Here is a 56,742-nt window from a genome sequence, read left to right on the forward strand (position 1 = left end):
TATCAATAGTTATTCTGGTGCTTTGTCGCTGATAAAAAATGCCCCCGCCAGTGTCAGTGGCAAGGGCAATGAAGGTTAGTAGCTGAGGCCGTGGCCAATGGGGTATTTCAATTCACCCATTGAGCCGTCATCATTTTGTTCGAAGATGTTGACGGGTAATTTACCTGAAGGGTTTAGGTTACCAAGGATAATACTGGCTACCGAATCCATTACATTAGCACCGAGATCAACCCCTTTTTCATCCGTACCGTAGTAGTTGTAGGTGGCAATAGTGCTGTGCGATACCTGCTCAAAGTTAACGGTATCGTATGGGGCCCTCAGGGTAAGGTGGATAACATTTTTACCAGTGTTGTAAGCGTGCGCCATCATGTTGAAGGCAAATTGGTTATCGTCAATTTCTTCTTCATAAGTCATTGCTTGGATGATTGGCTCATCGACGTTAAATACCAACGAGCCATTAATGCTGGAGGCACTTCGCTTATTGATGTGGCTTAGGGTGTCGCCATTATCTTCAACAGGTGAAGGTTCGGTAGCGGCAGTGCCGATAATGATGGTATCGGCGTTATCAATATTCGTTTTTTCAGTCTCTTCATCGGTATTGGCGATCAAAACGCCTGATACATCTGCAACGCCTTGAGCTTGCAGCGCCGTTTCGAGGGCTTCTGATTTATTGCCTTCGCCGTAGTCGGGCATGATGATGTGTACTTTGCCGATGGTATCAGTGCCTAATGGCAATCTGTTTTGGTCATTGGCAATGAGGGTCATTGCCTGATCGGTAATTTCTTTTTCGATGGCTTGGTGCTGCTCATTACCGATTACGTTCCTGGCATTTTCCTGAATCTCGGCAAGGTCTTGTTCGCCGCCGGTATTGAGTAGGTCGCGTTTTAGTTTAGTCGCAATGATCCGCTCAACCGAGCGGTCGATTTGATCTTCCGAGATTTCCCCTTGATGAATGGCCTCAACAATATCGTCGATTAAGTTACCCAGTTTGCCTTCGTCGCCGGCGGTACGGAATAAAGTCGGCATCAGTGCGATATCGACACCGGCCTGGAAGGTCTTGATGACGGCGTCGGCTTCTTCAAAGTAATCAGCGATGCCTTGCATATCTAGCGCATCCGTGATGGTTAGCCCCTGATAGTTCAGTTCTTCCCTTAGCAACTCGGTCTGAATCTTATAGGAAAGGGTGGCCGGAACCATCATCTCTTCGCCTGTTTTGCTACTGGTGATCATCGAATCATCCAGTGCAGGATATTGGATATGTGCTGTCATGATCATATCAGGGGCAATGTCTTGTTCTATGGCCGTTTGGTAAGGAGCCAAGTCGATGGCATAGGCCTCTTCTTTTGTTTTGTTCACGATAGGAAGGCCGTAATGGGAATCACTTTCTGTGTCGCCATGGCCAGGGAAATGTTTGAAGGCCCCGATGACATTTTCAGACGCCATCCCTTGTGCTGTTTGGCCGCCAAGGATGCCAACGAGCTCAGGATCTTCGCCATACGAACGGACATTGATCACTGGGTTAAGAGGGTTGGACTGTACATCGACAACGGGGGCGAAATTGACATTGAAGCCAACGGCGTTGATTTCACTGCCGAGGACTTTTCCAGCATCATAGGCAAGCTGTGGATCATTGCTGTTTAGATAGGCCGAGCCAAGTGCCATATTACCGGGTAGATTAGTCGCCTGGTCACGTGGCAGGCGAACCACGTTACCGCCTTCTTGGTCTATGGTAACAAACAAGCCGACCTCTTGATCATCGGCAACCGCATCCTGCATGTTCCATATCAATTCGGCTGTTTGATTAATATCAACAAGGTTGCTGCTAAATAAGATAACGCCACCGACTTTATTTTCCCCAATGACATGGCGGACGCTCTCATTCATTTCGGTCAGGCCATCGACACATTCAGGATCATTATCATCACACCAATAACGAAAAGACATAATGATTTTCTGGGCGACCTTTTCTTCAAGAGTCATCTGCTCAGTAATCTCACGCGCTTTATCACTTATCGATTGTGAATTCGATGAATCATTACATCCGCTAAGCGCAGCTAGACAGCTCAATGTTAATAAAGAGAGTTTCAGACCCCGGTTCATTATTTTTCCTTCTACTCATTTACCAATGTCAAATTGGTTGTTTAACGTTATGAAAAAATTGATTTTTTAGCGCAGTTATTGATTTTTATTACAGAGTGTAAAGTGCGCGGTTTGAAGGAATGCTATCGGGGGGGAACTTATTTTGTTGCGATAAAAATCACAAGTTGAATTATTCCAAATAGAGGGGTAAGTAGGAATAATTCACTACTGATTTATTTTGAAAACGTACGGATCGCGGTTCTACTCGGCTGATAGGTATATGGTGAGGGGATAATTATTTTGGGTTTGGAATAATTTATATCCGTTTTACTTTAATTTTATATTTGTTATAAGCGGTATTTTACCCTCTTGCACATAATAGGTGTTTAGCTTTACCTGGAGCATTCTCATTTGGTGGAAAATGGTGCCATTCTTTTTATTGATCATTGCCGGTTTTCGAACCGGCAATGATCTAGATGCTATGTGGAAACTTACGAACTCACATCGACATTTTTCAGAATAAAGTCAGATTCGTAAACGGCAAGGTTGCTATCAACTGGCTTCTCATTCATACCTATTACTTCCACCATTACTGTGGTTTCTGAGATTGTGCTGCCAATGCCATATAAGAAATCATTACTTGAATAGCCAATACCTGATGAGCTGCCGGTTTGGTCACGGAAGTTTTGCTCGCCACGCAGGGCAAAGTATGGATAACCAGCACCTTGAGCAAGCTCTGCCGCTTTGTGAAGCAGGTAGTTTCTGGCAAGGGTACGATCGGTACTTTCGTTGCCGATGAAGCTGATTTGCCAAGTATCTTGTGCAAGTGGAGTGACTTCAAAGCCTTTACCGAAAGACCAGAAAGAGTCACGGTCGGTATCATAAGGCGTTGCACAACCCGCCAGTAGCAATGCGCTTAAACCGCATGCAATTAGTCCCATTTTTTTCATTATAATGCGCCTATAAAACACTGTTCATTATGTTTTTTGATAGTAGCATTATTTTTTAAGTATTCATTGCTTTCAAAGGTGATCCGTACAAACCCATACAGTTGGTGAATGTTTTATTGGTCGAGAGGGACAGCCTGCGGTCATACCCTTCTTGCTGGTAAATTGATTAATCAGAGGATGCTAGTCAGGTGGAAACGGGATTAAGAGTTTTTGTTGAGTAACCCAGATTGAGTGAGCTCAGGGAATACTTTACTTTTGATATATTTGTTGCTACCAAAAAGTACTATATGAATTAGTTACTTAACTTTGATAAGACGTCATTATAATAAATATGAATGAATAAGATAAATCATTATGTTTCTCTTATTTCTGACAAATTTGAGGACAATATCACAAAAGTTATTTTTTTAATTTCCTGTGCTGGATTGTTTATTAGTTGTAAACAATATTGGTATCTGGGTCAATGGAATATACTCGAGGCCTTTAGATAAGTGGCGGTATATCCAGATATTGAATCGACAGTATTGATTATAGGAAAGTGTAGTAAATGAAGATCGTGACAGCTATCTTACTATTTTTGTTTGCTTATATATTTAATCTTAGCCAATGCTTGGCACAGAACCGTCCTCCATATCAGCCAATTCAAGCTCACTTGAAGGTTATATCACCATACAAACAACCTATTTTGCGTAAGTTTGAAGAGTTCAAGCCCGTCGTGAACAAAATAACGTTGATGCTGAAGCAGCGATCATTACCATCCAGCTTAGTACTGGTTCCAATGCTTGAATCTTCGTTTAACCCTCAAGCGGTTTCACCGGCTAAAGCTGCAGGGCTTTGGCAGTTGATGCCTGCGACAGCAAAACGATTTGGTTTAATTGTCAATTCTAACCGGGATCAGAGGTTTGAGATTATTCCTAGTACCGAGGCAGCGATTGAATACCTGACATTTCTCTATCTGTATTTTGATAAAGACATTAACTTAACGCTTGCTGCTTATAACGCAGGAGAAGGAAGGGTATCTAGAGCAATTAAAAAGTCAGGTAGTAGGGCGTTTTCAGATCTTCGCTTACCCAAGGAAACTATTGATTATGTCTACAGATTTCATGCTTTGTCTTATCTTATTGATATATCGAAATTAAGTGATGAAAGTAAGCATTCTTTATGGCTCTTTTCGACTAGCTCGAGTAATAAAAAAGCGTTTATTGATTTATCCCCATTGCCACCTTTAATTTCACTTTAATCAATCACTTGCTCTATTTTCGTAAAAATATATGAAACATAATTGTCTAATGTAAAATTTATTTAGTCAATAATTATGGTTTCTATTTTCCTTCTTAAGTGTTGTTATTTATGGTTTTATTATTTTAGTGCTATTTTTTCTCATGGATAAGACAGGCACAATTAAACAATAAAATACTATATTGATCAGGTGAAATTAATTTACATTATGTCATTTAAATTATCCACCACTATAGTAAAAGGTGATAAATTATGTGTAACCTCAAATATTTAACAGCTATCTTGTTAGTATCGGGTTGTACAAGCAGTTTTGAACAACATATAGAAGAGTTTAGTAATGCAAGCTTCGATCTTTGTGGAACTATGAACCAGGTCGAATCATACTCCCGTGGTGACGATGGTAAGTTACGTGTTATTTGTCCCGAGAACCGCTACTTCTTATTACGTTCAGAAGACACACTTGCTTATATTCCGGATATGGACGGAGCTTATTGCAATGGAAAGGGTTTTAATACATTCAGGGAGCACAGAGATAGTTTCTCATTCACTTGTCAAGATGAGTCGCGATTTTACATTCCCAAATGAATAGCTCAATGAATATCAGACCATGCTTTAGGGATATCAAATTGGGGCAAATGTTGTGGCTTAGCCATTTTGCCCTTACGCCACTGTTTTAGCTGGTTAACATAAGTCAGGATATGGGCAACGGCGATAAAGAGTTGATTTGGGATCATCTGATCGATTTGCGTGGTGCTATAGATAGCTCGGGTTAACTCCGGGGACTCGATAACCTCAACCTTGTGTTTAAGGGCAAGCTCCTTGATAAAGTGAGCAACCTCATCTTGTCCTTTGGCAACAACGAATGGGGCTTCGGCTTGTTGTGTGTCATAGACTAAGGCCACTGAATAATGGGTCGGGTTAGTTAAAATTACATTGGCTTTAGGTACTCGCTCATTGGCATTTCTTTTGGCATTTTGAGTTTGGATCTGCCTAATCCGAGCCTTGACTTCGGGTCGGCCTTCTTGCTCTTTGTGTTCGTCTTTGACCTCCTGTTTTGTCATTTTCATTTGCTTTGTGAATTCATATCTTTGGTATGGGAAATCCAGCAGTCCAAACAGCAGTACTATCATGAGCAAATAACCAATAAATTCTATTGTTATCGTCGCAATAGTCATAATCGTGGTATTGAACGAAGAGCGAACAAGGTTGGTAATGATTTCGGTATGGGTGGATATTACCCAGTAGAGTAGAGCAAAGAACAGGATCACCTTAATGGTATTCTTTATCAGCTCTGTCACCGACTGTAACGAAAATATCCGTTTCAATCCTTTGATTGGGCTTATTTTTTCAATTTTTGGCGCCAGTAGTGAAGGATTGAATACCCAACCACCGAGTAAATTGGAACCTATCACAGCGGCAATAAATTGGTAAATTAACAGAGGAAAGAACAGTTTTACCATGGTAAACAGCGACACCTGCAGTAACTCAACAGCTGAGTATGTATGACTGAGGGTGTGGCCGTTAAATTGAAAGCAAGAGAGAAAAAGCTCAATGAATGTCTCTTTGAACGATTCAATATTGAGTAGATAATAGGTAACCACACAAATCAGGGTGATAGAAGAAACGAACTCTTTGGCTCGAGGAATTTGACCTTCACGTCGCGCCTTGGCGAGTTTGTGCTGGCTAGGAAGTTCACTTTTGTCGCTGGCATCTTGGTTGTCAGCCATTGGGTATTCTCAACAAGTAATATAGGTGATCATTAAGTTCTACCACTAAGTCAAAATAGTGGTCACCAATTCCTGTTACTGATGCCATTAGGGCGAACAGTCCCAGCAGCATGGTCATAGGAAAACCCAATGCGAACACATTAAGTGCAGGTGCTGCTTTGTTCATCAGGCCAAAGGTAATGTTGCTTAGCAACATGACAATAATCGCAGGTATGGCGATGAGCAGACCGTTGGCAAACATCCATGACACCATCTTGATTGTGTATTCGATACTGTTAAACGGAAACACACTATCGAGCGGCCAGTAATGGAAGCTGTCTTTGAATATCAATAAGATCACTAAATGGGCATCCAATGACAAAAATAGCAACATGGAAGTGATAAACATTACCCGGCCGATAATGGCAATGTTTATCCCGTTTGCGGGATCGTTCATAACGGCCATGGCCAATCCCATTTGCATAGAAATAGCTTGGCCTGCAATCGAGAAAACAGTAAAAAACATCATCACTGCTAAACCTAAGATAAACCCAAACAAAAATTGGTAACTGGTGAAAAGTACGGTATCGAAAGAAAATGGATTGAGAGGCGGGGTATCCTTGATTAACGGTGCAAGTAAAATAGCCAGAAAGAAAGCGAAGACCAACTTGGTCCTAACTGGGATAGCGTTATCACCAAAAAAAGGCGTAATCAAGAATAACCCTGCTATTCGCACAAACGGCCACCAGAGAAACCCGAGCCACTGGGTAAATTGGCTAAAGCTAAGTTCCATCTGCCTACCCAATATCCGTTGTGATGGCATTGAACACATACATAAAGAGATCAGTGATCTCTTGCAGCAGCCAGTGACTGGCGAGAATCACAGTCAGTAAGGTAACCAATAGGCGTGGTAGAAAGCTCAGTGTTTGTTCATTAATTTGAGTGACTGCCTGGAAGATTGCCACAATTAAGCCGACCACTAAGCTCGGGATAATTAAGACCGAAACCATCAGGATAATCACCCAAATGGCCTGACTGATGATCGTAACCGCTTCTTCTGGGCTCATGGGTTTATCCAGAAAGTACTGGCAAGGCTACCCATTAAGAGTCCCCAGCCATCAACGACGACAAATACCAGTAATTTAAATGGCAGTGATACGATCAGGGGAGACAACATCATCATCCCCATAGACATGAGTACTGAAGCAATAACGAGATCTATGACTAGAAAAGGAAGAAAGAGCATGAAACCAATTTGAAAGGCCGCTTTGAGCTCACTGAGCAAATATGCTGGTAGCAGGATGAGAAAAGGAATATCAGCCATATCCGCAACATGTTTTTCGCCCGCAATCTTGGTCACTTGCTCTAACGTTTCACGTTGGGTTTGATCATACATGTATTGCTTGAGAGGCCCCTCAGCTGTTGATAGGGCTTCCATCAAGGTTGCTTCGTCATTGGAGTAGGGGATGTAGGCGGTGTTATATACCTCTGTCCATACCGGACGCATGATCAGTAAAGTGAAAATAAGAGCAATACCAACCAATACCTGATTGGGGGGCGTTTGTTGAAGCCCTAATGCTTGGCGCAAAATAGCAAGCACGATGATAATACGGGTAAAACAGGTACAGGAGATGAAAAATGCTGGGACAAAGCTCAGCATGGTCATCAATATCAAAATCTGCAGCTTCACGCTGTACTCATTACCATCGGCAGTCGAAGACTCCGTTAGGATCGTCAGCCCTTCGGCATTAGCGGGAAAGCTCCCTAGCAGCAACAAAACGACGGCTAGAAATAAGCTGTGGTGATAGTTCATCCGTGTGCTAGCCTGTCTCTGGTTAATTGCGGTGCTTTTTGATAATACTCAACAGTCTTACACCGTATTGACCGTTATTGGAAACGATCTCCCCGGTACCAAAAGCGGTGCCATTGATTTTAATATCGACTGGATCGCCTTCATATTTCTCTAACATGACCACACTGCCGGGGCTGAGGTTGATCAACTCATCCAGAATTAGGGTTTTTCGCGCGACCTCAACAGTGATATCGACCGGTATGCTTTTAAGCAAACCAACATTGTCGATAGCGCCTTCGCCCGGCGTGCCCTCATTATCAGAAAGGCTACCCAAATCGAAATCGTCGAGTTCGGGTAGTTCATCGTGACTGCTAAAGTGATTTAGTGGGTCGTCAACATTTTGACCCTTCTTGTCATCAGCCATTGATTTCGATCCCCAGTTGTGAGTCTATGGATTGTAATTTTCCGAAAAAGGTCGGGTGACCATTCACTTTGACAGTGAGGTTTTTGCACATTGTCATGGATAAAATATCTCCCGGCTTTAACTGGGCCAACTCTAACATGGTGCATTGGCCATAGAGCATGACACAGCCTAGTTCCACTGGTTGGTGGCGCAGTGTGTCCAGTATTTCATCCTTATCAAATGTTTCATTTGTTTCCATCATCTCCCTCAGTTTCTTGACATAATTTTCATCAATCATGAAAGCGACTTTAATTTCCTGTTCATCCAACTTGAATACCATTGAAATGCCTATATCTGATGGTGGCGTTTCTGCATTTTCAACGGCGAAATGCTTTGCATCAGCAGTCATAATATTCGTCACGGTCATTGCCAATTTTTGGAAAAGGCGGTGATGAGTCTGTGTCAATTTAATGTCGTTACTGTTAGTATTAAATGTATTATTTGACGGTGTGGTGTTTAAATGACGGTGTAATAAAAGATCAATGCCTTGAGGGCTTATGAAAAAGAATATATTACCAAGGCTCTCTATGTTTAATACTGTTTTGATATGGTCTTGAGGTATATCGCTAATTTCCGATAATAAGACGTCAACTTTTCTTTCTGAAAAGTTGAATTTAAGTAAGCTTATGATTTCGTTGATGAAGTGATTGGTGTGCTTCAGTAGGAACTTCCGCATTTTTATACTTGGATTGCCAAGTTCAGTTAATGATGAACGTTTCATGTCAATTCCTTTAAAAGGCTTTTGGGAAAGGTTTCATTGTTTGACACGTTGATTTTTTCTAACTATAGATTAAAGTGTTATTAATGCAAAAAATAAAAATAATAGTTGGATGTTGCTTCTGTTTTTTATTAATTCCCGCATGGTTATTTATTAATTAATTTGCTCCTAACTATGCTTTACGTGTCGAGCAGGATATGAGGCTAGGTATGATTAACTTAGATAATGCTCTTGGGGTCCACCCAGAAATGCTGTCATACAGGCTGGAAAGAACGGCAGTATTGAGCTCGAATATTGCCAATGTGGACACGCCAAATTATAAGTCGATGGATATCCAGTTTGATGCCGTGATGGGTGGACTGGGCAACGGAAGTGATTGGCAAATCAGCACGTCGTTGAAATATCGTATTCCCATGCAGCGCTCCCGAGATGGTAATACAGTTGAACTCGAAACAGAGCAAGCGAGGTTTGCTCAAAATGTTATGGACTATCATCAGAGCCTTGCATTCTTGCAGTCTAAACTCAACGGCCTCAAAACCGCAATCAAAGGCCAATAGGGAACAGGGAGGATAAATATGTCTTTCTACGGCATTTTTGAAACAGCCGGTTCGGCAATGACAGCCCAAACGATTAGGCTTAACACTATTTCCAGTAACCTAGCAAATGCTGATTCTGTTTCGGGTGACCCAGAGGAAGTTTACAAGCCTTTAAAGCCGATATTTTCAGCGGTTTATAACCAGTTCAATGCACTTCAGACAAGAGAGCAAGGCTTGGTGCCAATTCGTATTGCGGATGTTGTGGAGGTGGCGTCGATGATGGAAGGGCGTTATGAGCCGAAGAACCCATTGGCTAACGAAGAAGGGTATGTGTATTACTCCGGGATCAATGTGGTTAACGAGATGGCCGATATGATCTCTGCCACCCGCAGCTTCGAGGCCAATGTTGAAGTGTTGGGTAATGTGAAATCCATGCAGCAATCCCTGATGGGGTTGTGGCGTAGTTAATGCGAAGGACAAGACCATGACGACGATTTCAGGTGCTGCGCAAATCAATACCATTGAATCGGCATCAACGCTAGCGCCAAAAGAGAATCCAAACGATGCTGGTGCACTCAAGAATGAATTTATCACGTTGATGGTGGCTCAAATTGAGAATCAAGACCCTCTGAACCCGACGGATGGTACAGAGTATGTGGCTCAGCTAGCCCAGTTCTCCCAGGTCGATAGCACTGAAAATTTAGTCCAGCTTATGCAGTCCAATACAGCAATGCTTCAAGACTTGCAGGTGCTCAGTACTTCAGCCTTGGTGGATAAAGAAGTTACGGTGAAAAGTGATACCTTGATGGCAACAGCATCAAGTGAGCACAGTGGCTATATCGAGCTTTCTGCCCCTTCGAACACAGTGGAAATTGAGTTAGTTGATGGGGTGGGGAATGTTAAAACGATTCTCATCGGGCCAAGCAATGCAGGGCGGATAGATTTCCAGATTGATGCTCAGGCATTGGGCCTCAAAGGTAAATATCAAATGCGAGTGAAGCTGGACCAAGGGCAAGATTACCAACCCGCCATTTATCAACACGGCCGAGTCGAGGAGGTGATTACACCACTTATTGGCGGCTCGAGCCAATTAGAGGTAACAGGCGTGGGCATGGTTGATTTCTATGATATCGCTGCCTTTTCAGAGAAATAGCGTCGAATCAATAGAGTCACAACGGGATCATTTTTTGATAGCAGGATGATGGCTGCCGTTCTTCGATGAAGAAAAGTTCTTCGGAGATAGCCTCTTTAGATAAAAGAGGATGAAAAATGAGTTTTAGTATTGCATTGAGTGGGCTAAACGCCTCGAACTCAGAACTCAACACTATTTCAAACAATATTGCTAATGTTTCCACCACTGGATTCAAAGAGTCTAGGACGGAGTTTGCTTCTGTCTACAGCGGCAGAGAAGCTGGCGGGGTGGAAGTGGTGGGGGTTTCACAGAACTTTGAAAAAAGTGGCACTGTCACCGGAACCGGGAGGGCTCTAGATATTGCGCTGAGCGGTAGTGGTTTTTTTGTATTAGAAGATAGCAAAGGCCAAACCCTCTACACCCGCTCCGGTATTTTCAATATGAATGCTGATGGGGTTATCAGCGCCAGCAATGGTGCAGCTTTGCAGGGGTATCAGGTTGATCCGAATAATAACTTACTGCCAGGCACTGTAGGAACGATAGAGGTCAGCACTGCCTCCCTTCAGGCCAAGGAGACAACTGATATCGAATTTGTTGCCAACCTAGATGCCCGGGAAAACCTACCCAATAACGCTATTTTTGATCCTGCCGATTCCGAAAGCTACAACCACTCATATACCACCCCCGTTTATGACTCCTTGGGAAATACTCATACAGTGAGCCAATATTTTGTAAAAAGTGCCAATACCAATGAATGGAATATTTATGTGTATGTAGACGGGGCTCAGGCTGATATCGATGGTAGTGGAACCGCTGATGCGAGTGATTTTAACACCATTGTGTTTGGTAGCAATGGGACTTTGGATACAACAGCCGCAGCTAGCAGCCTCAATGTTGATGGCAAGTATAATATTCCCGTCACATTGGCGCCGACAGCCAATGATCTTGCCATTGAACTTGACCTATCGGCAGTGACGCAATACGGCAGTGACTTTGCGGTGTCGAAAAATAGCCCTAACGGTTATACCTCCGGTGATTACTCCAGTGTCCGAATGGAAAATGATGGCCGGATCTTTGCGACATATACCAATGGCCAATCCCAACTACAGGGGCAGGTGGTGCTGGCTAACTTCTCCTCTCCACAGAACCTTATCAAGACCAGTGATACCGCTTGGTTGCAAAGTTTTAGCTCTGGTGCGCCAGTGTTGGGAACGGCAGGTAGTGGGGTGTTTGGAGATTTGACCTCGGGTGCGCTGGAAGGATCGAACGTTGACCTCACCTCCGAGCTAGTTGCCTTGATGACCGCACAGCGTAACTATCAGGCAAACACCAAGTCGATATCTACATCTGATCAGTTGACCCAAGCACTATTTAACGTGGTGTAAATCAATGAACCCGATTCTCTTTAGTGCAGCCAAAGGGGCTGAGCGCACAATGTTGGCACAACATGTTCGTGCCAACAACCTATCCCATGCCGATACCGTAGGCTTTAAAGCGCTGATGGAGCACTCAACCCCTATGCGGTTGAAAGGTTCCGGCTTTTTAACCTCTGTGACATCGAGAACCAATTCGGCCATCAATAATTTTACTCAAGGTGAAGATATACGTACGGAAAGGCCGCTGGATGTCGCCATCAATGGTGAAGGGTTCTTTACGCTGGAAGGCAAAGAAGGAGAGCCCGGCGAGCTTTACACCCGGGCAGGAAACTTCCGCCTTGATGGCAATGGTCAGCTATATCTGGGGGAACGCCGGGTGATGGCCACTGATGGTCCGGTGGTTCTGCCTGAATTTGAATTTGTGTCGGTCGGGGCCAATGGGTTGGTCTCGGTGACCCCGATTGGCGGTGAGGCCTCGTTAGATGTTGGTTTTTTGAAGTTGGTTAAACCCGATACCGACAATATGACAATGCATGCCAGTGGGCATTTCGTGGCTAAAAACGAACAGAATCTCGTGGAAGACTTCACAGTACAGGTTCGTTCTGGATATTTGGAATCGAGTAATGTGTCCAGCCTCGAAGAACTTATCAGCATTATGTCACTGACTCGGCAGTATGAAATGCAAATAGAAGTGATGGCATCAGCCGATGAAATAGCTCAAATCGGTAATAAGCTTCTTAAAGCTTAAGGATAAAAAATATGCATAGCGCGTTATGGATTTCTAAAACAGGGATGGCTGCACAAGATGCAAAAATGGCAGCGATTTCTAATAACCTGGCCAATATCAATACTGTTGGCTTTAAGCGTGACCGGGTCGTTTTTGAAGATCTGTTTTACAGTGTCGAAAAACAGGCAGGGACTGAGACGACCGAGCTCAATGATCACCCAACCGGGGTACAACTGGGTAATGGGGTTCGAGTTGTAGGTACCGAGAAAGTCTTTACTCAGGGCAGTATCCAAAATACCAACCAGCAGTTTGATATTGCTATTTTGGGGGACGGCTTCTTTCAAATTGAAAATGCTGACGGAGAGCTGCTCTATACCCGAAACGGCCAGTTCCAAACTAATGCAGAGGGGCAGTTGGTCAATACCCAGGGCTATCCACTAATACCGGAAATTGTTATTCCTGCTGAAGCCACGTTAGTGAATATTACGGCCGATGGTACTGTAACTGCCACGATACCTTCACAGGTTAACCAGGAAGAATTAGGCCAAATTACCATAGTTAAATTTATGAACCCCGCAGGACTATCGGCTCAGGGAGGCAACTTATTTGCTGAAACAGAGGGTTCCGGGGAAGCGGTCGAATTGGTTGCGGGGACCGAAGGATCTGGCCAGCTGAAACAAGGCGCCCTTGAGGGTTCGAATGTTCAGGTGGTAGAGGAGATGGTTGAGATGATTTCGACCCAGAGGGCATATGAAATGAGTGCCAAAATGGTCAGTGCCGCCGATGAAATGTTGCAATATATTGCGCAGCAGTCGTGAGTCAGGTTCGGCTTTGTTGCCACTGTAAGGACGATGCTATGTCAACCCGTTTACTTATTTCTCAAAAAAGTCAGTCATCAAACGGCTGGTTTCTCATCATAACTCTATTGGTATTTCTTGCCGGGTGCGCGGGACGTAAAGATGAATTTATTCCGCCTTCACCAGATGATGCCGATTTTGCTCCTCCGGAACTCAATTACAGAGTTAATCGGGTTAGCAAGGGTAGCCTCTATACCGGTACAACTGCTATGACCCTGTTTCAGGATCGCAGAGCCTACCGTATAGGCGACATCCTTACCGTGGTACTTGATGAGAAAACGGAATCCGATAAAAGCGCCTCGACGCAGTTGGGCAAGGATACAGGGGTGGTGATTTCCGCGCCGACACTGGGCAACAAAACCTACGATGATTTCAGTGCATCATTGGAGGGCAACCGGGACTTCGATGGATCGGCGGCATCTAGTCAGGGAAACAGTTTGTCAGGCTCGATTACCGTTACAGTCTATGACGTTTTACCAAATGGAGTATTGCGGGTCAGGGGGGAGAAATGGCTCAAGCTCAACCAAGGGGATGAATATATCAGGCTGACCGGCAACGTTCGGGTTGATGATATTCAAGCGGACAACACTCTTTCCTCACAGCGTATTGCCGATGCTCGTATTACCTATGCTGGACGGGGGACCTTCGCAGATACCAATACACCGGGTTGGTTGACCCAGTTTTTCAATTCGCCATGGATACCTTTCTAATGCATAACTTCCAGCAACCCTTGCGACGCTTGTCTGAGTCGCTGGTCTATATCATCTTTTTGCTGTTTACGACTGCAAGCATAGCAGCAAGGCCGATTGCAGAAATAGCCGATATCTATGGGGACAGACAGAACCAGCTGATTGGTTATGGACTGGTGGTTGGCCTTGATGGCTCGGGAGACAAGTCACAGGTGAAGTTTACCCAACAATCTGTGGTGAATATGATCAAGCAGTTCGGTGTTCAGTTGGATGATACTACCAACCCGAAATTAAAAAATGTTGCAGCAGTAAGTGTGACGGCAATGGTTGAGCCGCATATGGGCGCGGGGCAGACATTAACCGTTACCGTTTCTTCTATCGGCGATGCAAAAAGCCTGCGAGGCGGAACCTTGCTACTGACACCACTGCGTGGAATTGATGGAGAGGTTTACGCGATAGCCCAAGGCAGTTTAGTCGTTGGAGGATTTAACGCTACCGGTGCAAACGGTACTAGCGTAACAAGAAACACTCCCACGGTCGGACGTATCCCTAATGGGGCTACGTTGGAGCGTAACATCAGTGCCGCGGAGGATATTGACCCCACAATAAAACTTCAGCTCAAACAGCCGAGCTATGAAACGGCATTGAATATCTCCAAGGCGATCAATCAAATGTTCGGCGGGTTGGTAGCGAAAGCGTTGAACAAAGGACAAGTTGAAGTCTCTGCCCCAGAAGATAGCGAAGACCGAGTGATGTTTGTCTCCATGATCCAAAAGCTCGAAGTTGTCGAAGGGCTTAAAATACCCAAAGTGGTGTTTAACTCGCGCACTGGCACTGTGGTGATTAGCCAGAATGTGACCGTATCCCAGGCAGCCGTCAGCCAGGGAGGGATCACTGTCACTATTCTTGAATCAGAGTCAGTCTCGCAACCCGGCGGTGCGTTTAATTCTGTTGGCGAAACGGCCATAGTGCAGAACAGCGAAATCAATATCAGTGAAGTCAATGGAACGACCATGATTTGGCCTCGGGGCACTAATCTGCAAGAAATCGTTGATGCAATCAATAATGTGGGTGCTACACCTGAAGCGCTGATGCAGATTTTACAGGCGTTGGATGAAGTTGGGGCACTCAATGGCGACCTGGTGGTGATCTAATGATGTATGCCGATAGTGTTGGACACTTCGAACAAAAAACATTGATTTCAGGGCCAGACACTAATTTGCCAGCCCGTACAGGATGTCAGTGTCGTCCAATAGCCAATCCAACAGCCAGTGACGTTAAGGTAAAGCGTGATCAACCTATGCTACCTAGCCAACAAGCTGTTGCATTTCAACCAACGATGGACAACACCAGGGTAGGTTTGCACTCCACAGCGCCTGCCCGTTATGCAGAAACGGCTAATCCGGTTGCCAATCCGGCGTTTTATCTTGATAACCACTCACTGGCTCAGCTCAAGCACGACAAATCCTCGTCCGGACTCCGTACCGCCTCACAGCAGATTGAAGCATTGTTCTTGCAGCAGATGCTTGCCCGAATGCGGGTATCCAGCCAGGTATTGAGCGATGAAAACAATCCGCTGTCTATGAAATCGGCGGGGATGTTCCAAGATATGCTTGATGCGCAGCTGGCACAAACTTTAAGTAAGCAGTCTTCTTTTGGGTTAGCAGAAATGATTTTTAAACAGTTGTCATCGCAGTTGCCTAATCGTGCTACCACCACGGAGAATACATAATGGGAATGGTCAATATTGGGTTGAGTGGTGTGCTCGCCAATCGAGTAGCGCTCAACACAACGGCGCAAAATACAGCCAATGTGAATACACCGGGTTATAGCCGACAACTCGTAAACTTTGAAGCGACTTCCTCAGGCAACTATGTCAATGGCGTTAACCTAGGGGCCGGGGTCGATGTTGATAGTGTGTTGCGGGTAGCCGAGCAGTCATCGATTAACCGCTTGAGGCAGGCGATTGAAAAGGCAAACTATGCTCAAAGTTATTTTGATGGCTTGTCTAATATTGAAAACGTGCTTTCAGCGGACGGGTTAAATCTCACAGAAGGGTTTAATCTTTTTTTTGCTGCTATTGATGAAGCGAGTGTTACCCCTGAAGATTCGGCATTTCGCCAACAGGTGCTGACAAATGCTGATGCATTAGCACAACAGTTCAATGCGCTAGCGTCTCAACTCGAACAACAGGAAGCAGCAAATAGTGAACGCTATGAAGCTCTGGTGACGAGCATCAATAGTGATCTGAAAAACATCTCTGATCTTAACCAAAAGCTTAATGAAGAGGCTCTGCTCGGTAATAGTGTGGCCGGCCTTCAGGATACAATGGATAGGTATCTCAATGCCTTGTCAGAATCGATTGATATTAAAATGATCTATACCGATACCGGTACGGTTGAGTTATCCACGCCAAATGGTCAACCTTTGGTGGTAGGGGGCTACACCGCTTCCTTGAGCCGGGATCTATCAAATGGTGATCCAAACAGCACGGAACTCAACATTACATTTCAATCGGTGACTTTGCCTATCGATGCGGAACTCGGTGGGGAAGTTGGGGCAATAGCCGCTTTGAAAAGTGAGCAGTTCGATCCTATCCGAACCAAGTTAAATGATCTGACCAAAGCATTTGCAGATGGAGTGAACGCAGTCTTAATCAGCGGCTTTGATTTGAATGGTAATGTTGGCCGACCTCTGTTTACTTACAACATCGGCAGTGAAGCCTCTTCCATAGCCATTGACCCTAACCTCACTGCTCGAGAGTTAGCTTTTTCATCTGATCCTTTGCTGGCGGGTAATGGCGACAAGTTAAAAGAACTGTCAACCTTGTCCCAAGCTACTTTTGCTGTCGGTACGGTGGCTGGTCAAACGCCCTATAGTGCTTATTCTGGACTGCTGGGGGAAGTGGGTATCTGGACCCGTCAGGCTGAAAACGAAGCCTTGTCTTCCACTATCAGTATGGAGGATGCACAGGTTGCCAGAGACAGTATCAGCGCCGTGAATTCGGATGAAGAAGCGGCCAATATGGTGCTATACCTCAACGCCTATGAGGCTAATATGAAAGTGATCAGTACCGCTAACCAGATGTTCCAGACCTTGCTTCAAGCATTCTAAGGAGAACCTCATGAGAGTGACTGACTCCCAGTTCAATGCAATTATGCATCAGTCTTTAATGGACAATAACATTCGCCTCAATAAAGTGTTCGAGCAAATGTCATCTGGCTTGAAGCTTAACCATCTCTCTGATGATCCTATTGCCGCTGTCAGGCTCGAAGGGTTGAAAAAAAACGTGTCGGATAATCAGCAGTACCAGCGCAATATCGATAATGTTCAGTCTCAACTCGCCCGTTACGAAACTAGCCTGAATACCCTGGAAGAGTTGTCCCAGCAGGTTAACGAACTGCTACTGCAAGGTAAGAATGGTACGCTTGATGAGGCAAGCCGTGTGGGGATTGTGCTGGAATTGAAATCGTTAAAACAAGAGATGCTGGTTACCCTAAATCAAAAGCACGAAGGAAGTTACCTTTTTTCTGGCACCGACATTACCAATCGGGCTATCGACATTGCACCGCCATACATGATGAATACCAATACAGGTTACCGTGAAACCAAAGTTGGGGTTGATCAGTATGTACCTAATAATTTCACAATTACTGATGTTATTGGTAGCAATGTCATCTTTACCGACCTCGATAATGCGATAGCTGAGCTTGAATTGGCGACCCCCGGTTTTGTAACGACCTTAGATACTGCGCTCATAACAAACCAGACGCACCATCAGAACCTGTTGGAAACGTTGACTGAAATAGGAAGTCGCTACAACGCCATGGATAGGCTCAAGGAAACCAGTATTGATATGGTTTTCTTTGCTGAAACCGTAAAAACAGAGCTGGTTGAGCTTGATTACGCCGAGGCATCGGTAGAGCTCAATCAGGGCATGATTGCGCTTGAGGCGACCCAAAAAACCTTTGCGCGAGTTGCTGGTATCTCTTTGTTTGACTTGGTGTGAGGTTGGCCATGAACGTTAATCCCACAGGCTGCTATTTTCCGGGGCAGAAAAGGATTGCCCTCAAGTGGATGGTTGCAGCTATTGGAATGTCGTTGCCTGCGGCTGCTATGGCAAGCAAGTATATTGTGCCTTTCGATAGTGTGGAGTGGCAGTATCACCAGCAGGCTGACCAGTGTATTTTACAATCGGCTGATCCCCGTACTGGTTTTATCGTCAAGTTTATTCTCGTCGCAGCCCAACCGTTGTCGATCAAGGTTGAAAAAAAGGGTTTCCGTGATTTACCTGCATCAGTTTTAGTCGAAACGACGGAACCGGTTTGGGGGGGCGTTAATCATTATTCAACCACCACGATCAGTAATCTGCGCCAGCAAGGATCGGCGTTAATAGGCAATAAGGGGGTGTCATCCATGCTTGATGATATGGCTCATGGGGCGTGGTTTGGGATCAATATGATCGATTCTGGTGTCTATTTTCCAACCACAAACTTTATTCATGCTTATGAACAGTTCACTCAGTGCCGGTTTGATTTACCGCCAGTGAATTTCCAGCATGCACGCCAAGTAGAGCTACTGTTTCAACAAGGTGTCGTGGGGGTGAATGATAACCAAAAACAAACGATTAAAGATATTAGCTCTCTAGTCAAAAAAGATCCTGAGATCATTAAAATTCTGATTGATGGTTACACCGATAACCTTGGCGATCCTGTATCCAATCTTCAGCTTTCCAAGCAACGTGGCTCAGATGTTGCCCAATGGTTTATTGCCAATGGTGTGTCAAAGAAAATGATCGAGATAAGAGGGCATGGGGATAGGTATCCCAAGTATGACAATAAAACGGTCGAAGGCCGCGACAAAAACCGGCGGGTAGAGATCCGTCTTGTACGCCAATAAGCGCTGGGGGTTGTAAAGCAATGGAAGAGTTGAGCCTGGTTCAATTACAACAGGATATGTCGGATAAAATGGCATTTCACCGGCAGATCGCGACGAACCCCTTATCTGATTCATTTATGCTGCCGCCTACCCGACAGGTGGTAGCCACTGAGTCAGTTTCGGGACAGTCATTAGCTTTCGGTGAGATGTTGAGGGGAGTGTTAGATACCGTCGATCTTTACCAATCCCATGCGTCGGAGAAAGTAACGGCAGTGGAACTGGGAAAGAGTGATGATTTGATTGGCGCGACTATTGCCGCGCAGAAGGCGCAGCTTTCGTTTAGTGCGCTTATGCAAGTAAGAAACAAGATGGTGTCTAATTTTGAAGACATCATCAAAATGCCGATTTAACTAGGGGTAGGATGCTATGGCAGCAGAATTGGAAGCCAAGCCTGCATTAACCAATAATCTGGATGCGGCAAAAGAGAAATTGAATGAAGCGTCGGGATGGCTCGGCCAGTTTTGGCAAAGTTCTCAGCGCAATGTGGTTATCATTACGATTTTCGCTACCATCACGGCTGCGATCATCGTCATTATGCTGTGGACGTCAACTGAGAGGTTTAGGCCGTTATACAGTAAATCGGCCAACTATGATTCAAGTCAGGTCTTGCAACTACTCGATGAAGAGTCAATCCGATATAAATTGAGCCAGGATGATGGCCAAATTCTAGTGCCGGAAGCAGAGGTTGCCAAAATCAGAATGGTCTTAGCCTCTAAAGGTTTGAAGGAACAACTTCCCAATGGCTTTGACTCTCTTGATAACTCGAACAGCATGGGCGAGAGCCAGTTTATGGAAAGCGCCCGTTATCGGCATGCCCTTGAAGGTGAGTTGGCCCGTAGTATTACTACCATGAGTGCGGTGAGTTTGGCCCGGGTTCATTTGGCTATTCCCAAAGAAAGCTTGTTTATGCGAGATGATGACGAGCAAGCCAGAGCGTCGGTGATTGTTCATATTATCAATGGGATGGATCTTAAACCAACCCAGGTCGAATCGATCATCAACCTGGTCTCCGGGGCCGTTATTGGTATGAAAACCGAACATATTCGGGTCGTTGACCAGCATGGCCGCTTACTATCAGACGATGCGACTTTAGGTGATATTACAATCACGACGGGTAAACAAGCTGATTATAAGCGTAGGCTGGAACAAACGCTGGTGGCGCAGGCTAAAGACATGTTGACCCCTATTCTTGGTGCCAGCAACTTCCGGGTACAAATAGCCTCTGATATTGACTTTTCCCGGGTAGAAGAGACCGAAGAGCTGTATTCCGATCCTGTTATTCGGAAAGAAAAAGTGTTCAATGACACAAATGAGTCCACCATGGCACTAGGGATCCCCGGAGCCTTGAGTAATACGCCGCCAGTGACCGATGGCGAACCTCAGCCCGAGCCGAATTCTACGGTCAATCGCAGCGAGACCTCGCGGGATTATGCCGTAAGCGGTAAGGTGAGGCACATCCAACATCAACAAGGTGTATTGCAAAGCCTATCGGTGTCGGTTGTGGTTAATGATCTTGCCAACCCCAATAGTACGTGGACTGCTGATGAGTTGGCTAATGTGGAAAATGTAGTGCGCTCAGCGATTGGCTTCAAGCTCGAGCGCGGCGATACCATTAATATTACCCATTTTCCTTTTGTGGTCGCAGAAATACCGGCACAGGCACCTGTCCCTTGGTTTGAAAATACAAAAGTTATGCAGCCGCTCAAATATTTGCTTGGTGTAATGTTGAGTGTGTTAATGATCATGGTGGTGCTCAAACCCCTGGCTCAGTACCTGACTCAATCGGCTGAGCGGGAAGAAAGCGAGGCTGAGGGAATGGAGTATGACGAAGTGATCACCAAAGAAGATATGCAAAACAGCGCAGCGCTTCAGTCCAAGCTCGATGCGTTGGGGATAGATGCAAGTGGGATCAAGGCGTTAGATGATAACTTACCGCCACCGGACAGCCCATTGGAAGTACAGATTAAGCACCTCAAACTGATTGCGAAAGAAGATCCTAACCGGGTAGCGGAGATCCTGCGGACTTGGCTGCATGCCTGAAATCATTGTCAGACGAATTGAGTGGCAGAGAAGATGGATAATCAACCGAAATATCAAACCGTAGACGGTGTCGCTATGTTACTGCTTAGCATGGGTGAAGATATCGGCTCTGAGGTTTTGAAAAGCTTTACCCATGAAGAAATAAAGCAAATCACCCACGCCATGAGTAAGACCACCGATATTAAAGCTAAAGATGCGCTGGTGTCGCTGACCGGCTTTTTTGATGACTTTCGAAAACACTCTGGAATTTTGGGAGGAACAAGAAACTATATTACCAATGTACTGGAGAAAACCTTGAACGGTAATCTGGCAAGGGATTTGGTGTCAGAAATATATGGGGATGAAATACGCTCCCATGCTGAAAAACTGGCATGGATCCCACCCGATTTGTTGGTCAATGATCTCAAAAAAGAACATATCAACATTCAGGCGCTGCTGATCGCCCATTTGCCGCTTGATTACAGTAGTCGGGTATTAGAGCAATACGATGAGCAGGATTGTCATGAGCTAATTTTACAAATATCGAAAACCCAAGTGCTGACTTCTGGTTTGATGGAAACGCTTAAGGATCTTATCGATCGTTGTAAAATTAATTACCACAGCGGGGGCTCAGCCAGTTTACAGGGGTCAAAAGTGGTAGCTGATCTGATCAACCGTTATTCAGGTGATAAGAGTCACTTGTTTGAATTTCTCCATGATCAAGATAAAGAGGTTGCGAATTTGGTTGAAGAAGCCATGTTTGACTTCTTTACCTTGTTTAATCAAGACCTTGAAACCATTAATTTGATTAATGACCGAGTCAGTTTGGAGCAGTGGGCATACGCTTTAAAGGGAACAGGTAAAGATCACCGTTTATATATTATTAATTCGATGCCTCAGCGGGTGTCGATGGAATTAAAAGAGAACTTGGTACGCATTGGTGCCGTTCCGGTGAGTCAGGTTGATAAAGCGCGCAAAGAAATTATTGATATTGTCAAGGAATTACAAACGGAAGGGGTGATTACCCTTAACTTTGCCAACGAACCAAGGTTAACCTGATCAAGAAGGTCAATGGAATGAAATTAGCAGGTATTAGCAAGCGAAAGAATCAGGTCAACCCCACTGCTCCGAATAAAATAAAGCAACCCGGTAAGGTTGAGCCGATTCAACCCCAAACCGCTGTGATGCGACAGCAGATTATCAGGATGAACTTGCAAGAACGTCCCAATTTAATTGCTGAAGTATCAGATTCCCACCGTATGTATAGCCGGTTGTCGTTGGCAGGTGAAGTATTGCGAAAATTAGCCAGTGAGCTTATTAACCTGCGTACTATTGCCGGGTTGTCGCAATATAGTCCGGAACAGGCAAACCGTATTGATCAGATAAAAAAGAATTTGGCGGTGTGGGGAAATAAGCAGCTTTTTGGCAATTATGTTGTCGATTCGAGTTTTGCCCCGGTTCAATCTGATGATCCTATTATTGAGTTCACTGTCCCCGGTCTAGATTTCAGCCGAGAGCAATACCGTGACGAAGTTGTCTCTTTGTATATCAACAACCGGTTGGTGGCATTGGCTTTTGACCGTACTGTCGAAAAGGATATATTGCTGGAGCAATTTAAGATGATGTTTGCCTATGCCCATTTGCGTTTGCGGGTGAATTCTCGCCAGGAGTTTGTTATCGGCATCAAGGACAGCCAATGGCGTAACTGGGACGGGCAGGTGTATGTTTCTGGTCAGGGGGGAAGGTATGCCGAAGGCACACCTATTGCCGTTAATGTCACCCCGTTGCACCCAGTATTTGAGCATATTACCCGACTGGCAGTGAATGAGGCTGGGGCGTCAGATCAAATTGATCAAGCATTGGAACGCGTCAATAAAATGTTCGTGGCTTTATCGAGGGTACTGAAAAGTAAAAAAGTCCACGCGGGCCAACTTATCGCCTTTTGTCATCACCCTGAACTCGAACAGTTTGGTAGCTTTAAACGGCACCTGATAGAAAGCCCGGAAGTCTCCCTGAAATCGATACAGCGCGGGTTTCAGGGGCCCACTCGGGATAATGTGATTAATTTGCTGGCAAAAAGATGAAATAGCCTCTGGCAATTGCCGTTATAGTTTAATAGTTAGGGGCGGGTGAGCATAATATTATGAGCCAGTTTAAAGTCGATAACATAAAACCTATTTTGCCGCAGGGCCAGGTTGATGTAGTGCAAAGCCAGCAGGTGAAGCCTGAGCCAAAGCAGGGTATTAACTCAGTATCCTTATCTCAGCATGAACTTGAGTTGATCGAAAGCACCGACAACTTGTTTGCTGAGTTGGATGATATAGACCTTGATAAGGTAGCGCAGCTTAAAGCGCAGCTTGCATCGGGAGAGTTAGAGTTTGATATGGATGAACTAGCTAAAGCGCTGGTAAGGCTAGATCATGACAGCTAAGGAAGTGTTAGTGGGATATATGACCTACGGTAAACATATGCTTGCCCTCTGCCGTCAGTTAGAAGGGGAGGTTGAGCAAATTCGCATAGCTGCCCGTGCCCAGAAGTATGAACAGTTGGCATTACTGAATAACAAGGTCATGGCTTTGTCTGATCAACTAGTTGAAGCAGAAAAGAGACGCTGCGAGATGGCAAGGCGATTGGGGTGTCGTGGGCGAAAATATGTGCCTCAGGTACAAGCAAAATTAAAAGGCGGCATCCAACGGAGTCTTATTCAGTTGGACAAGCAAATTGAGCAGGCCATGTGGGGATGTAAAGCCGAAATCGAACGTCAGGGCAATGTGATCACCTTGCAGCATACTGCAATCAAAGAAGCGCTAGGTAAATATGAGTTGAGGGTGAATGTGTAGGGCGATAGCTCTTCGGGTTTTCTTCGTTACTTTAGGGTACACCCTCTGCTCAACCCCTGTTCATGCCAACGAACAAGGGCAACAACAGCTTTTTGCTCAACTGATCCGTACCCGTATTGAAACCTCATTGCAATATCATTATCCAACCAGTGCAATCCTCGATATTAAGTTGCGCATTTCACGAGCCGTATCCAATTTACCGTCCTGTACCGATGAGCTTTTGCTGAGCTCAAACTCCGCCGTTAAATTGGGTAATCAAAAGTGGAAAATCACTTGCGGTTCAGCGGGGTGGGTGATATCAGCAACGTCAACGACCTTGGTCACAGTTACTGCGATCACGGCCGCTAAATCGATGAAGAAAGGGCATCGGTTGACATTGGCAGATATCGAATTGAAACCAACAACACTTTATAAGGCGCAACCGCTATTCTTTTCCTATGAAGCAGTCCTTGGTAGTAAGTTAAAGCGCCGGGTGAACAAGGGAGACGTGCTAACCAGCGCAAGGTTATATATCAATTATGCCGTTGAAAAAGGGCATCCAGTTAAAGTTCTATATCAGTCGAAAACCTTTCAATTGGAAACTAAAGGGCTGGCTCTCGAAAACGGTGTCGTGGGCGATACAATAGCAATCGAAAACCTGCAGTCAGGGAAACGACTGCAGGGTGTGGTGATGGGTAAGGGGTCAGTCAAGGTGTTATAGCGCCTTACTCCACCTCACCGAGTACATTAAGACCATATTCATTGGGGATCTCGTTATAGCTCAAGATAATGAGTTCTTTGGCAAAGGCTTTTGCCAGTTTAGAAATGATAGGACGGGAGGTTGGGGGAACCACCATTACCGGAGGTAGGTTCTGGCTTTGCATAGTTTGCACGATAGTCGGCATCCGGTTTTGAAATTTCTGCAGAACCGATGGCTCAAATGGGATCGCATCGAGTGGCACTGCTGGGTCGTTTTGTTGGCAAACTGAAATCGCCCCTTTCATTTCGCTTTCTAAGCTCGGTCCGATAATAAACGCGTTAATGGTCTTATTGTTGGGTGAGATTAAATTCATGATGGAGCGTTTGAGCGCGACCCGGATATTGGATGACAACAAAATAGGGTCTTTGACGGTTTCTATACTCTCGATGATGGTATTGGCGATGGTGCGAACATTAATGATGGGGACTTGTTGTGCGAGTAACTGACGGATCACCTGCATTTGTAGGTTAGGGGAAATGACAGTGGTGAGGTTATCAGCCAATTCTGGGTGCTGGAGTGCCAGTCTATGGTTGAGTGCTTTGACATCGTCATAGTTGAAAATGTTGTCGAGGTGTTCACTACACACCTTACTGACATGGGTCGCGATAACATCGTGCACGTCAATGACCTGAAAACCCAGATTAATTGCTTTGGTTTTATCCTCTTTGCTAATCCATAACGCAGGTAACTGATAGGCGGGATCAATGCCGACAATCCCGTCGAGTTCCGGGTGATCAATACGGTTGCCAACCGCCATGATTTTATCGGCAAACACCTCACCACGCTCTATTTCATCGCCATCAATGCTGATGGTGTATTCTGAAGGTTTGAGAGAGAGGTTATCGGTGATCACGACCTCGGGGATCACAAAGCCAATTTGTTCACTGAGTGTCTTACGACTGCCCCGGATACTTTTGAGCAGGTTTGCGCCTTTTTTGGTTGAGGCTAAAGGCACCAGTTTGAACCCGAGGGCAAGGCCGATCACATCAACGGTGGGGATAATGGTCCAGTCAATGTTGGACTCAAGTCCAGGCTTGGTGAGTTGTTCATCAACCGGTTTGACCTCGGCAACATCGGGTTGGTAGGTAGATTGACGCCATCCGACAAAAGCCAACAGGACGGTGAAAGTGTAAAAAGCCAAATGAGGCATGTTGGGAACACTACCGATCACAAACATCACGCCAGCGGCCATATAGAGGTTGTGAGGGGTAGCCAATAGTTGTTTTTTGACGGTTTGGGCAAGGTCATTATCATTGTCGCTGATTCTGGTGACGATAATGGCTGCAGAGGTTGCGAGTAGCAGTGACGGAATTTGGGCAACTAATCCATCCCCTATGGTCAACAAAGCATAAGTTTGAAATGCCGCTTCTGCAGTGAGCCCATGTTCAAAGATGCCGATCAGTACGCCACCACCTAAGTTAATGAATAGTATTAATAACCCGGCTATTGCATCGCCACGGACGAATTTACTGGCCCCATCCATCGCACCATAGAACTCAGCCTCTTCCCCGACATCTTTGCGTCTCGCTTTCGCTTCGTTCTGGTTAATTGCCCCTGCATTGAGGTCGGCATCAATCGCCATTTGTTTACCGGGAAGAGCATCAAGGGTAAACCTGGCCGAGACCTCAGAGATACGTTCTCCCCCTTTGGTTATCACCACAAAGTTAATGATCATCAGGATCGCAAACACCACAATACCAACCACATAGCTGCCGCCAATCACCACCTCGCCGAAAGATTGGATCACCTTACCGGCGGCATCGCCACCATTGTGGCCTTCTAATAACACGATGCGGGTGGAAGCCACATTGAGTGTCAGCCTCAGTAGGGTCGCCACCAGCAATAATGACGGGAATATCGAGAAATCCAATACTCTTGTGACAGTACTGCTGACCAGCAGTACCACGATAGCCAGCATGATATTAAAGGTAAAAAACGAATCGAGCAGGATCGGTGGCAACGGGAGGATCACCATTGCCAGAATCATCAACAGGACAACTGGGATGGTCAATCGTGAAGATACCGCTTTAATTACATTTCTCATATTCAGCCATTTGGGTGGTGATTGTTGAATAATCGACTAGGATTTTTTTGCAGGACTTCTTAAATTTGTTACTTGTAATTTTGGGATTGAAGTGAAAATTCTTCAAATAAAAATGAAATGGATTTTTTTCTCCGCCGTTAGCAGTTATTGAACAGCAACCAATGATGGGGAACATCAAATGGCTATTTCAGTACACACGAACTACGCAAGCTTGGTAACGCAAAATACACTTCAGTCAACCAATAATGCGCTAACGAAGTCTTTAGAGCGCCTATCAACAGGGTTTCGTATAAATTCGGCAGCGGATGATGCCGCAGGCCTACAAATTGCCAACCGTCTGGAAGCACAGAGCCGAGGAATGACAGTGGCAATGCGTAATTCCCAAGATGCCATCTCTATGCTTCAAACAGGGGAAGGTGCTTTTGATGAAATGACCAATATTGCATACCGTATGAATGACTTGGCCACGCAGGCAGCAAACGGTACCAATACTGCTGCTGACCGAGCTGCGCTTGATGCAGAGTATCAGCAGTTGGGCGAGGAGTTGGCAAATGTAATTGCCAATACAAATTTTGGTGGTAACAACCTTATTGGAGCTGCTGGGGTGTTCAATGCTACTGTGGATTTTCAAATCGGCAGCACTTCCGCTGAAACATTGACATTTGATGCAACCCTCGGAGCGACTTCAACTGCTCTTGCGGATCTAAAAACATTTGTAGGTACGTCAGGGGCCCTAGGGATTGGTGATTTAACGTCACAGGCTAATGCAACGACAGCTATGGATGCTTTAACTGGTGATCCAGCCACTGCTACAGATAATGGTATTATTGGCGACCTTGGTGAAATTCGTTCTACTTTCGGGGCCACAATCAATCGACTCGAGCATACTATTACTAATTTGGGCAACATGACAGAAAATGTTGAAGCTTCCAAAGGCCGTATCATGGATACCGATTTCGCTTCCGAGTCCGGGATGATGAGCAAATCGCAAATGCTAATGCAGTCGGGTGCTTCAATGCTGAGCGCATCAAAAATGGTGCCACAGCTTGCAATGAGCCTACTAGGCTAACCGAACCAACAGGGAAGGGGGGTGAAAGCTGTACCTCCTAATTTGAAGGCGGGGAACAAATTATGAACGTCGACGCCGTACAGCTTGCCAGCAATTTTGCCAGCTTGGATGTGCAACCCTTTGAGTTGCGCTACAACCAAAAGTTATCGACCATAACCAACCAAACATCAGCGATTAATCGGGTGAAATCCTCTCTCCAGGCATTGGAGGATAAGCTCTATGAGTTTACTAAAACGGGCTCACAGCTGACCCAAACGGCGACCACATCCAGCAACGAGGACTATTTTTCTCTGTCTGTTGCCTCTGGTGTCGATGATATCCAGCTTGATGTTTTTGTTAAGCAAACAGCGAGTAATCACCAATTGGTTATTGATGCGAACTCTTCCGATCCCAATGATGTGATGGCAACGGCTGGCACGTTCAGCGTCACTCAGGATGGCATTGTGACTGATATCAATATCATGGATGCCGATACCGATAGCAGTGGCGATGTGACCTATAGCGAATTTGTGACCCATTTCAATGACAAACTTGACGGTTCTATTCAGGCAACCTTAGTGAAATCTCAAGGAGTAATGAAGGTACTGTTTGGCTCGGACAGCCAAGGCGCTGATGCTGCCTTTACCATGACCGCCGATGCCGCCAGCGGATGGGATAGCGCGGTATCTGCCGCCAGTGGGGCACCTTTACAAGTTGCACAAGATGCAATCATTGCCCTTGGTGGTGAGTTCGGCGCTGAACTAAGCAACTCAAGCAATACCTTTGAATCGCTTATTGAGGGTGTGGATTTAACGGTGAAGGCGGCAAATAGCAGCGGGGATACGGCAACCAAAATTTCGATTGGTGATGATCAGTCGGCAACAATGGATGCATTGCAAGAGTTTGTTGATGCGTATAACGATGCTGTAACAGAGATCTCTAACTTAACCTCATCCGGCAATGAAGAAGAAGCACGAGGGATACTGGCTTCAGACAGCATAGTTCGTAATATCAAAAACCAGCTATCGGCCATTGTTCGCGATGATTATGACGGTAACCGTTTATTTAGTCTTGGTCTAGAAATTGGTCGTGACGGCAAACTCAGTCTAGATCGCTCAGCCTTTGAAGATGCTGCCACCACCATTGATGTTGAGACGATATTTACAGGGGCAGGCGGCGTGTTCGAAGCTTTTGAGGGGGCACTGGAAAGTTATATTGGCTTTACCGATGGGTCACTGAATCGGCGAATTGATATCCTCAACGACGAAAAAGGCCGGATTAATGATGCACTGGCGCAACTAGATACCCGTTATGAAACCTACTACAACCGCTACCTTGCCCAGTTCACTCAGCTTAATTCGTTAAGTAGTGATTTGGATTCCGTGTCTGGCCTATTTACGGTCTAGACCAATTAAGATGAAAGGAATAGGGATATGTTACTAGGCAATCAGAGCCAGGCTAATTACGCCAACTTTCAGGTGACGGCCAATGCGTCGGTATCATCGAGTTTCGAGCTGATATGTATGCTTCATGAGCGGCTGATCCAAGAACTTGAAAATGTCAGGTATGCCATTGAGCATAAAGATCTGGAGATGAAAGCAAAAGCATCTCAAAAATCGATTGATATTTTAGTGGGCCTTGATGCGTCGTTGGATTTATCTACTGCTGAATCGCTGATTCAAAATATCCATGCGCTCTATGAGCATGGCATTGCCACGGTGTTTGAGGCATCGAAGGAAATGAAGCCCGAGCTTATCGAAAAGCTCATAGCGGTCATGACAGATCTCAAAGAGGGGTGGGAGGGGGCGATGGAGTGGGTAGATGAAACCCACTCCTAAGCAACTCAACCAACTGGCAGACAAGCTGGAAACCGCTATTGCCGCCAGGCATTTTGCTCATATAGCGAAACTCAATACGATGTTGGCGACTATTCTGCCCGAGATTGAGCAATCGGAACCGGCATACCTTAAGGTTGTTAACCGACTAAAGCTGCTACACCAATCTTGTGTCGATTTAGTCGATAGTGAACAAAGTAAATTAAAACTTCAGCTAGTGAATAATGTCAGCCTAAGGGAACGCGACAAGGCGTATGCGACTACCAAGGCGAGAGCAGGGGACTGAACATGGTACATCTGGTGAAGGTACTTCAATCAGGACAGCTTGTCCAACGACTGCAAGCCTCTATAGAAATAGGCGAGCAGCCTTCCATGCCAGCTAATTTTGTTCAGGCGTTAACATCGGTCTCGGTTGAACAGGGACAGGAAGATGGAATGCGTTTAGCCGAGGAGCAAACGATTTCGCCATTGGCCGTGCCAACTGTAGAGCTTAATATCAGTCACAATGGGCTGGATAGCTTGTTCTTTGCCAAAGAAGGAACCGAACAGGTCGCGATACCACAAATGCAGCAACAGTTAGGTATGTGGTTATCCTCAAACAAGCTGGGGCTCTCTTCTAGAATGTCGTCGGTGCTTGTTAGGCTTAGTCGAGATGAGCATCAAATCTGGCAGAATACACAAGCGCAATTGACCCAAGGTTCGAACGAGACGGAAAAGGTGTATGCTCAAGAAGGACAAGCGGATCGTTTCAATGCAACTCCACTATCGGCGATGTATTTTGGCCATTCCCATACCAATCATCCCACAGGCCAGTTAGCTGTCCAATTATATAGCGGTGTAAACCAAGCCAGCCCAATAGTAGGGTCGCATCAACTGACGGAAATGCCGGTCATTCAGATTGAAGCGATGGCCTCCAAAGGCATCAATACAGGCATAGATATAGAGAGGAGTTTGCCAGTCGAGGTGCAAAAGCAAATCTACCAGGTGATTAAGGACAAGGTCCAAATTCAGTTTGATACGCTCAGCCAATCAGCGCGGATACGGTTTGACCCGCCTGAACTTGGGAAAGTGGAAATGATGCTTCGTTTAGACGGGGACAAGCTCAATATTCAAGTCAATGCGTCATCTGCTATTACCCGGGAAGCATTAATAGCAACCTCTGAACGTCTAAGATCCGAATTGGTGTCTGAAAATGCCGCACTGTCTGAAGTCAATATTACTTATTCTCAGCAAGGTTCATATCAGGGCCAGCACAATAGCCAGCCTTTTGGGGATGAGGGAGAGGGAAGCCTACTATCCAATGACGCATTGGCGGACAATGAAATAACCACACTGGAATATAACGCTTATATTGCGAGGGTATAATGTTATGAAAATTTTAGTTGCAGTGATTTTAACCCTTGCTGTGTCATTGACTGGGTTTGTGCTTTACCAAAATAACGTCATCAGCATGAAAGCCATATTAGCCCTGTTTGAAGTCAATCAATCAGGGCCAGCCGAACCGCAAAATATCGAGGTGCAGATAGAGAATGTATTAGTACCTATTAACTTGGGAAAGCGGCAGAGCTTGCTGTTGCTTGATGTCTCTTTATTTACGCCAAAGGGTAATGCCCCATATCTGGAAGAACAATTAAGTCGGGTCAAGAACAGGATCATTAAAAAATTCAGCGTTAAAGACCTCGAGTACTTTCATGACAAACAATTTATATACGTTCTTCAAGATGATTTGAAAGACGAACTCGATGAATTGCCGACTTTGCAAATAGGGGATGTACTCGTGACCAAGGCTGTATTTCAGTAAGGGCCGTTATTATGTTGATGCAGCGGAAATATCAGCACACCCCCTCTAGTCATAATTCGAACTTAAAGCAAATTGAAAAACAGGCGCTTCAAGACAATATCAAAATGATCCACGGGCTGCTTTACCGCTATCGGTATGCGGTTGATGATGGCACTTATGAGGATCTGCGCCAGACAGCAATGATGACACTGATCATTGAGCTGAGAAAATTTGACCATGTGGCCAATGAGGACTTTAGGCGAGCCGTCGCGGTGCGAATTCGTGGAGAGCTTATTGATGAATTACGCCGCCGAGACTATATGGAACGTGATAAGCGGCAGATGGTCAACAAAATTAAGCATACAGAAAGAGAGTTACTTCAGATTTTGGGACGGGAGCCAAATAGCGGGGAAATATGTCGCCATTTAGGTATTGATAGCCAAGTCTACCAGCAGGCTATGTTGTTTGTCGACGTGGTTGATGATATCGAGCTGGATAATATCGTCACCGCAGTCCCAGAGACCGATAAGCAGGTGTTGTTTGATGAAGTAAAGCAAGTGCTTGAAACATTGCCAGAATTAGAAAAACGAATTATTTACTTGGTGTATGTGAAAAGCCTGACCACAAAAGAAGTGGCGCTTGTACTTGGCACCAATGAAGTAAAAATACACAGGTTAAAACACCGTGGGTTGGAAATCCTCAAGAGTCGAATACAGGAGAGTGATGTATGCAAAAGATAATCGGAGTTATCGTTGTATTTAGCGTCATCTTCGGGGGCTTTATCTTTCTTGGGGGAAAAATTGAATTTATCTTCAAAATTTCAGAAATAATTATTATTTTTGGTTCAGCCTTGGCAAGCCTTTTAATGTCAACGACTTCGGGGACACTGAAATTAATGGTGCAACAAATTGGCCTAGCATTTAAAAAGACACCCTATGATAAAGAGTATTACCAACAATTACTGTCATTGATGTTCGAGCTTATCAATATAGCAAAGGTCCAGAATATTAAGGCACTCGATATCCATGTTGAAAACCCAGATAGCAGTCGGGTCTTTGCCAAATACCCCAAGGTGACAAAAGATGCATTGACCTTACAGTTTATTATTGATTCTTTTCGCCAAGTAATCACCGGGAAGCAATCTCAACATGTGCTAGAGGCTTTTCTTGAAGAGGAAATCGAGCACTTGGAAGATGAGTACATCAAGCCATCGGAAAAGTTGCATGCCACCGCAGAGGCGATGCCCGGACTGGGAATTTTAGCAGCGGTGATGGGCATCATTCTAACCATGCAGGGGCTGGATGGGGAAATAACTGAAATAGGAAAAAATATAGCAGGCGCATTAGTCGGTACTTTTACTGGGGTGTTTGGCTGCTATTGTGTTCTCGGCCCAATGTCCAGCAGCATTAAAGATATTGCAGAAAGCCAAGTTACCCCACTGCACTGTATTAAATCGATTCTGTCAGCTCATGCTCAGGGGCAATCGTCACACATGTGTGCTAATGCTGGGCGCAAGAATATTGAAACACGCTATAAGCCTTCCTTTGACGAACTTGAAAAGGCAGTCGAAGTCCTTAGGCAGCAGCCTACATCAAGTTAAAGGCGGCCATTATGGAATCTCAATACACCATTGTTAAAAAAGGCAGGAGAAGAAGGCAACCATTACAACATGGTGGCTGGAAAGTTGCGATGGCAGACCTGATGATCTCACTGATGTGCTTGTTCTTGGTGTTGTGGATTTTGCAGGTTGTAGATATCGATGATCAGAAAAAGCTGCTGAACTATTTCGTTTATGGTAATGATCCTGTTATGCCAATGGGGTCAACAGAGGTCGGGGCCAATTCTATAAGCCCACTTCCTCTGCCGAATGTTGCGACTTCTCATTATGACGCTGAGCTTCATCGTGTAAATGATACCTCCGTCCTGGAGGGGGAGTTTAACAGCCAACAAGAACTAGAGTTGTTGGCAGAAAGGGTGATGCAAGAACTAGCCGAGGTTGATGGTCTTGGCAGTGTCAGTGTGTTGGTGACACCGCAAGGTGTCAGGTTGGTGATTCTAGACTCGAACAAAGGCCCTATGTTTATCAACGGTAGCGCGAGAGTCACGCCATTTTACCAAGACTTACTACTCAGCCTTGCAGGCCTGTTGCAGCGAATTGAAAATAAAATGATCATAACAGGCCATACGGATGCCAGCAGGTTTAAAAATGGGACGAAAACCAACTGGGAACTCTCAAGCGAGAGGGCAAACCAGGCCCGGTATTATCTCAATCGTGGCGGATTAAAAGAGCGGCATATTTTTCAGGTCAGCGGGATGAGTGATACCGCACCGATAGATCCTGATGATCTGAGTGCAGAGATTAACCGGCGGATAGAGCTCTATATTTTGACCGCAAAGAGCCATGCCCAGCTAAATAAAGTGTTCAAGCACTTTTCAATGACAGCAGGCGCGGACAAGGCATATCATTCTGAGCAGCAACTGCATACAGAGCTGATTGATATAAAACAGCAGGCAACAAAACAGGCAGAATGGAATCAGCCGGTTACTCCCTTTGATGTGATGACTCGTTATGAGTGAGCTACTGGCGATCGCTGTGAATATGAGAAAATGCCTAGCTTGGCTGGTGGTAATAGATTACATATTGATTTTCTTCTATGTGTTTGTCGTAGGGAGCCTGCTTTATGTTGAGCTGTTTTTGATTGGTGTACTCATTGCAGTTTATAACTTCTTGCTGGTCACTATTCTGGTTCACCAACCCCCTGGCTTTCTGACATTTTCGAGAGATAAACACCTGATAATACCTATCTGCTTTGCCGCGTTTCTGGGCTGCGTCATTGTTGTATGCACTTTGTTTCTTTGATTTTATCCGTTTGTTCAACACTTTGATGCGAAAGTAAAAAAGGAAGCGAATGCTTCCTTTTTTAACTTTAACCACACACGCGGCAATTTGGCTGTTTACCCAGCTTCATTTCCCGCCAGCTCATTGTCATGGCATCGAGCATCAGGATTTTGCCTGTCAGTGGCTGTCCCATATTGGCCGCTACCTTGATGGCTTCCATTGCTTGTACCGCACCGACAATACCGACTACCGGTGACATGATCCCGGCTTCAACACAGGTTAGGGCTTGCTGGCCGAATAGGGCACTCAGGCACTGGTAGCAAGGCTCATTGTCTTGATAGGTATAAACACTTATTTGGCCTTCCATACGGATGGCAGCACCAGAGATCAACGGTGTTTTGGTCTCGAAACACAAACGGTTTAACTGGTTTCGGGTATCTACGTTATCGCAGCAGTCCAGCACCATATCGTGCTGTTCGATAAGCGCTTTCAGTGCATCGTCATCAAGGCGTTTGGCAACAGTCTCAACAACGGTATTCGGATTGATTACTTGCAGAGCTTGCTTGGCAGAGTCAACTTTCAACATGCCAACCGTGGTGTCGTTGTGCAGAACCTGTCGCTGAAGGTTGGAAACCTCAACTTTATCGTCATCAATCAACGTTAGTTTGCCAACACCTGCCGCAGCAAGGTATTGGGTTGATGCACAGCCCAATCCACCAGCACCAAGGATTAGCATGGAAGCGGCTTTGAGTGCTTCCTGTCCGTCAAAGTCAAATTGTTTAAGAATAATCTGGCGGTTATAGCGCAGCATTTCTGCGTCGGTAAGTTCTACCACTGTGTATTCCTGTAGGGAGTTCTAAATTGAGGGTGTTGTGTCCGCCTAATACAGCGGACACAATCATTGATTAATACATGGCGTGGTTGAAAAGCTCGATAGTGACATCTTCACCCGGCATCACACGACCACGCTCTTGCTCGAGCACTACGAAGCAGTTGGCTTGGTGCATTGAGCTAAATGCGCCAGACCCCTGGTTACCTGTGGTAGCAACTTCGACTTGGCCCTCGCTATTTAGTTGGTAAATGCCACGTTGGTAGTCGGCACGGCCTGGGCGCTTTTTGAATACCGTTGTTGCCTTTGCCTTCAGTCGCTGTGGTGGCTGGTATTGGCTGTGGCCCGACAGTTTGGCCAGCATAGGCTGGACCAATTGGTAAAGCGTTACCATGGCAGAGACAGGGTTGCCCGGAAGGCCACAGAACCAGGTATTTTTGATTGTGCCAAAGGCAAACGGCTTCCCTGGCTTCATTGCAATTTTCCAGAAACCGATTTCACCTTGTTCATCAAGGATATCTTTGGTGTAGTCCGCTTCACCCACGCTAACACCGCCGGAGGTCACCAGCACATCTGCGGTGGTGGCTTTATCAAAAGCTTCACGTAGTTTTTCAGGGGAATCTGGAATAATGCCCAAATCCATTACTTCACAGCCGAATTTTTCCAGCAGTGCGCGGATACCATAACGGTTGCTGTCGTAGATCTGACCGGCTTCCAAAGGCTCGCCAACAGGGCGCAGCTCATCACCGGTAGAGAAAAAGGCAACGACTGGGCGGCGGTATACCGGCAGGGTAGCAATACCCAATGAAGCCAGCAGAGGCATTTCACGTGCAGTAATACGATTGCCTCTGGCGACAACCACATCACCTTGGTGGACATCATCGCCAATTGGGCGGACGTTTTCGCCGTGAGCCACTTTAGCCGTAAAACGGATGTTCTCGCCGTCGACTTCGGTTTCTTCCTGCATGATAACGGTATCTGCACCTTCTGGCATTTGGGCACCAGTCATAATGCGGATACATTCGCCAGGCTGGCAAACACCGTTAAAAGGGATACCGGCAAACGACTTACCTGCCATACGCAAAGTATCGGTGTTATCCAGGTCTTCACTACGAAGGGCATAACCGTCCATTGCCGAGTTGGCAAAAGGGGGTACGTTAATTGGCGAGCAAATATCTTCTGCAAGTACCAAGCCCATGCCTTCTGAAAGAGAAACTGAGGTTACCTCTTTCAATGGTTCAACTTGGTCAAGAATCTTAGTCAGTGCGGTTTCGACTGGCATTAAGCCTGGAGTGTCACAACATCCCATAATAGGTATCCGTCTATCGTCGTTATAAGTTTTAGTGGGGTAATTATGACAAAAAAAGGTCACTAGCACTAATACCTGACTAGTTTTGTAGTGTAATTTTGATCAATTACGGGTATCCTTCCGTCTCAAAGTTTGCTGGCACTCGTATTTGGGCGCGTTTTATACATATAAGTAACTAAAATTACTTGATGTTTGCCTTAAGCCCAGCCGGTTGGAGGAAAAGAATGACTGCATTTAGCGAATCTGCATTGAAAGTGCGCCAAGCACTGGTTGAGCGTGGCTTAGAAACCCCGATGACTGATAAGGTGGTAAGCCGCGAAGAGAAGAAAGAAAAAATCGAGTATCACATGCGTGAGATCCTTGAACTTCTTTCACTGGATCTAACTGACGATAGCTTGGTTGAGACTCCCCATCGAATCGCGAAAATGTATGTTGATGAAGTGTTTTCTGGCCTAGATTACGCCAACTTCCCTAAAATCACTGTCATCGAAAACAAGATGAAATGTGATGAAATGGTTCGTGTTAAGGATATAACCCTGACCAGCACCTGCGAGCACCACTTGGTGACGATTGATGGTACTGCGACTGTTGCTTACATCCCTCGTGGTAAGATCATCGGCCTGTCGAAGATCAACCGTATTGTCCGTTTCTTCGCTCAGCGCCCTCAGGTGCAAGAGCGCATGACTCAGCAGATTTTAGTTGCGTTGCAAACCCTGCTGGAAAGCGATGACGTTGCCGTTACTATGGATGCGACCCACTATTGCGTGAAAGCGCGTGGGGTGATGGATGCTACCAGCACGACAACAACGACAGCATTGGGCGGTATTTTCAAGCGCAACCCTGCCACCCGTGCCGAATTTCTGAACGGCCTGCGTTAATCTTTATTTGACGCTCATACAGAATAATTTATTATGAAACAAGCCAGTAGATAATCTACTGGCTTTTTTGTAGCTAGCATCTGGATAACAAGGCTTATGGATTTAATAAAACTGTCCCGAATCAGCATGAAGCACCTCATCACTCTTCACGTGATGCTGGACACGCTCAGTGTCACTGCCAGTGCCGAGCGGTTATGCCTAAGCCCATCCTCTGTCAGCAAGACCTTGACCCAGTTGCGGGAAAACCTCAACGATGAGTTGTTCTACCGCCATGGTAACCAACTCGTTGCCACACCGCTTGCTAGGAGGCTTGGGCCAACTGTCCATCAGATGATCAATGAGATGAACCAGATGCTGACGCAGGAAGCCTTTGACCCTGCGTCTTATCAAGGTCGCTTTTCTTTGGCGATGCGCGAAAGTACCTTCGAACTGTTGGCGGCCAAGCTCAGTGCCAGGGTGTTGGAGCAGGCTCCTGGCATGCGATTGGAGATTTGGTCGCGTGATAATATGGGCTTTGACAGCCTTGCCAAAGGGCAGTTGGATTTTATCATCCTGCCGCACGACAAAAGCCAGCCGCCAAGCACCCAGAACAACCTGGTATGGGAAACCTTGCTGGATGATGAAATGGTGTGCTTGATGAATCCTAATCACCCGTTGGCAGAGAAAACCCTGACGATTGATGACTACCTGAGCTACGGTCATATCGGCATAACTGATAACGATTTGAATGTGCCATTTTTCGAGCTTCAGCTTGCCCAGCAACACCAAAAACGAAAAATTGCGGTAAACGTACCTGATTTCGGTGGTGCTGCCTTGATGTGTCATCACAGTGACTTGCTGTTCACTTGTTCACGCCAATGGGCGGATGTCGCGCTACAGGCAAGAGAATTGATCACCAAGCCACTACCATTCAATTATGGTGAGGTGTCCTACAGCCTTGTCTGGCACCAACCGAGCATGAACGATCCTGCCCAGCGTTGGCTGTATGAACAGATCGTTGCGGTATCGCATGAGTCTGAGTCAAAAGGCTAGTTTTTATAAAAATTATCCAATGGGGTTTAGATAGAGAGTGTCGATGCCTCTCTGGCCAAGCGCATTGGCTAATGATTCAATCTGCTTTTGACTGCATGTCTGCCATTGTAATGCCTCCCCGACGACGCCGTGATGCTGGAACGCATTGAGCCTAACCGATGTCCTCTGAGGCAGTGAGCCCAAGAAATGGGCTAGGGCATCAATTTCCTGCTCGAAGTCTGTGATACCCGGTATATGTAACAAACGGACTTCTTCCAGTTTATCGTGCTTTGCGAGCATATCTATAGTCTGTATGACCCTGTGATGGCTACGACTGGTTAGCCAAGCGTGGGTTTCTTCCTGCCAAGCTTTTAAATCAACCATGGCACCGTCCAATACCGGCAGTACTTTCTCCCATCCGGTCAGGCTAAGACTGCCATTAGTGTCGACCATGCAGGTCAGTTGGCGTAGCGTTGGATCGGCTTTGATAGCGCTGAACAACTCAACAATGAAAGGCAACTGGAGTGTTGCCTCGCCACCACTGACAGTGATCCCCGATAAAAACAGCTGGTGCTTGTGGACAAGCTGCAAAATGTCCTCAACGCCCATCTGCTGGGTCTTGGGGTTGGACTGGTTAGGACAAACGTCTAAACAGCGATCACAATGGGTACATAGTGCAGCATCCCACTGTATTTTGCCTTCGCTTAACGATAATGCATGACTCGGGCAGGGGCTAACGCAATCTCCACAATGGTTGCAGATACCGATAGTGTGTGGATTGTGGCAATTCTTGCATTGGTAGTTGCACCCTTGCAGGAAGATAACGAGCCTGTTGCCAGGCCCGTCGACACACGAGAAATTGAGGATTTTACTGACTGTCGCAGTAGCGTGGCGCTTGCTCATGACTCACAACTCGTGGTTTGCGATTGAGGATTCCGGTATTCGCTGCGGCTTCTGCACCGAGACCTGTGGTGTTGGTTCGGGAACCCTGCTCCTTGAACTTGGCGATATCAGACAGTTTGATCATATAGCCTGTCACCCTGACCAAATCGTTAGAGTGTACGTTAGCGGTAAACTCGCGAAAGCCAATAGCCAGCGCACCTTTACATAACTGATACATAGCTTCTGGGTTTGATTTGACGGTTTCATCAATGGTCAAAATGTCGCTGATGCCCGATGTGTAGTACTGGTGGTGTTCAGCTAGCGCTTGGATGTGGCTAACTGGGTCTGGCTCAGTACCATAAGGGATACGTACTCCCGGAGTGACATCTTCATCCAAACTGATACCTCCCTGGGCGTGGAGCAGGGCACGACCATGGTAGCCATATTTGACTGGCGTGGATGTGACAATGTCACTCAGGGTTTTGGAGATTCGGTGCCCCAGCTCATTAGCACCTTGCTGGTGGCCGTATTGTCCGTCAAGGCCATCTTTGGCAACCATGATATTGACCGCTTCAGCCATGCCATAGATGCCGAACATTGGCGCAAATCGATCTTCAGCAATCAAGCCTTCCTCAATCAAGAAGCTGTTAAAGAACCCCGACTCTTCATGGAGGTAAGCAGAGCGGGCTTCAATTAGCTCGTACATGGTTTGGCAGTAATTTGGCAAGACCGTGCGAAAGAAATCATCAGTAGATGATGCTTTATTGGCGACCTCTTTAAGGTTCATACGAACCAGGGTATTTGCACCGCCAGCCAGAGGGAGAGAGTTATAGCAACTCACGATACCAAAACCGCTATTGTCATAAGCCTTGGCATGCACTGGATAGTTCGCAATATGCGGTTTACTGCATTCGCAGATGTTGTGGCTGGCCTGTCGAAGTAGATCGTCTGGGGTGATTTCAGGATCATACATGAAGGTCAGGTTAGGGGCGACTTGCTTGAGCTCGGCATCAACACGCAAAATTGTCCGGCAGATCACATTGTCAGTCGGGCCGATATTCACATGCATAAAAGCATCTGGCAGGGTGCGATCTAGCATGATCCAGAACAGGCGCAATTTTCGGTAAATCGTTTCTGCGTCTAACGCTTCGACGAATGGAAGCAATACATCATCGAGTTGGCCGAGGTAAACCGGAATGTTTGTTACCGATGGCACATGATGATAAATGATCGATAGATGATTTAAGGCTTCGTCAAAATTCTGTGCAGGAGGTAATTCAAGATATTCAGAGCCTTGTTTTAGAAACTTGGCGTAATCAGGCAGTACGTAGCGAGGCTTAAATGGAGCATTGCCCTCGAACATGTCGCACAAGATATTGTCTTCAATAGCGTCTTTGACTGACTGCGAGATTTCAGGGTACGGCAGGCTGGCATCGGCTTCTAGCGCAAGGTATTGGCTTTTCTGTTTCGGAGAAAGCGTAGGATCATTAATGATCTGTCTGAATTTATCTTGAATGCTCATGTTATTAACCATGTTTGAATTATGGTTAATAACATAAATCGGCACGGTATTTTCTTGAAGTGAAAAGAACTCAAATTGCGATTTCTATATTGGAAAACCAAGGGCCTATGGGGAGGGGCGCCGTCGTCAACGGTGGTGATACCATTTTCGATGAATTTATTGTTCGGATTGTCATTTTTGGAACATGACGAAGTTGTCATTGTGTCATTATTTTGACTAGACCTAATAGTAGGCAGTTCAACAGGATGATTGTTCCGCCCCTTCATATTTCTCAAGGACAGAGCTTGATTGTTGGTCTTCGACCTTAGCTCAGGACATTAGCGATGACTGGTTCAGTTAGAACACAAGATCGAATTTACGCGTTACTTGCCGTTACTTCAGCTGTTTTTTGCACCCCTACCTCTGCTCAGGAGTTAGGGGAAAAAGAGTATGCAGCATTGGCTAGCCCAGGGAATTTTGTTGCAGATAATCAGTCTCAGCCAAATGTTTTGCCTGAAGGGGCAACAGCAGTAAAAACCGGTCTTGATCTTTCCTTGCTGTCAGTGATCGATTTATCCAGCACCCAGAGCCTGTGTGGTTTTGCCGAATCGAACCTATGTTTCACCACTGAAGTGGAACGGATATATGCAAGTAATGGTTATATGCCTTTGTGGCGTGATGAAAAGTTGCGTGAAGCGTTGGATATACGTCTAAGGACACTTGCATTTTCCGGATTGACGCCAGGTATTGAAGCTCGTATTTCCGAGTTGGATCAGCTGAGTAGCAAGCCCGATCTGCGAGCCTATGACATGCTGGCGACTGATACCTTTCTGCTCTACGAAGCACTGAAAAGTGTTCTTTACTCTGCGCCCAGCACCATGTTTCGCAACCAAACTGTGAGTTTGATGACAGAGTCTGGTTCCCAATCATTACCTTATTCTGTTGCCGGGGCTGCCATCATTCCATCATTTTTGGCGCATCGACTTATTGGTAGTAATGAGAGTTTTACCCTGTCCAAGCGCGTATTGTCTGAGGTAGAGAGATTTGACCAAATGCCGGCACACCGTTATCAACCTCACGGTAGGCAACTTATTAAACCTGAGGTTGAAATCCCCAATGGGCTGGCAATGATAGAGGTGCTCAATACTTATGGTGATTTAGGTGATGAAGCTTTCTATCGGCTAACGTCCAAGCCAGTATTAACCAACAGCGGTGAGCTGAATCAAGCAATTAGGCGTTTTCAGCAGCGAAACGGGTTGGAACCTGATGGTATTATTGGTTCTGCAACAGCCCGTCAAATGGCTTTGCCTTATAAAGAAGTCGCTCGCTTGCTTGCGCTTAATTCATACCGTAGTCAGATGGGAGCCTCAGGTGAAGAGCGACCTAGTATCCGTGTTAATATTCCTGACTACCGGCTGCAAATAACCTATAAGCAAGAAGTCGTCTTTGAGTCAAAAGTTATCGTTGGTAGAACAACCAGGCCAACAAACCTTTTTTCATCATCAATGAATATAATGGTGGTCAATCCTCGCTGGAATGTGCCGGAAACCATAAAGAAAAAAGACGTGATCCCCGGCATGAAGGCCTCGCCGGACTACCTGCAGAGGAAGAACTTGACCATGATCCGCAGCTGGCGGGATCGTACCGAAATCTCTCCAGATATGGTTGAGTGGAGCACTGTTAACCCCCATACATTTCCATATGAGTTTATGCAAAAGCCTGGCCGCGGCAATGCTCTCGGCAATGTGAAATTCCTCATGCCCAATGACTACTCGGTGTACCTGCATGACACTCCATCAAGAAAGCTGTTCAATAAAGCCAAACGCAATCTAAGTTCTGGGTGTGTAAGGGTAGAAAAGGCTGCGGAACTGGCTGATTTTGTGTTGGATTACCAGCAGCGACCAAGTTGGCGCAATTACCAGCAATTGGTTACCGATAGGAGAACCGATACCATCACATTGCCGCGCAAGATTGATGTGGATGTTACCTATGTAACTGCGTGGATTGATGAAAATGATCAACTACAATTGCGGGAAGATATTTATGGCTATGACAGGCCAATTAGACGGCCGGTTAAACTGAAGTACTCAACGGTCAAAAATTACCGGCAATAGAGCCATATCCAAGTGATCTCTAAGCATGGGGTTGGACTAGGCAATGCTGAGCAACAAAGTTGATCAATTAGTTGAACGGGCCTTAATGGAAGGAGACATCAAGGCCAAAGTTGCGATAGAAAAAATCAATCAAAAAGCGATGCTTAAGGTTGAGAAGACGGTTTTTGCCGAGCATTCACCCTCTAAAGAAAAGATGCTATTGGATATTGAAATGCAATCCGAACGGCTGAAGGAGAATGCAATAAAAGCTGCACGAGTCGTTGCAAGCCTTCCTTTTATCTTATGTATCTTCAGTTTTGTTGGTTAGAGTGGGGGAATTCAGACCTCATTCTTCTTTTGTTCATCTCTCATTGCCTTTCTTGGTATACAATTCTTCATGGATAAAGCCCAAATTTTTCAGTGCATTTACTTAAATGTCAGCCGAAAAACTCATTAAGGGTTACAAGAAATAGAAAAGGAACATTTATACATGCCTTTGCTGCAACGCATTAGTCTTATCATTTTTATTTTTACCTTTTTGCATGGTTGCGCATCCCTATCCGATGAAGTCGAGCACCCTATAGAGTCAAAGGCTTCGCAGCAGGCTAGCACTTTATCGGCATTGGTTGATACTCACCAGCCTAAAGGTTTAACGCCAGCTAACAGTGCCGTTGTACTGCAAGATACCGGTTGGGATGCCTTGGCCCAGCGCTTAGCCCTTATTGAAACGGCTGAACATAGCATCGACATCCAGTACTACATTTGGAACTCAGATGATTCGGGCAGATATTTGGCTACCCGCTTGATTGCTGCTGCGAATCGCGGTGTCAAAGTGCGTGTCATGCTTGATGACATAAACCTAAACGAAAGAGAAGAGTTGTTAATAGCATTAGATTCTCACCCTTTTATTGAGATACGTGTATTTAATCCTATTCCTACCCGGCGAGGAGTCGCAAAGTGGCTCAATGTACTCGGTGACTTTTCACGTCTCAATCGCCGTATGCACAATAAATCATTCACAGTGGATGGAGCTATGTCAGTTGTTGGAGGGCGTAATATAGGCGATGAGTACTTTGATCTCTCTGATGATATTAATTTCCGCGATCGTGATGTGTTGATTATGGGGGCAGTAGTCAATGATATCCAAACGAGTTTTGTTGAATATTGGGATAGCCGTTGGTCTTACCCTGTCAGCATGCTGGGTGGGGAAGCCTCCATTGAACTGGCGGCGTTAGATCGGGTTTATGCTCCTCGTTACACGCATTACCCGGCATTGCCTGAAGGGAGTGAGGTTGCCTATCAGTTTCTAAAGGAGTTAATGGGGGAGATCACTTGGGTCAAAGCGCGCTATATCGCCGACCAACCTGTCCCTGATGATGTTGATAATACCGACTCACCCAAGAAGACAGCCAGAGCTCTGGCGGATTTAGCGTTGAAGTCTGAACAAGAAATTGTTGTGGAATCGGCTTATCTCGTTTTCGATGATGGCCAATTGGCAAGTCTTCAAGATCTAACAAATGATGGTGTTAAAGTAAGGGCGTTGACCAATTCTATGGTCTCCAATGACCTTATCACTAACCATTCTGGTTATGCAGGAAGGCGTCAGGACATGCTAGATAATGGTATGCAGTTGTTTGAATTAAAACCTGACACCAAGTTATGTGAGCAATCAACAAAAGATGCTGCTAAATGTGCACCCACAACGCCTTATGGCCTGCATTCAAAGTCCGTTGTCTTTGACAGGCAAATCGCAGGGGTTGGCTCCTTCAACTTTAATTTGCGTTCAACGTATCTTAATACTGAATCTATCCTAGTCATCGAAAATGAAAGAATTGCTGATTCACTAGCTGGCGACATTGAGGTGGCGATGGAAGAAGAAAACAGTTGGCGCCTGGGTCTAGAGGGAGGCAGTGTTCGGTGGTATTCCGGTACAAAAAGCTGGGAGACCGAGCCCGATACTAGTCAGTGGGATCGAGCAAAATCGCGTTTTTTACAACTTTTCCCGATAGAAAAATACCTGTAAGCGGCGCTAAACAGCCAAGGTTCAGGATAAGATGGTAAAACTAGGGCAATCCAAAATAATAGGAATAACAATGAAAAAGACACTTCTGACTGCAGCGTTATTGATTTCAGCCCCTCACGTTTTCGCGAATGATAATGCTGACATGTTCCCTGAAATGCCAGGTTTTACCAAGCATGTTATCCAACTTGATACCGTTGAGAATGAAAACCAAGACCGCCGTGTTCAACTTGTCGCTAACAGTGTTATGAAGGTTGATTGCAACATCAAAGCGCTGCCGATGGATATCGAGCGACGCTCACTGGAAGGGTGGGGTTATTCTTACTACGTACTGGAAAAACAAACTAACTATGCCAGCACCATGATGGCATGTGAGAAAGAAGCGGCAGACACAGAACTGCAGTTCCACAGTGATTTGTTGCGCTATAATTCAAAGCTTCCTTTGGTAGTCTACGCACAGGAAGATGTGGACGTTGACTACAAAGTTTGGGCGCCAGTAGAGTAATTAAATTTCTCTTAGTTGACGCCAATGCCTTCGCGGTATTGGCGTCGTCTGCATTTCAGCCTCACATTTAAGATCGCTCCATATTCGATACACCCTCATTTCCAACGGCTACCTAACCTTTAAACTGGTATTAGAGGAGGTTGCTATGGCGGGGGACTCATTTGATTTGCCAGCTCAACTTACTGATTTTGATCTCGATATTGCCACCCTGTTTTTGTTGGCGTTAGCTAACTGCAATGGTAAGTCGGGAACGGTGGCATTCGGCGAATTTGCTGATTATTTACCTACAGATATCAGCATAGGCCACAAGCGGCAGCGGTTTGACAACGCCCTTGATCGAGTAACAAATCAAATATTGGCTAATAAACTTAATTGTTATCAACAAGCTGTTTTTTCAGCGCTTTCTGTCGACATGTTTATCTCGTCATCCTTGGGCCTGGATAGCAAGGCGACTTTTACTTTTAGTGACTTGATTGCAAGCGAGGCTGAACATCAAACCCGTTTGCTGCCAAGTTTACTGCCGCTGATTGGGACAAACAGTGTTGGCTGTATTGCCCTGTATTGCGAGCTGGTCAGCAGGCCAGACAATACTGATATAAAAACGGTCAAAAGGGGTAGGTTGGAGCAATTACTCATCGCTACCAGCGAGACGTATTACAGCATCATCAAGCAAAAACACCTGATACCAGCTCTAGATTCGATTTTTGCTGTAACCGGGCAGAGGTTTGAAATAATGACAGAAATGAAATCCAGTAATACTACCCAGGCGGTGGTATTCAAAGAGAAGTAACGCCTCTACATTTTTACTATTACTAATTAAAAGCATAGAGGCGTTACTTGAGTGGGAATTCAGTTCAAAAAGATCACGGGTACTCTATTGTTGCTTTTGAACCAAGTTTTGATTTGGCGAAGTACGAAACCATTTTATCTTCCAGTTCAAACCTTTTTGGCACAACGGGTTTTGCTAAAGGCGCTGGCAGCTCAATTTTTTGGAAAGCTGCTCCCTGCTTGATAATGTGGTTAAAACTATCTTGCCAATTAAAACCGATATCATTTAGTGCTTTGTAGTGGACTTCCGGCAACATTGCACGGCGCTGTAGCTCCCGTTGCTCAAATACCCATTTACCTAATCGGAAACCATCTTTGGTTTCATAGCTTGACCACACATTCAAATGTCCTCTTATCTCGCGGAAACGCAGTAATTGGCGGTAGCTATCTTGCCACGAAAGGGTCATTATCTCTTTGAACCAGTTTGAGTTGATAAGGAACAATGACTTGGATTTCGTTTGGCTTAACTTGTTTCTGCTATATTCGTTTCTTGCTTTGGCGAGCCAGTTACCAAGCGGGAAATGCTCAGAACTCATGTATCCTTTCGGCACAATGGCCAGACCATGTTGTTTGGTATATTCCCGGTATGCCCTTAGACCAAGTTCCCACTGGTAGCTATCTTTGTCAAAGATGAAGTTCACTTCATCCAAGATAGCAATGTGCTCATCACGCAGCAGGTTGGTCTTTTTCATTAACCGTATATGGTTGACCCAAAGGCCAAGTTTAAAACCAGACTGGGTTTTAAAATGGCGCGCCTCTCTGCCAAATGGTACAGAGTGGCCTTCAAGAAGGAACTCTTTTAGTCCATCGTAAAACCACCTATCGATTGTATCGATGCCAACAGTTGATGCCACACATACCTCACAATGGGATTAAACATGATTTTGGCGCGATATTACTTCTAAGTAGTGAAGCCGAAAATATGAAATTCGTCGCAAAATAAGGCTAGGGTTAAGCATTTAATCAAGATTAAACGTAGGAGAATGACTAAGTCTTTAATACATGCGGAAAAAATACATCAATATAAACAGGGGTGGGGTGATTTTATTTATTATGAAATCTTTTTATCTGGTTGATTAATTCTCTTCGCAGATGGCTAAGAGGACATGCAACTTAATGGCAGGGCCTAAACGGAGAAGTACTTTATAGAGTCAAATCAAAACCGCCCACTTAAATAGTGGGCGATTTATATTATAGTGTTTGCGGTAACTAAGTCGTTATGACGTTTTTAGCTCGCGGGTTTTCCACAGTGAGCCGACAATTGCTGCACTGATAGTCAGTACGATCACACCTAAAGAAACCGGTGTCGGGATTGCGTAACTGGTTTCCATTAGCAGCATCTTGATACCGATGAAGCTCAAGATGAATGCCAATGCAGGACGTAGGTAGCAGAAACGGGTCAGCATACCTTCGAGTACAAAGTACAGCGAGCGCAAACCAAGTAATGCGAACACGTTAGCAGTCATCACTAGGAACGGCTCTTTGGTGACCGCGAAGATCGCTGGTATTGAATCCAGAGCGAACATCACATCGGTCAAAGCAATTACCGCAATCACAATCAACAGTGGAGTTGCGATCCAGCCCTTGCTGTCTTTGACAAAGAACTTATGGCCTTTGTAATCATCAGACACCCGGAAGCACTTTTTCACCAGACGCACGGGTAGTGACTGGGAGAAGTCTTCTTGCTCTTCCTCGTCTTCACGCCATAGCTTATAGCCGGTGTATAGCAGGAATGCTGCGAACACATACAAGATCCAGTGGAACTGGGTCAGCAGTTCTGCACCTACAGCAATCATGATTGCCCGCAGGATAAGCGCACCCACAACACCAAGCATCAGCACCCTAGGTCGAATCGCTTCAGGCACGGCAAATTGGCTGAAAATCAAAGCGAAGACAAACAGGTTGTCGACACTCAAAGATTTCTCGAGCAAATAGCCGGTAAGGAAGGCTGTCGCTGCTTCGCTGTTGGTATAACTGCTATCAGGAGCCATTAAAGGCCAGTACAGGTAGATCACCACGTTGAAGGCCAAAGCCAACACAACCCAGAACACACTCCAAAGAGCGGCTTTTTTGATAGTGACCTTACCACCACGGGTTTGGTATAAGTCCAACGCCAACATAAAGATGGTTAGAACAGCGAACCCTTCATAGCTCAAAAGGCTCATAGATTACTCCTTTCACGATCGAGTGCGCGAAAGGGGATGGATCAGGGGAGACCAGACCTTTCGCGCATTAATGTCACGGCTATCTCTTTGCGATTACGCAAATAAAGACAACCCAGCACGGTTGTGCATGATTAATGGCGTTGGTCTCGTCAGGATGGTGTAGAAAGAATGCTACAAATCCACCCTCGGCTGCCGGAAGTACAAGACTTCGAGATGACGACAGACGAACAATTGGTGACTACTCCCCAAAGCAGGCGCATTCTAAAAGCAAATTTCGTAATGCGCTAGTGATAATTTACACCGAATACATAAAAAATAAATTCATTATAAAAAATATAACTCAAGCTATTGATTTAGATAACCAGATTAGCTGGAAGAGAGGGCTGGAATAGCGCTGAAATTGGTACAAGACTTGGCTATGAATCAAAATTTGTCAGATTGCGGTGTTTGTCATAAAGCTTTCACAGATGGGCGCTAATTTATCGTCATTACTTTGGTCTATACCAAGTCAGGTGGTGAATAATGCTCAAGGACAAAGATAACTTCCAGCCATATTGGTTTTCCCAGGCGATGGGAGTTGAAGTGTCAGCTCAAACTAATGTGCTACAAAATGATATCCAAACCGATGTCTGTATTGTCGGTGGTGGGTATACCGGTCTGTGGACTGCCATTAACCTGAAGCAACAGCAACCCGATCTGGATGTTGTTGTAATCGAAAAAGGGCTTTGCGGCAGCGGTGCTTCGGGGCGAAACGGTGGCTGCATGCTGACGTGGTCGACGAAGTATCTATCGATGGTAAAACTCTACGGCAAAGAGAAGGCTGCTAAGTTGGTGGCAGCTTCCGAGCAGGCAATTTATGAAATCGAAGCGTTCTGTAAAGAGCACGATATCGACGCCCAGTTACGCCGTCATGGCACCCTTTATACCGCGACCAACAGTGCGCAGGAAGGCTCGATGGAAGGGGTTCTACAGGCATTGGATCAGCAGGATATCAATAGCTGGCAAGCGTGGGAAAAAGAAAGGGTCCAGCTTGATGCCGGTTCGGCTATCCACAGTGAGGGATACTATTCTCCTGCCGCTGCAAGTGTGCAGCCAGCGATGCTTGCTCGTGGATTGAAGCGTGTCGCCGAGAGGCTAGGGGTGAAGATTTTTGAGAATACTCCGATGGAAGATATCAATACCGATATCCCGATTACCATAACGACCCCACAAGCGGATATTTTTGCCAAGAAAGTGGTTCTGGCACTCAATGCGTGGATGGTGGATAAGTTCCCCGAATTCAAACGCAGCGTGGTGCTGGTGTCTTCGGATATGGCTATCACCAAGCCTGTACCGGAAAAGTTGCAACAAATGGGACTCAAAGACGGCAAGACGGTGGTTGATTCGAGAACCTTTGTTCATTACTACCGCACAACCCCTGATGGAAGGTTAATGTTAGGCAAAGGAGGTAACCATTTCTCATTTGCCAACCGCATCGGCAAGGTGTTTGATCAGCCTAGCCGCTATCAGCCATTGCTTCGGCGTGCATTTGACCGGTTCTTTCCGGCGCTGGCAGGGCAGTCGTTCGCTGCTACATGGACTGGGGCATCGGATCGCTCGGTGACCGGGATGCCGTTTTTCGGCCAACTCAAGCAGAATGACGATATTGTGTATGGCCTGGGCTATTCAGGTAACGGTGTGGCGCAGACGTGGATTGGCGGAAAAATCCTATCGTCAATGGTACTGGATCAGCGAAACGAATGGACCGAATGTGGCCTAGTGTCTGGACCAAAAGGTTATTTCCCGCCTGAGCCAATTCGTTGGTCGGGGGCAATGATGGTGCGCAATGCTATTCGCCGTAAAGAAGCCGCAGAAGATGCGGGTCAGCAACCAGCGTGGTTGGATAAGCAATTGGCAAAGTTTGCCGATGCCGCCGGTAAAGCCGATAAAGGATAATGCTGTGTGCTGCAATTCCCACCTGGTGAAAATACACAAAGGGCCCAACGGCTCTTTGTGTCGAAAATTGGATAAAAAAACATAACTTGTAACACAACCTGCTATTAAACGCTTTCCAGTTTGCCGGCACAGATTATAATGTTGTGAGTATTTGTCTTGGGTGATTTGTATCTTGATTAGGCACCTCTTCGCAATTTGTCTGCTTGTTTTATTGTGGTGTGCAAACACTGCGATAGCGCAGCCTATTGAGTCGCTAAATGACAAACTGTTAAGCCCAGTGGTCACGGCCAATTTATCCAGCCAGCTTATCGGGGCTAAATGGTATTGCCCAGTTCAAACCGCGGATATGGCAACCATAACCGTGGACGATGACCGCTCTGTGTTTGATGAAGGTCACGAGACTTATTTCTTCAATGCGTTGAGGCGATTAAAAAGTGTTGACCACTACGCAGGAATGGGCGTCAAACCCGTTTTTTCCCAAGTTCATGAATTTCATCCTCCTTCTTATTTATCCCAAGCGTTGAAGCCAACAGCTTTGCCCCCCTTGCAAACACATTGGGTTGGGCACATCCCGCATAACCATAACCGTCTTTCCGGTTGGAAAGAGGGGAACCTGCTATATAGCCACCGTTTCGGCTAAGTCATTACCTTTTTCTTCATTTAGCTATCTGACTGGAACGAAAGCAGATCTAACGTGAATGCTGCTGTTTGTTACAGGCACGTTGATATTAGAGATTTAGAAAACAAAGGTATGACAATGAAACGTACTTGGACTTCCCCACAGGTAAAAAGTGCATTGTTGAACTGGAGGATGATTGCCCTGATTGCAATCACATTTCTGTTGATTTTATACATTTGGCCGAGTTCACCATTTGGCTATACATCGGTGTTAGTTAATGACTACATCGAAAATACCTTGGCTGAAATGCGGCTCAACCAAGATGGTAATCTAGCCTCACGAATGCTAGTTGATTTGATTTTTGGAAATGCTCGCCACTAATTCAGCAAGTCTATTCAGGCTTGTCTGTAAACAAGGCAGTTCTTAGGCCGGGAAAGCCGGTAGTTACAAGTTGGAGTAGTATATGCAAGAGATGTTATTGGCTATATGGCATCACGATTTTGAAACCCTACAGCAAGTCAGTTCATTGCAATGGTTCTTGTTGTTGCTGACGATAATCTTGCTACTGGAATCGAGTTTTGTGTTTTTGCCGCTTCCCGGTGACGGCTTAGTGCTGTTTGCCGGGGGGATGATTGGGCTGGGTATCTTAGATTTCCCTACGACGGTCGCAGCCCTGTGTTTTGCTGCTACCTTTGGTGGTTTTATGGGCTACTTGCAGGGAAGGGTGCTACACCGAACCCGCTTCGTAGATTGGCTGGAACGTATGCTCCCCAATGATGCACTGCCAAAAGCGAGGCGTTTGCTCAATAAATATGGCTTCCTGTCATTGTTCATTTCGCGCTTTGTTCCCTTTGTCAGGGTGCTTACACCAATGCTGATGGGTATTGCCAAGTTGAGTGCGTGGCGAATGGTGGTGATCAGTGCCATGAGCTCCTTGATCTGGTGTTTGATCTTGCTGTTGGTAGGCAAGTGGATCATGCTCAGCCCGATACTAAGTGAATACCAGCAAATCCTCACTAAAGGCTTGGTGATGCTGAGCTTCACCTTGATGGTGTCGGCTATCGTGGGTTTGGTGTACCGTTACGCCAAGGCCAAAGTGGTTCCAAAACAAACATCTAAGGTTTAGTGGCCAATCGCGGCAGAAAATCGTGCTAACAATGAAAAAGCCTGAATACCCTGATAAGCAAGAAGCGCGAAATCAGCGGTTATTCAGGCTTTTTTGTTTCAACTCTTGGCTCTCAAAAACTACTTCGACAACTGGGCAACCGACTCAATACAAATCGCGTCGTGGCGCCAATACTCCAAGTCACAGTCAATGACGTTGTCATTCTGGTCGTAGTTGAGGCGCTCGACTAACATTGCAGGGCTTCCTGCTGTGGCCCTCAAATGCTGGGCCGTATCTCCTAGCAATGATGTAGTACTGACACGGTAACGGGTTTTCGAATAGATTACGCCATACTCTTCACGATAAAGGGTAGTCAGTGAAGAGGTGAAAGACTTCTCTAGCAAATCTGGAAAGTACTTCGGCAAAATGAAGTTGGTGACCACCACCACTGGGCGTTCATCGAGAAAACGCAGGCGGTCGACACGGTAGACTTCCGACAAGGGCGGCACTTTAAGCAGTGAAGCTGCTCGCCTGCTGGCTGGCATAAGTTTGGCTTCGATGAGCTCAGTGCGGGCTAAGCGACCTTGCTCTTTGGCCATTTGTGGGAAGTTGGTGGTATAGGTCGGGTCATAACTAAGTGGTATCGGTGAGACGAACCAACCACGGCGATCTTCCCTATATAGCTTTCCCTCTGCTTCCAGCAGAGCCAAAGATTCACGCAGGGTGACCCTTGTGGTATTGAATGATTCCGCGAGTTTGCGTTCTGCAGGTAATTTGTTGCCTGCAGAAAGAAGGCCTGCATCAATCTGCTCGTTGATGGCTTCCATGATTTTTAAATATTGCACAATTGACCCTATGTAAATGCAAATTCGATTAACACCTAGTTTGGGGGGAGCTAATCGGATTAACATTATATCCTGTTATTAGTCATCATCTGCAGCTTAGTAGTCGCTACGTATGGATAAATCTATAACTAATTGTATAAAAACAATAAACGGTAATAGACGCTATATTAATTCTATTACCGTTTAGTGAAACATATCACACTCGTGAATGCTTTGTGGCTGGTAACCTTAGCGTTTGCGCCAGGCTTGGGTGTAACGCTCGATAATTTGAATTGTGCCGACATGGCTGAGTTTAACCAGTGCCGCCGTCAGCAAGATCATTACAGCCATCGCTGCTGCCGGGCCGGTTTGGCCGGCGTCATCCATGTTCAGTACCGACACCGATGCTGGCATGGTGTTGGTTGCGTACAGGAATACAATCGCTGAAGTTGTAGTCATCGCATTAACGAACATGTATACCGCAATTTCAAGCACTGCCGGTAAGCATACTGGCAAGGTGACTTTGAAGAAAACCTTGTACTGCGGCATTTTAATTGAAGCTGAAATGGCTTCAATTTCTGCTGGTAATTGCTTGAGCGCTGTCAGTGCCGTCATGTGGCCGACAGTGTAGTAGTGGATCACTGTGTTGATCACCAAGATAGCCATGGTTCCGTACAGCACCGACATTGGGTTAGCTTGGTTGTTAAAGAAGAAGATATACCCAAGGCCCAACACCATACCCGGTACAGCCATTGGAATGATGGCAATCATTTGCAACAGGTTACGAATTGGTGCAAAGGCACGGCCTTTTTCAACACAGTACGCACCAATGAAGATGATTACCGTACCGAATACCGCCACAAAGCTGGCAAGCTTGATAGAGTTGAAATACGGTGCCCATCCATAGGTGCTGAATTGGGCAAAGTTATAATTGTTCAGGCTAAGCGTCAGGTTCCAAGGCCAGAAGGTAACCAGCGAGCCGTAGATAGCCATACCGATAACGGTCAGGATACACAGTGAAATCAAGCTACAAAACAAAAAGCAAAGGCCGTCACGCAACTTGTTTGGTTCAGGCGTATAAGCCACAGAGCGTGAATCGAACAGTCCCTGCTGCTTTTTCTTCACCCAGCGATCAACAGCAAATGCGAGGATAGCCGGAACCAGGAGGATTACACTGGTTACCGCACCCATTGAGAAGTTCTGCTGACCAACAACCTGTTTAAAGATATCAGTCGCCAATACGTTGTAGCTGCCGCCGATAACCTTAGGAACACCAAAATCACAAACAACCAAGGTAAAGACAACAATCAGCGCGCTGATCAAGCCGTATTTTGCCGCTGGTAACGTGACAATGAAGAAAGTCTTGAACGGTGAGGTATTCAGCGCCTTGGCTGCTTCGTAAAGCCTTGCGTCGGAGGTCTTTAGCGATGTGGTCAGGATCATCACTGCGTGCGGAAAAGTCCAGAAGATCAAACCGATCGCAATACCAATAGGGCCGTACACCGAGTTGCCCATTAGCATATCCTTGGCGATACCTTGGTTACCGAACAGGTAGATAAGGCTGATAGCAGGGAGCAGCGACGGGGCTAGGATTGGCGCAGCACCGAGCACATTGAACAGCCCTTTGAATGGCATACAGCTTCGGGTGAGGGCATAGGCATAACCAAAAGCCAGGAAGCCAACAAAGAAGGTGACGATCAGGCCGATGTTGATAGTGTTTTTCAAAGACTGCCACAATGCCGGCGAAGAGAAGTAGTTGGCAAAGTTTTGCAGGCCAACAAATTCACCCTGGTTGTTCATGACACTTTTTTGCAGCATGGCAAACATAGGACCGAGGACAAAGATCCCCATGACGATCAGCAGCAAAAACAGAATCGCACCTAATGTGATGTTGTCTCGGCTCAGTGAGTTCTTAAATACCGCAAGGCGCTGCATAAGGCTAGGCTGGCGTGGTGCCACCGAGCGCTGTTTGGTTATTGGGTTGGTAATAGCATTCATCTCGGTATCCATGCGCTTTATTGTGCGTGAAAGATGTGGGTGTGCTTTTTGGACATGTTCACGTAATGGAAGTGGCCACGCTCTAACTGGAGTTCGCGCAACTCTCGAATAGGTACATCGACTTTCAACATATTGCCTTTGTACTCGCCTTGGAGTTTGCATTCGGCACGAACGAAGGTGCCTTGGAACTCCAATTCTTCGATTTGAACAGGGAAACTCGACTCTGTTTTGTTACCGACTTCCAAAAAATGCAGATCTTCGGGGCGTAGGCCCAGTTCGACTTGCTCGCCGCGTTTGAGTGCATCACAAGGCTTAGGCAGTAGTGATTCTCCGATGCGGATTTGGTTATCACTTACAACAGAAGCTGGAATAAAGTTCATATTGCCAACAAAGTCGGCCACAAAACGAGAAGCTGGGTTTTCGTAAATCTCTTGTGGTGTACCGACCTGTTCGATAACCCCGTGGTTCATCACCACAATTCGGTCGGCCATAGCGAGGGCTTCGTCCTGATCGTGGGTTACCATAATGGTGGTAATACCAAGCTGGCGCTGCAGGCGGCGGATCTCTTCACGCAGGTGGGATCGCACTTTTGCATCCAAAGCAGACAAAGGTTCATCAAGCAGTAACAAACCTGGTGATAATGATAAGGCACGGGCAAGGGCGACACGCTGCTGCTGGCCGCCGGATAGCTGATTTGGATATTTGATGCCCGAGTCTGGCAGGCCGATAACCTTGAGCCAATGATTGACGGTGTCAGTAACGGTCTTGTTGTCTTTCCCCTGGTTACGCAAGCCAAGGCTGATATTTTCAGCAACGGTTAGGTTCGGGAACAGGGCGTAGGACTGGAACACGATCCCGAAGTCACGCTTCTCCGGTGCAAGGAAGGTGGTTTCTTTACCGTCTTGGGTGATCTTGCCTGAAGACGCCAGATCTAATCCGGCAATGGCACGAAGCAGGGTGGTTTTACCGCAGCCTGAAGGGCCAAGGAAGCAAACAAATTCGCCTTTTGGGATCTCGAGGGAAATGTTGTCCAGCGCAGTAAATTGTCCATATTGCTTGCTGACATGTTCAATCTTCAGATACGTTTCCATGGTTCTAACTCACTTTATTTGGTATATACCAAACATAGTTGCAGTCAGTTACAAATAAATGACACCAAGTTTACGAAATAAAGAATAAGGTTTTGTGGAAAAATTTTGCTGTTGATTCATACTTAACCCGTACTGAATATCGCATTATTTTGATGTGATAAATAAGAATTTGGTTGGGATACCACATTATCACCTTGTCAGATTGATATTCTATATAGGTCTAGACCTTTTATTCTATTCTTGTATTTTTTGATTGAGGCAAAGCATCATGGAAAGAAAAATGTTGATTCGCAATATATCTTATATGGAGCGTGAACTGTCGGAAATGAAAAAAGAACTGGCGAAGCTAGATGCTCAAAATGAGCAACAAGAAGGGTTGGATAGCCAAGAGGTTAGAACGGCTAGGCAGCCATATTTCCAACTCTAATACCGTTAAATTAAATATATTGATACATCACATATTTAACTAGGTAAAAAACAAAATAGCGTGACAGCATTACCGTCACGCTTAGCGAATTAAATATTATGACTTGATGTTACTTATGAACGCGGCTCAGATTTCGCATCAAACTTGTCAGACCAAGCTTTCAATACATCTTCACGGCTAACCGCCATCTTACCGAAGTCCATATCAACCATCGCATTTTCTACATCTGGGTAGTTTTTCACTTCAGCATTGATAGACGTATGACCGACAACCGGGTAGAACTCGTTGTATAGCTTGTTCGCTTCTTCTGAGATAGACCAGTCAACCAGGCGCTTGGCAGCATCAGATTCGGTATTGACCAGGCCAACAGCTTCAG

61 protein-coding genes (1 of these 61 only partly in view) are annotated in these 56,742 nt (G+C 45.7%); 42 read left to right on the forward strand and 19 right to left on the reverse strand.

Annotated features, from left to right (window positions below):
* Positions 1–75: 75 nt before the first annotated feature.
* On the reverse strand, positions 76–2,100 hold the full coding sequence (locus tag BIZ37_RS03365; RefSeq protein ID WP_370577296.1) for a glycoside hydrolase family 3 N-terminal domain-containing protein: 2,025 nt from the start codon (positions 2,098–2,100) through the stop codon (positions 76–78).
* A 470-nt stretch (positions 2,101–2,570) separates the two neighbouring features.
* Complete coding sequence (locus BIZ37_RS03370; RefSeq protein WP_187460305.1) at positions 2,571–3,029, reverse strand: hypothetical protein; 459 nt, start codon at positions 3,027–3,029, stop codon at positions 2,571–2,573.
* 547 nt (positions 3,030–3,576) lie between these two features.
* On the opposite strand from BIZ37_RS03370, the gene BIZ37_RS03375 reads away from it, so the two are divergent.
* Positions 3,577–4,269 carry a lytic transglycosylase domain-containing protein gene (locus tag BIZ37_RS03375; RefSeq protein WP_187460306.1) on the forward strand — a complete coding sequence of 231 codons (693 nt, stop codon included), beginning with the start codon at positions 3,577–3,579 and terminating at the stop codon, positions 4,267–4,269.
* Positions 4,270–4,858: 589 nt separating this feature from the next.
* Here BIZ37_RS03375 and flhB read toward each other — a convergent pair.
* The 6 genes from flhB to BIZ37_RS03405 are packed head-to-tail and all read right to left on the reverse strand — an operon-like array spanning position 4,859 to position 8,950.
* Positions 4,859–5,995 (reverse strand): flagellar biosynthesis protein FlhB, encoded by a 1,137-nt coding sequence (gene flhB, locus BIZ37_RS03380; protein ID WP_187460307.1) that lies wholly within the window; start codon positions 5,993–5,995, stop codon positions 4,859–4,861.
* On the reverse strand, positions 5,988–6,767 hold the full coding sequence (gene fliR, locus BIZ37_RS03385) for a flagellar biosynthetic protein FliR (RefSeq protein ID WP_187460308.1): 780 nt from the start codon (positions 6,765–6,767) through the stop codon (positions 5,988–5,990). Before fliR ends, flhB begins: the two co-directional genes overlap by 8 nt.
* A 4-nt stretch (positions 6,768–6,771) precedes the next feature.
* Positions 6,772–7,041: a flagellar biosynthesis protein FliQ gene (gene fliQ, locus BIZ37_RS03390; protein ID WP_187460309.1), complete on the reverse strand. Its 270-nt coding sequence runs from the start codon at positions 7,039–7,041 to the stop codon at positions 6,772–6,774.
* Positions 7,038–7,787, reverse strand: a complete 750-nt coding sequence (gene fliP, locus BIZ37_RS03395) for a flagellar type III secretion system pore protein FliP (protein WP_187460310.1) — start codon at positions 7,785–7,787, stop codon at positions 7,038–7,040. The genes fliQ and fliP overlap by 4 nt, the downstream gene beginning before the upstream one ends.
* Before the next feature lie 22 nt (positions 7,788–7,809).
* Positions 7,810–8,190, reverse strand: coding sequence for a FliM/FliN family flagellar motor switch protein (locus BIZ37_RS03400; RefSeq protein ID WP_187460311.1), 381 nt, complete (start codon positions 8,188–8,190; stop codon positions 7,810–7,812).
* The gene (locus BIZ37_RS03405) at positions 8,183–8,950 is read right to left on the reverse strand and encodes a FliM/FliN family flagellar motor switch protein (protein WP_187460312.1); all 768 of its coding nucleotides are present in this window, start codon (positions 8,948–8,950) and stop codon (positions 8,183–8,185) included. The genes BIZ37_RS03400 and BIZ37_RS03405 overlap by 8 nt, the downstream gene beginning before the upstream one ends.
* A gap of 206 nt (positions 8,951–9,156) precedes the next feature.
* Here BIZ37_RS03405 and BIZ37_RS03410 point away from each other — a divergent pair, with 206 nt between their 5' ends.
* The 19 genes from BIZ37_RS03410 (at position 9,157) to flgA (ending at position 24,761) form a co-directional block, all read left to right on the forward strand.
* Positions 9,157–9,504 (forward strand): flagellar basal body protein, encoded by a 348-nt coding sequence (locus BIZ37_RS03410; RefSeq protein WP_187460313.1) that lies wholly within the window; start codon positions 9,157–9,159, stop codon positions 9,502–9,504.
* 18 nt (positions 9,505–9,522) lie between these two features.
* A complete protein-coding gene (flgC, locus tag BIZ37_RS03415) occupies positions 9,523–9,951 on the forward strand; it encodes a flagellar basal body rod protein FlgC (protein ID WP_187460314.1) in 429 nt (142 codons plus the stop codon).
* Between the two features lie 16 nt (positions 9,952–9,967).
* Positions 9,968–10,636 (forward strand): flagellar hook capping FlgD N-terminal domain-containing protein, encoded by a 669-nt coding sequence (locus BIZ37_RS03420; RefSeq protein WP_187460315.1) that lies wholly within the window; start codon positions 9,968–9,970, stop codon positions 10,634–10,636.
* Between the two features lie 116 nt (positions 10,637–10,752).
* The gene (gene flgE, locus BIZ37_RS03425) at positions 10,753–12,000 is read left to right on the forward strand and encodes a flagellar hook protein FlgE (protein ID WP_187460316.1); all 1,248 of its coding nucleotides are present in this window, start codon (positions 10,753–10,755) and stop codon (positions 11,998–12,000) included.
* A gap of 4 nt (positions 12,001–12,004) precedes the next feature.
* Entirely contained in the window at positions 12,005–12,739 is a 735-nt protein-coding gene (locus tag BIZ37_RS03430) for a flagellar basal body rod protein FlgF (RefSeq protein ID WP_187460317.1), read from the forward strand.
* A gap of 11 nt (positions 12,740–12,750) precedes the next feature.
* Positions 12,751–13,536 (forward strand): flagellar basal-body rod protein FlgG, encoded by a 786-nt coding sequence (gene flgG, locus BIZ37_RS03435; protein ID WP_187460318.1) that lies wholly within the window; start codon positions 12,751–12,753, stop codon positions 13,534–13,536.
* A gap of 38 nt (positions 13,537–13,574) precedes the next feature.
* Positions 13,575–14,285, forward strand: a complete 711-nt coding sequence (flgH, locus tag BIZ37_RS03440) for a flagellar basal body L-ring protein FlgH (protein ID WP_187460319.1) — start codon at positions 13,575–13,577, stop codon at positions 14,283–14,285.
* Positions 14,285–15,418, forward strand: coding sequence for a flagellar basal body P-ring protein FlgI (locus BIZ37_RS03445; RefSeq protein ID WP_187460320.1), 1,134 nt, complete (start codon positions 14,285–14,287; stop codon positions 15,416–15,418). The genes flgH and BIZ37_RS03445 overlap by 1 nt, the downstream gene beginning before the upstream one ends.
* Positions 15,418–15,996, forward strand: a complete 579-nt coding sequence (locus BIZ37_RS03450) for a rod-binding protein (RefSeq protein ID WP_187460321.1) — start codon at positions 15,418–15,420, stop codon at positions 15,994–15,996. Before BIZ37_RS03445 ends, BIZ37_RS03450 begins: the two co-directional genes overlap by 1 nt.
* Positions 15,996–17,378, forward strand: a complete 1,383-nt coding sequence (gene flgK / locus BIZ37_RS03455) for a flagellar hook-associated protein FlgK (RefSeq protein ID WP_187460322.1) — start codon at positions 15,996–15,998, stop codon at positions 17,376–17,378. Before BIZ37_RS03450 ends, flgK begins: the two co-directional genes overlap by 1 nt.
* A 10-nt stretch (positions 17,379–17,388) precedes the next feature.
* Complete coding sequence (gene flgL, locus BIZ37_RS03460) at positions 17,389–18,273, forward strand: flagellar hook-associated protein FlgL (RefSeq protein ID WP_187460323.1); 885 nt, start codon at positions 17,389–17,391, stop codon at positions 18,271–18,273.
* Positions 18,274–18,281: 8 nt separating this feature from the next.
* Positions 18,282–19,163, forward strand: a complete 882-nt coding sequence (locus BIZ37_RS03465) for an OmpA family protein (RefSeq protein ID WP_187460324.1) — start codon at positions 18,282–18,284, stop codon at positions 19,161–19,163.
* Between the two features lie 20 nt (positions 19,164–19,183).
* Complete coding sequence (locus BIZ37_RS03470; RefSeq protein WP_370577297.1) at positions 19,184–19,552, forward strand: flagellar hook-basal body complex protein FliE; 369 nt, start codon at positions 19,184–19,186, stop codon at positions 19,550–19,552.
* Between the two features lie 16 nt (positions 19,553–19,568).
* A complete protein-coding gene (fliF, locus tag BIZ37_RS03475; RefSeq protein WP_187460325.1) occupies positions 19,569–21,242 on the forward strand; it encodes a flagellar basal-body MS-ring/collar protein FliF in 1,674 nt (557 codons plus the stop codon).
* Between the two features lie 21 nt (positions 21,243–21,263).
* Positions 21,264–22,280 (forward strand): FliG C-terminal domain-containing protein, encoded by a 1,017-nt coding sequence (locus BIZ37_RS03480; protein ID WP_370577298.1) that lies wholly within the window; start codon positions 21,264–21,266, stop codon positions 22,278–22,280.
* A gap of 17 nt (positions 22,281–22,297) precedes the next feature.
* Positions 22,298–23,305, forward strand: coding sequence for a hypothetical protein (locus BIZ37_RS03485; protein WP_187460326.1), 1,008 nt, complete (start codon positions 22,298–22,300; stop codon positions 23,303–23,305).
* Positions 23,306–23,364: 59 nt separating this feature from the next.
* Positions 23,365–23,652 carry a flagellar biosynthesis anti-sigma factor FlgM gene (gene flgM / locus BIZ37_RS03490; RefSeq protein WP_187460327.1) on the forward strand — a complete coding sequence of 96 codons (288 nt, stop codon included), beginning with the start codon at positions 23,365–23,367 and terminating at the stop codon, positions 23,650–23,652.
* A complete protein-coding gene (locus tag BIZ37_RS03495) occupies positions 23,642–24,061 on the forward strand; it encodes a hypothetical protein (RefSeq protein WP_187460328.1) in 420 nt (139 codons plus the stop codon). The genes flgM and BIZ37_RS03495 overlap by 11 nt, the downstream gene beginning before the upstream one ends.
* Entirely contained in the window at positions 24,054–24,761 is a 708-nt protein-coding gene (gene flgA / locus BIZ37_RS03500) for a flagellar basal body P-ring formation chaperone FlgA (RefSeq protein WP_187460329.1), read from the forward strand. Before BIZ37_RS03495 ends, flgA begins: the two co-directional genes overlap by 8 nt.
* A 4-nt stretch (positions 24,762–24,765) precedes the next feature.
* Here the strand turns inward: flgA and BIZ37_RS03505 are convergent, their stop codons facing one another.
* Positions 24,766–26,844, reverse strand: coding sequence for a flagellar biosynthesis protein FlhA (locus tag BIZ37_RS03505; protein ID WP_187460330.1), 2,079 nt, complete (start codon positions 26,842–26,844; stop codon positions 24,766–24,768).
* A gap of 178 nt (positions 26,845–27,022) precedes the next feature.
* Between BIZ37_RS03505 and lafA the strand changes: the two genes are divergently transcribed.
* The 10 genes from lafA to BIZ37_RS03555 all read left to right on the forward strand — a co-directional run bounded on the left by lafA (position 27,023) and on the right by BIZ37_RS03555 (position 34,367).
* Complete coding sequence (gene lafA, locus BIZ37_RS03510) at positions 27,023–27,913, forward strand: lateral flagellin LafA (protein WP_187460331.1); 891 nt, start codon at positions 27,023–27,025, stop codon at positions 27,911–27,913.
* Positions 27,914–27,975: 62 nt separating this feature from the next.
* Positions 27,976–29,298: a flagellar filament capping protein FliD gene (gene fliD, locus BIZ37_RS03515; protein ID WP_187460332.1), complete on the forward strand. Its 1,323-nt coding sequence runs from the start codon at positions 27,976–27,978 to the stop codon at positions 29,296–29,298.
* Positions 29,299–29,325: 27 nt separating this feature from the next.
* Entirely contained in the window at positions 29,326–29,730 is a 405-nt protein-coding gene (locus BIZ37_RS03520; protein ID WP_187460333.1) for a flagellar protein FliS, read from the forward strand.
* Positions 29,714–30,013, forward strand: coding sequence for a hypothetical protein (locus tag BIZ37_RS03525; RefSeq protein ID WP_187460334.1), 300 nt, complete (start codon positions 29,714–29,716; stop codon positions 30,011–30,013). The genes BIZ37_RS03520 and BIZ37_RS03525 overlap by 17 nt, the downstream gene beginning before the upstream one ends.
* A gap of 2 nt (positions 30,014–30,015) precedes the next feature.
* Positions 30,016–31,092: a flagellar hook-length control protein FliK gene (locus BIZ37_RS03530; RefSeq protein WP_187460335.1), complete on the forward strand. Its 1,077-nt coding sequence runs from the start codon at positions 30,016–30,018 to the stop codon at positions 31,090–31,092.
* A 4-nt stretch (positions 31,093–31,096) separates the two neighbouring features.
* Positions 31,097–31,528 (forward strand): flagellar basal body-associated FliL family protein, encoded by a 432-nt coding sequence (locus tag BIZ37_RS03535; protein ID WP_187460336.1) that lies wholly within the window; start codon positions 31,097–31,099, stop codon positions 31,526–31,528.
* Between the two features lie 11 nt (positions 31,529–31,539).
* The gene (locus BIZ37_RS03540; RefSeq protein ID WP_187460337.1) at positions 31,540–32,247 is read left to right on the forward strand and encodes a sigma-70 family RNA polymerase sigma factor; all 708 of its coding nucleotides are present in this window, start codon (positions 31,540–31,542) and stop codon (positions 32,245–32,247) included.
* Positions 32,235–33,107, forward strand: a complete 873-nt coding sequence (motA, locus tag BIZ37_RS03545; protein WP_187460338.1) for a flagellar motor stator protein MotA — start codon at positions 32,235–32,237, stop codon at positions 33,105–33,107. Before BIZ37_RS03540 ends, motA begins: the two co-directional genes overlap by 13 nt.
* An 11-nt stretch (positions 33,108–33,118) precedes the next feature.
* Complete coding sequence (locus tag BIZ37_RS03550) at positions 33,119–34,084, forward strand: OmpA family protein (protein ID WP_187460339.1); 966 nt, start codon at positions 33,119–33,121, stop codon at positions 34,082–34,084.
* On the forward strand, positions 34,077–34,367 hold the full coding sequence (locus BIZ37_RS03555) for a hypothetical protein (protein WP_187460340.1): 291 nt from the start codon (positions 34,077–34,079) through the stop codon (positions 34,365–34,367). Before BIZ37_RS03550 ends, BIZ37_RS03555 begins: the two co-directional genes overlap by 8 nt.
* 67 nt (positions 34,368–34,434) lie before the next feature.
* On the opposite strand, the gene moeB is transcribed toward BIZ37_RS03555, so the two are convergent.
* Together moeB and moeA are read right to left on the reverse strand one after the other, a co-directional pair.
* Positions 34,435–35,181, reverse strand: a complete 747-nt coding sequence (gene moeB / locus BIZ37_RS03560) for a molybdopterin-synthase adenylyltransferase MoeB (RefSeq protein ID WP_187460341.1) — start codon at positions 35,179–35,181, stop codon at positions 34,435–34,437.
* Between the two features lie 70 nt (positions 35,182–35,251).
* The gene (moeA, locus tag BIZ37_RS03565; RefSeq protein WP_187460342.1) at positions 35,252–36,484 is read right to left on the reverse strand and encodes a molybdopterin molybdotransferase MoeA; all 1,233 of its coding nucleotides are present in this window, start codon (positions 36,482–36,484) and stop codon (positions 35,252–35,254) included.
* 224 nt (positions 36,485–36,708) lie between these two features.
* Between moeA and folE the strand changes: the two genes are divergently transcribed.
* Together folE and BIZ37_RS03575 are read left to right on the forward strand one after the other, a co-directional pair.
* Entirely contained in the window at positions 36,709–37,362 is a 654-nt protein-coding gene (gene folE, locus BIZ37_RS03570; RefSeq protein ID WP_187460343.1) for a GTP cyclohydrolase I FolE, read from the forward strand.
* 96 nt (positions 37,363–37,458) lie between these two features.
* Positions 37,459–38,394, forward strand: coding sequence for a LysR family transcriptional regulator (locus BIZ37_RS03575; protein ID WP_187460344.1), 936 nt, complete (start codon positions 37,459–37,461; stop codon positions 38,392–38,394).
* A gap of 12 nt (positions 38,395–38,406) precedes the next feature.
* Here BIZ37_RS03575 and BIZ37_RS03580 read toward each other — a convergent pair whose 3' ends face one another.
* Both BIZ37_RS03580 and BIZ37_RS03585 read right to left on the reverse strand, forming a co-directional pair.
* Positions 38,407–39,276 (reverse strand): YjjW family glycine radical enzyme activase, encoded by an 870-nt coding sequence (locus BIZ37_RS03580; RefSeq protein WP_187460345.1) that lies wholly within the window; start codon positions 39,274–39,276, stop codon positions 38,407–38,409.
* The gene (locus BIZ37_RS03585) at positions 39,242–40,789 is read right to left on the reverse strand and encodes a YjjI family glycine radical enzyme (RefSeq protein ID WP_370577299.1); all 1,548 of its coding nucleotides are present in this window, start codon (positions 40,787–40,789) and stop codon (positions 39,242–39,244) included. The genes BIZ37_RS03580 and BIZ37_RS03585 overlap by 35 nt, the downstream gene beginning before the upstream one ends.
* Before the next feature lie 311 nt (positions 40,790–41,100).
* On the opposite strand from BIZ37_RS03585, the gene BIZ37_RS03590 reads away from it, so the two are divergent.
* The 5 genes from BIZ37_RS03590 (at position 41,101) to BIZ37_RS03610 (ending at position 46,164) form a co-directional block, all read left to right on the forward strand.
* Positions 41,101–42,870, forward strand: a complete 1,770-nt coding sequence (locus BIZ37_RS03590) for a murein L,D-transpeptidase (protein WP_187460347.1) — start codon at positions 41,101–41,103, stop codon at positions 42,868–42,870.
* Between the two features lie 43 nt (positions 42,871–42,913).
* Positions 42,914–43,177: a hypothetical protein gene (locus BIZ37_RS03595; protein WP_187460348.1), complete on the forward strand. Its 264-nt coding sequence runs from the start codon at positions 42,914–42,916 to the stop codon at positions 43,175–43,177.
* A gap of 162 nt (positions 43,178–43,339) precedes the next feature.
* Positions 43,340–44,872 (forward strand): phospholipase D family protein, encoded by a 1,533-nt coding sequence (locus tag BIZ37_RS03600; RefSeq protein WP_187460349.1) that lies wholly within the window; start codon positions 43,340–43,342, stop codon positions 44,870–44,872.
* A 70-nt stretch (positions 44,873–44,942) separates the two neighbouring features.
* Positions 44,943–45,374: an ecotin family protein gene (locus BIZ37_RS03605; RefSeq protein WP_187460350.1), complete on the forward strand. Its 432-nt coding sequence runs from the start codon at positions 44,943–44,945 to the stop codon at positions 45,372–45,374.
* A gap of 145 nt (positions 45,375–45,519) precedes the next feature.
* Complete coding sequence (locus tag BIZ37_RS03610) at positions 45,520–46,164, forward strand: hypothetical protein (RefSeq protein ID WP_187460351.1); 645 nt, start codon at positions 45,520–45,522, stop codon at positions 46,162–46,164.
* Between the two features lie 73 nt (positions 46,165–46,237).
* Here the strand turns inward: BIZ37_RS03610 and BIZ37_RS03615 are convergent, their stop codons facing one another.
* Together BIZ37_RS03615 and BIZ37_RS03620 are read right to left on the reverse strand one after the other, a co-directional pair.
* Positions 46,238–47,056: a helicase associated domain-containing protein gene (locus BIZ37_RS03615; RefSeq protein WP_187460352.1), complete on the reverse strand. Its 819-nt coding sequence runs from the start codon at positions 47,054–47,056 to the stop codon at positions 46,238–46,240.
* Positions 47,057–47,419: 363 nt separating this feature from the next.
* On the reverse strand, positions 47,420–48,367 hold the full coding sequence (locus BIZ37_RS03620; RefSeq protein WP_187460353.1) for a TerC family protein: 948 nt from the start codon (positions 48,365–48,367) through the stop codon (positions 47,420–47,422).
* A 522-nt stretch (positions 48,368–48,889) separates the two neighbouring features.
* Here BIZ37_RS03620 and BIZ37_RS03625 point away from each other — a divergent pair.
* The 4 genes from BIZ37_RS03625 to BIZ37_RS03640 all read left to right on the forward strand — a co-directional run bounded on the left by BIZ37_RS03625 (position 48,890) and on the right by BIZ37_RS03640 (position 52,047).
* The gene (locus BIZ37_RS03625; protein WP_187460354.1) at positions 48,890–50,302 is read left to right on the forward strand and encodes an FAD-dependent oxidoreductase; all 1,413 of its coding nucleotides are present in this window, start codon (positions 48,890–48,892) and stop codon (positions 50,300–50,302) included.
* A gap of 211 nt (positions 50,303–50,513) precedes the next feature.
* Complete coding sequence (locus tag BIZ37_RS03630) at positions 50,514–50,942, forward strand: hypothetical protein (RefSeq protein WP_222939573.1); 429 nt, start codon at positions 50,514–50,516, stop codon at positions 50,940–50,942.
* Positions 50,943–50,996: 54 nt separating this feature from the next.
* Positions 50,997–51,302 (forward strand): hypothetical protein, encoded by a 306-nt coding sequence (locus tag BIZ37_RS03635; RefSeq protein ID WP_222939574.1) that lies wholly within the window; start codon positions 50,997–50,999, stop codon positions 51,300–51,302.
* 82 nt (positions 51,303–51,384) lie between these two features.
* Positions 51,385–52,047, forward strand: coding sequence for a DedA family protein (locus BIZ37_RS03640; protein ID WP_187460357.1), 663 nt, complete (start codon positions 51,385–51,387; stop codon positions 52,045–52,047).
* Between the two features lie 119 nt (positions 52,048–52,166).
* Here BIZ37_RS03640 and phnR read toward each other — a convergent pair whose 3' ends face one another.
* From phnR to BIZ37_RS03655, 3 genes are all read right to left on the reverse strand, one after another.
* Complete coding sequence (gene phnR / locus BIZ37_RS03645; RefSeq protein ID WP_187460358.1) at positions 52,167–52,871, reverse strand: phosphonate utilization transcriptional regulator PhnR; 705 nt, start codon at positions 52,869–52,871, stop codon at positions 52,167–52,169.
* A 228-nt stretch (positions 52,872–53,099) separates the two neighbouring features.
* Positions 53,100–54,785, reverse strand: coding sequence for a putative 2-aminoethylphosphonate ABC transporter permease subunit (locus BIZ37_RS03650; RefSeq protein ID WP_255526663.1), 1,686 nt, complete (start codon positions 54,783–54,785; stop codon positions 53,100–53,102).
* An 80-nt stretch (positions 54,786–54,865) separates the two neighbouring features.
* Complete coding sequence (locus BIZ37_RS03655) at positions 54,866–55,939, reverse strand: putative 2-aminoethylphosphonate ABC transporter ATP-binding protein (RefSeq protein ID WP_187460360.1); 1,074 nt, start codon at positions 55,937–55,939, stop codon at positions 54,866–54,868.
* 280 nt (positions 55,940–56,219) lie between these two features.
* On the opposite strand from BIZ37_RS03655, the gene BIZ37_RS03660 reads away from it, so the two are divergent.
* Entirely contained in the window at positions 56,220–56,366 is a 147-nt protein-coding gene (locus tag BIZ37_RS03660; protein ID WP_187460361.1) for a hypothetical protein, read from the forward strand.
* 113 nt (positions 56,367–56,479) lie between these two features.
* Here BIZ37_RS03660 and BIZ37_RS03665 read toward each other — a convergent pair whose 3' ends face one another.
* A protein-coding gene (locus BIZ37_RS03665; RefSeq protein ID WP_107298248.1) for a putative 2-aminoethylphosphonate ABC transporter substrate-binding protein crosses the window boundary here: on the reverse strand, positions 56,480–56,742 show its final stretch. Its footprint extends 751 nt past the window's final position; the window shows 263 of its 1,014 coding nt (coding positions 752–1,014); the start codon falls outside the window, past its right edge — the gene reads right to left on this strand; the stop codon is at positions 56,480–56,482.

Source organism: Photobacterium sp. BZF1, assembly GCF_014349205.1.
Lineage (GTDB): Bacteria > Pseudomonadota > Gammaproteobacteria > Enterobacterales > Vibrionaceae > Photobacterium.

What these genes read in the sequence shown, in the direction of transcription:
- BIZ37_RS03365 (WP_370577296.1), bottom strand. Translation starts at nt 2,100, where the DNA reads ATGAACCGGGGTCTGAAACTCTCTTTATTAACATTGAGCTGTCTAGCT.
- BIZ37_RS03370 (WP_187460305.1), bottom strand. Translation starts at nt 3,029, where the DNA reads ATGAAAAAAATGGGACTAATTGCATGCGGTTTAAGCGCATTGCTACTG.
- BIZ37_RS03375 (WP_187460306.1), top strand. Translation starts at nt 3,577, where the DNA reads ATGAAGATCGTGACAGCTATCTTACTATTTTTGTTTGCTTATATATTT.
- flhB (WP_187460307.1), bottom strand. Translation starts at nt 5,995, where the DNA reads ATGGCTGACAACCAAGATGCCAGCGACAAAAGTGAACTTCCTAGCCAG.
- fliR (WP_187460308.1), bottom strand. Translation starts at nt 6,767, where the DNA reads ATGGAACTTAGCTTTAGCCAATTTACCCAGTGGCTCGGGTTTCTCTGG.
- fliQ (WP_187460309.1), bottom strand. Translation starts at nt 7,041, where the DNA reads ATGAGCCCAGAAGAAGCGGTTACGATCATCAGTCAGGCCATTTGGGTG.
- fliP (WP_187460310.1), bottom strand. Translation starts at nt 7,787, where the DNA reads ATGAACTATCACCACAGCTTATTTCTAGCCGTCGTTTTGTTGCTGCTA.
- BIZ37_RS03400 (WP_187460311.1), bottom strand. Translation starts at nt 8,190, where the DNA reads ATGGCTGATGACAAGAAGGGTCAAAATGTTGACGACCCACTAAATCAC.
- BIZ37_RS03405 (WP_187460312.1), bottom strand. Translation starts at nt 8,950, where the DNA reads ATGAAACGTTCATCATTAACTGAACTTGGCAATCCAAGTATAAAAATG.
- BIZ37_RS03410 (WP_187460313.1), top strand. Translation starts at nt 9,157, where the DNA reads ATGATTAACTTAGATAATGCTCTTGGGGTCCACCCAGAAATGCTGTCA.
- flgC (WP_187460314.1), top strand. Translation starts at nt 9,523, where the DNA reads ATGTCTTTCTACGGCATTTTTGAAACAGCCGGTTCGGCAATGACAGCC.
- BIZ37_RS03420 (WP_187460315.1), top strand. Translation starts at nt 9,968, where the DNA reads ATGACGACGATTTCAGGTGCTGCGCAAATCAATACCATTGAATCGGCA.
- flgE (WP_187460316.1), top strand. Translation starts at nt 10,753, where the DNA reads ATGAGTTTTAGTATTGCATTGAGTGGGCTAAACGCCTCGAACTCAGAA.
- BIZ37_RS03430 (WP_187460317.1), top strand. Translation starts at nt 12,005, where the DNA reads ATGAACCCGATTCTCTTTAGTGCAGCCAAAGGGGCTGAGCGCACAATG.
- flgG (WP_187460318.1), top strand. Translation starts at nt 12,751, where the DNA reads ATGCATAGCGCGTTATGGATTTCTAAAACAGGGATGGCTGCACAAGAT.
- flgH (WP_187460319.1), top strand. Translation starts at nt 13,575, where the DNA reads ATGTCAACCCGTTTACTTATTTCTCAAAAAAGTCAGTCATCAAACGGC.
- BIZ37_RS03445 (WP_187460320.1), top strand. Translation starts at nt 14,285, where the DNA reads ATGCATAACTTCCAGCAACCCTTGCGACGCTTGTCTGAGTCGCTGGTC.
- BIZ37_RS03450 (WP_187460321.1), top strand. Translation starts at nt 15,418, where the DNA reads ATGATGTATGCCGATAGTGTTGGACACTTCGAACAAAAAACATTGATT.
- flgK (WP_187460322.1), top strand. Translation starts at nt 15,996, where the DNA reads ATGGGAATGGTCAATATTGGGTTGAGTGGTGTGCTCGCCAATCGAGTA.
- flgL (WP_187460323.1), top strand. Translation starts at nt 17,389, where the DNA reads ATGAGAGTGACTGACTCCCAGTTCAATGCAATTATGCATCAGTCTTTA.
- BIZ37_RS03465 (WP_187460324.1), top strand. Translation starts at nt 18,282, where the DNA reads ATGAACGTTAATCCCACAGGCTGCTATTTTCCGGGGCAGAAAAGGATT.
- BIZ37_RS03470 (WP_370577297.1), top strand. Translation starts at nt 19,184, where the DNA reads ATGGAAGAGTTGAGCCTGGTTCAATTACAACAGGATATGTCGGATAAA.
- fliF (WP_187460325.1), top strand. Translation starts at nt 19,569, where the DNA reads ATGGCAGCAGAATTGGAAGCCAAGCCTGCATTAACCAATAATCTGGAT.
- BIZ37_RS03485 (WP_187460326.1), top strand. Translation starts at nt 22,298, where the DNA reads ATGAAATTAGCAGGTATTAGCAAGCGAAAGAATCAGGTCAACCCCACT.
- flgM (WP_187460327.1), top strand. Translation starts at nt 23,365, where the DNA reads ATGAGCCAGTTTAAAGTCGATAACATAAAACCTATTTTGCCGCAGGGC.
- BIZ37_RS03495 (WP_187460328.1), top strand. Translation starts at nt 23,642, where the DNA reads ATGACAGCTAAGGAAGTGTTAGTGGGATATATGACCTACGGTAAACAT.
- flgA (WP_187460329.1), top strand. Translation starts at nt 24,054, where the DNA reads ATGTGTAGGGCGATAGCTCTTCGGGTTTTCTTCGTTACTTTAGGGTAC.
- BIZ37_RS03505 (WP_187460330.1), bottom strand. Translation starts at nt 26,844, where the DNA reads ATGAGAAATGTAATTAAAGCGGTATCTTCACGATTGACCATCCCAGTT.
- lafA (WP_187460331.1), top strand. Translation starts at nt 27,023, where the DNA reads ATGGCTATTTCAGTACACACGAACTACGCAAGCTTGGTAACGCAAAAT.
- fliD (WP_187460332.1), top strand. Translation starts at nt 27,976, where the DNA reads ATGAACGTCGACGCCGTACAGCTTGCCAGCAATTTTGCCAGCTTGGAT.
- BIZ37_RS03520 (WP_187460333.1), top strand. Translation starts at nt 29,326, where the DNA reads ATGTTACTAGGCAATCAGAGCCAGGCTAATTACGCCAACTTTCAGGTG.
- BIZ37_RS03525 (WP_187460334.1), top strand. Translation starts at nt 29,714, where the DNA reads ATGAAACCCACTCCTAAGCAACTCAACCAACTGGCAGACAAGCTGGAA.
- BIZ37_RS03530 (WP_187460335.1), top strand. Translation starts at nt 30,016, where the DNA reads ATGGTACATCTGGTGAAGGTACTTCAATCAGGACAGCTTGTCCAACGA.
- BIZ37_RS03535 (WP_187460336.1), top strand. Translation starts at nt 31,097, where the DNA reads ATGAAAATTTTAGTTGCAGTGATTTTAACCCTTGCTGTGTCATTGACT.
- BIZ37_RS03540 (WP_187460337.1), top strand. Translation starts at nt 31,540, where the DNA reads ATGTTGATGCAGCGGAAATATCAGCACACCCCCTCTAGTCATAATTCG.
- motA (WP_187460338.1), top strand. Translation starts at nt 32,235, where the DNA reads ATGCAAAAGATAATCGGAGTTATCGTTGTATTTAGCGTCATCTTCGGG.
- BIZ37_RS03550 (WP_187460339.1), top strand. Translation starts at nt 33,119, where the DNA reads ATGGAATCTCAATACACCATTGTTAAAAAAGGCAGGAGAAGAAGGCAA.
- BIZ37_RS03555 (WP_187460340.1), top strand. Translation starts at nt 34,077, where the DNA reads ATGAGTGAGCTACTGGCGATCGCTGTGAATATGAGAAAATGCCTAGCT.
- moeA (WP_187460342.1), bottom strand. Translation starts at nt 36,484, where the DNA reads ATGGGATGTTGTGACACTCCAGGCTTAATGCCAGTCGAAACCGCACTG.
- folE (WP_187460343.1), top strand. Translation starts at nt 36,709, where the DNA reads ATGACTGCATTTAGCGAATCTGCATTGAAAGTGCGCCAAGCACTGGTT.
- BIZ37_RS03575 (WP_187460344.1), top strand. Translation starts at nt 37,459, where the DNA reads ATGGATTTAATAAAACTGTCCCGAATCAGCATGAAGCACCTCATCACT.
- BIZ37_RS03580 (WP_187460345.1), bottom strand. Translation starts at nt 39,276, where the DNA reads ATGAGCAAGCGCCACGCTACTGCGACAGTCAGTAAAATCCTCAATTTC.
- BIZ37_RS03585 (WP_370577299.1), bottom strand. Translation starts at nt 40,789, where the DNA reads ATGGTTAATAACATGAGCATTCAAGATAAATTCAGACAGATCATTAAT.
- BIZ37_RS03590 (WP_187460347.1), top strand. Translation starts at nt 41,101, where the DNA reads ATGACTGGTTCAGTTAGAACACAAGATCGAATTTACGCGTTACTTGCC.
- BIZ37_RS03595 (WP_187460348.1), top strand. Translation starts at nt 42,914, where the DNA reads ATGCTGAGCAACAAAGTTGATCAATTAGTTGAACGGGCCTTAATGGAA.
- BIZ37_RS03600 (WP_187460349.1), top strand. Translation starts at nt 43,340, where the DNA reads ATGCCTTTGCTGCAACGCATTAGTCTTATCATTTTTATTTTTACCTTT.
- BIZ37_RS03605 (WP_187460350.1), top strand. Translation starts at nt 44,943, where the DNA reads ATGAAAAAGACACTTCTGACTGCAGCGTTATTGATTTCAGCCCCTCAC.
- BIZ37_RS03610 (WP_187460351.1), top strand. Translation starts at nt 45,520, where the DNA reads ATGGCGGGGGACTCATTTGATTTGCCAGCTCAACTTACTGATTTTGAT.
- BIZ37_RS03620 (WP_187460353.1), bottom strand. Translation starts at nt 48,367, where the DNA reads ATGAGCCTTTTGAGCTATGAAGGGTTCGCTGTTCTAACCATCTTTATG.
- BIZ37_RS03625 (WP_187460354.1), top strand. Translation starts at nt 48,890, where the DNA reads ATGCTCAAGGACAAAGATAACTTCCAGCCATATTGGTTTTCCCAGGCG.
- BIZ37_RS03640 (WP_187460357.1), top strand. Translation starts at nt 51,385, where the DNA reads ATGCAAGAGATGTTATTGGCTATATGGCATCACGATTTTGAAACCCTA.
- BIZ37_RS03650 (WP_255526663.1), bottom strand. Translation starts at nt 54,785, where the DNA reads ATGCAGCGCCTTGCGGTATTTAAGAACTCACTGAGCCGAGACAACATC.
- BIZ37_RS03655 (WP_187460360.1), bottom strand. Translation starts at nt 55,939, where the DNA reads ATGGAAACGTATCTGAAGATTGAACATGTCAGCAAGCAATATGGACAA.
- BIZ37_RS03660 (WP_187460361.1), top strand. Translation starts at nt 56,220, where the DNA reads ATGTTGATTCGCAATATATCTTATATGGAGCGTGAACTGTCGGAAATG.